Origin of the sequence: Promicromonospora soli (genome assembly GCF_014653785.1) — a bacterium.
GTDB lineage: Bacteria > Actinomycetota > Actinomycetes > Actinomycetales > Cellulomonadaceae > Promicromonospora > Promicromonospora soli.
In genome coordinates this window covers 230687-286920 of the sequence record NZ_BNAS01000006.1, presented here as the reverse complement: position 1 = coordinate 286920, position 56234 = coordinate 230687, and the positions used below count along the sequence as shown (strand labels likewise).

58 protein-coding genes (2 of these 58 running past the window's edge) are annotated in these 56234 nt (G+C 72.1%); 25 read left to right on the top strand and 33 right to left on the bottom strand.

Annotated elements, in window-relative coordinates:
- Together IE250_RS19535 and IE250_RS19530 are read right to left on the bottom strand one after the other, a co-directional pair.
- Nucleotides 1-377: the 5' portion of a fatty acid desaturase family protein gene (locus IE250_RS19535; RefSeq protein WP_189670966.1), read on the bottom strand. The gene continues 712 nt to the left of window position 1, outside the view; only the first 377 of its 1089 coding nucleotides appear in the window; the start codon lies at nt 375-377; the stop codon falls past the left edge of the window.
- Nucleotides 378-439: 62 nt separating this feature from the next.
- On the bottom strand, nt 440-1759 hold the full coding sequence (locus IE250_RS19530) for a sensor histidine kinase (protein WP_189670965.1): 1320 nt from the start codon (nt 1757-1759) through the stop codon (nt 440-442).
- A gap of 90 nt (nt 1760-1849) precedes the next feature.
- On the opposite strand from IE250_RS19530, the gene IE250_RS19525 reads away from it, so the two are divergent.
- Nucleotides 1850-2539 carry a response regulator gene (locus IE250_RS19525; protein WP_189670964.1) on the top strand — a complete coding sequence of 230 codons (690 nt, stop codon included), beginning with the start codon at nt 1850-1852 and terminating at the stop codon, nt 2537-2539.
- On the opposite strand, the gene IE250_RS19520 is transcribed toward IE250_RS19525, so the two are convergent.
- The 4 genes from IE250_RS19520 to IE250_RS19505 form a co-directional block, all read right to left on the bottom strand.
- Nucleotides 2506-5013 (bottom strand): ATP-binding cassette domain-containing protein, encoded by a 2508-nt coding sequence (locus IE250_RS19520; RefSeq protein WP_189670963.1) that lies wholly within the window; start codon nt 5011-5013, stop codon nt 2506-2508. The genes IE250_RS19525 and IE250_RS19520 overlap by 34 nt on opposite strands.
- A 219-nt stretch (nt 5014-5232) precedes the next feature.
- Nucleotides 5233-5652, bottom strand: a complete 420-nt coding sequence (locus tag IE250_RS19515) for a VOC family protein (protein ID WP_189670962.1) — start codon at nt 5650-5652, stop codon at nt 5233-5235.
- Nucleotides 5653-5662: 10 nt separating this feature from the next.
- Nucleotides 5663-6121 carry a helix-turn-helix transcriptional regulator gene (locus IE250_RS19510; RefSeq protein WP_189670961.1) on the bottom strand — a complete coding sequence of 153 codons (459 nt, stop codon included), beginning with the start codon at nt 6119-6121 and terminating at the stop codon, nt 5663-5665.
- A gap of 60 nt (nt 6122-6181) precedes the next feature.
- Complete coding sequence (locus IE250_RS19505) at nt 6182-6547, bottom strand: hypothetical protein (RefSeq protein ID WP_189670960.1); 366 nt, start codon at nt 6545-6547, stop codon at nt 6182-6184.
- Nucleotides 6548-6801: 254 nt separating this feature from the next.
- On the opposite strand from IE250_RS19505, the gene IE250_RS19500 reads away from it, so the two are divergent.
- On the top strand, nt 6802-7497 hold the full coding sequence (locus IE250_RS19500; protein ID WP_189670959.1) for an AAA family ATPase: 696 nt from the start codon (nt 6802-6804) through the stop codon (nt 7495-7497).
- A 36-nt stretch (nt 7498-7533) separates the two neighbouring features.
- On the opposite strand, the gene IE250_RS19495 is transcribed toward IE250_RS19500, so the two are convergent.
- Nucleotides 7534-8556: an LLM class flavin-dependent oxidoreductase gene (locus tag IE250_RS19495; RefSeq protein WP_189670958.1), complete on the bottom strand. Its 1023-nt coding sequence runs from the start codon at nt 8554-8556 to the stop codon at nt 7534-7536.
- A gap of 111 nt (nt 8557-8667) precedes the next feature.
- Between IE250_RS19495 and IE250_RS19490 the strand changes: the two genes are divergently transcribed.
- A complete protein-coding gene (locus IE250_RS19490; RefSeq protein ID WP_189670957.1) occupies nt 8668-8865 on the top strand; it encodes a hypothetical protein in 198 nt (65 codons plus the stop codon).
- 54 nt (nt 8866-8919) lie between these two features.
- Here IE250_RS19490 and IE250_RS19485 read toward each other — a convergent pair whose 3' ends face one another.
- Together IE250_RS19485 and IE250_RS19480 are read right to left on the bottom strand one after the other, a co-directional pair.
- On the bottom strand, nt 8920-9354 hold the full coding sequence (locus IE250_RS19485) for a DUF2867 domain-containing protein (RefSeq protein WP_189670956.1): 435 nt from the start codon (nt 9352-9354) through the stop codon (nt 8920-8922).
- Nucleotides 9351-10727, bottom strand: a complete 1377-nt coding sequence (locus IE250_RS19480) for an NAD-dependent malic enzyme (protein WP_189670955.1) — start codon at nt 10725-10727, stop codon at nt 9351-9353. Before IE250_RS19480 ends, IE250_RS19485 begins: the two co-directional genes overlap by 4 nt.
- A gap of 130 nt (nt 10728-10857) precedes the next feature.
- Here IE250_RS19480 and IE250_RS19475 point away from each other — a divergent pair, with 130 nt between their 5' ends.
- Nucleotides 10858-11394, top strand: a complete 537-nt coding sequence (locus IE250_RS19475) for a GNAT family N-acetyltransferase (RefSeq protein WP_189670954.1) — start codon at nt 10858-10860, stop codon at nt 11392-11394.
- Here the strand turns inward: IE250_RS19475 and IE250_RS19470 are convergent.
- The 3 genes from IE250_RS19470 to IE250_RS19460 form a co-directional block, all read right to left on the bottom strand.
- Nucleotides 11309-12115, bottom strand: a complete 807-nt coding sequence (locus IE250_RS19470; protein WP_189670953.1) for a tyrosine-protein phosphatase — start codon at nt 12113-12115, stop codon at nt 11309-11311. The two genes, IE250_RS19475 and IE250_RS19470, sit on opposite strands and share 86 nt — an antisense overlap.
- Before the next feature lie 86 nt (nt 12116-12201).
- Nucleotides 12202-13158 (bottom strand): ribonuclease Z, encoded by a 957-nt coding sequence (locus IE250_RS19465; protein ID WP_189670952.1) that lies wholly within the window; start codon nt 13156-13158, stop codon nt 12202-12204.
- Nucleotides 13159-13239: 81 nt separating this feature from the next.
- On the bottom strand, nt 13240-13575 hold the full coding sequence (locus IE250_RS19460; protein ID WP_189670951.1) for a hypothetical protein: 336 nt from the start codon (nt 13573-13575) through the stop codon (nt 13240-13242).
- 208 nt (nt 13576-13783) lie between these two features.
- On the opposite strand from IE250_RS19460, the gene IE250_RS19455 reads away from it, so the two are divergent.
- Entirely contained in the window at nt 13784-15127 is a 1344-nt protein-coding gene (locus tag IE250_RS19455; RefSeq protein ID WP_189670950.1) for a 3'-5' exonuclease, read from the top strand.
- A 5-nt stretch (nt 15128-15132) separates the two neighbouring features.
- Here the strand turns inward: IE250_RS19455 and galE are convergent, their stop codons facing one another.
- Nucleotides 15133-16155: a UDP-glucose 4-epimerase GalE gene (gene galE, locus IE250_RS19450; RefSeq protein WP_189670949.1), complete on the bottom strand. Its 1023-nt coding sequence runs from the start codon at nt 16153-16155 to the stop codon at nt 15133-15135.
- 54 nt (nt 16156-16209) lie between these two features.
- Here galE and IE250_RS19445 point away from each other — a divergent pair, with 54 nt between their 5' ends.
- The 4 genes from IE250_RS19445 (at nt 16210) to IE250_RS19430 (ending at nt 20253) form a co-directional block, all read left to right on the top strand.
- Nucleotides 16210-16890 (top strand): LysE family translocator, encoded by a 681-nt coding sequence (locus IE250_RS19445; protein WP_189670948.1) that lies wholly within the window; start codon nt 16210-16212, stop codon nt 16888-16890.
- A gap of 78 nt (nt 16891-16968) precedes the next feature.
- Complete coding sequence (locus IE250_RS19440) at nt 16969-18492, top strand: tyrosine-type recombinase/integrase (RefSeq protein ID WP_189670947.1); 1524 nt, start codon at nt 16969-16971, stop codon at nt 18490-18492.
- A 160-nt stretch (nt 18493-18652) separates the two neighbouring features.
- On the top strand, nt 18653-19069 hold the full coding sequence (locus tag IE250_RS19435; protein WP_189670946.1) for a YciI family protein: 417 nt from the start codon (nt 18653-18655) through the stop codon (nt 19067-19069).
- A gap of 14 nt (nt 19070-19083) precedes the next feature.
- Nucleotides 19084-20253 (top strand): RNA polymerase sigma factor, encoded by a 1170-nt coding sequence (locus tag IE250_RS19430; protein ID WP_189670945.1) that lies wholly within the window; start codon nt 19084-19086, stop codon nt 20251-20253.
- An 88-nt stretch (nt 20254-20341) separates the two neighbouring features.
- On the opposite strand, the gene IE250_RS19425 is transcribed toward IE250_RS19430, so the two are convergent.
- Entirely contained in the window at nt 20342-21151 is an 810-nt protein-coding gene (locus IE250_RS19425; protein ID WP_189670944.1) for a TioE family transcriptional regulator, read from the bottom strand.
- Nucleotides 21152-21220: 69 nt separating this feature from the next.
- Here IE250_RS19425 and IE250_RS19420 point away from each other — a divergent pair, with 69 nt between their 5' ends.
- The 4 genes from IE250_RS19420 to IE250_RS19405 all read left to right on the top strand — a co-directional run bounded on the left by IE250_RS19420 (nt 21221) and on the right by IE250_RS19405 (nt 25050).
- Nucleotides 21221-22456: an erythromycin esterase family protein gene (locus IE250_RS19420; protein WP_189670943.1), complete on the top strand. Its 1236-nt coding sequence runs from the start codon at nt 21221-21223 to the stop codon at nt 22454-22456.
- 202 nt (nt 22457-22658) lie between these two features.
- Entirely contained in the window at nt 22659-23381 is a 723-nt protein-coding gene (locus IE250_RS19415; RefSeq protein WP_189670942.1) for a dienelactone hydrolase family protein, read from the top strand.
- A gap of 142 nt (nt 23382-23523) precedes the next feature.
- Nucleotides 23524-24546 carry a DNA-binding protein gene (locus tag IE250_RS19410; RefSeq protein ID WP_189670941.1) on the top strand — a complete coding sequence of 341 codons (1023 nt, stop codon included), beginning with the start codon at nt 23524-23526 and terminating at the stop codon, nt 24544-24546.
- Nucleotides 24547-24630: 84 nt separating this feature from the next.
- Nucleotides 24631-25050, top strand: a complete 420-nt coding sequence (locus tag IE250_RS19405) for a VOC family protein (RefSeq protein ID WP_189670940.1) — start codon at nt 24631-24633, stop codon at nt 25048-25050.
- Here the strand turns inward: IE250_RS19405 and IE250_RS19400 are convergent.
- From IE250_RS19400 to IE250_RS19375, 6 genes are all read right to left on the bottom strand, one after another.
- A complete protein-coding gene (locus IE250_RS19400) occupies nt 25043-26455 on the bottom strand; it encodes an MFS transporter (RefSeq protein ID WP_189670939.1) in 1413 nt (470 codons plus the stop codon). The genes IE250_RS19405 and IE250_RS19400 overlap by 8 nt on opposite strands.
- A 14-nt stretch (nt 26456-26469) precedes the next feature.
- Entirely contained in the window at nt 26470-27294 is an 825-nt protein-coding gene (locus IE250_RS19395; RefSeq protein WP_189670938.1) for a ChbG/HpnK family deacetylase, read from the bottom strand.
- The gene (locus IE250_RS19390; protein ID WP_189670937.1) at nt 27263-28015 is read right to left on the bottom strand and encodes a hypothetical protein; all 753 of its coding nucleotides are present in this window, start codon (nt 28013-28015) and stop codon (nt 27263-27265) included. The genes IE250_RS19395 and IE250_RS19390 overlap by 32 nt, the downstream gene beginning before the upstream one ends.
- A 320-nt stretch (nt 28016-28335) precedes the next feature.
- Complete coding sequence (locus IE250_RS19385) at nt 28336-29376, bottom strand: hypothetical protein (protein ID WP_189670936.1); 1041 nt, start codon at nt 29374-29376, stop codon at nt 28336-28338.
- Nucleotides 29377-29578: 202 nt separating this feature from the next.
- Nucleotides 29579-30253 (bottom strand): FMN reductase, encoded by a 675-nt coding sequence (locus IE250_RS19380; protein ID WP_189670935.1) that lies wholly within the window; start codon nt 30251-30253, stop codon nt 29579-29581.
- Nucleotides 30250-31407: an LLM class flavin-dependent oxidoreductase gene (locus IE250_RS19375; RefSeq protein WP_189671112.1), complete on the bottom strand. Its 1158-nt coding sequence runs from the start codon at nt 31405-31407 to the stop codon at nt 30250-30252. The genes IE250_RS19380 and IE250_RS19375 overlap by 4 nt, the downstream gene beginning before the upstream one ends.
- 301 nt (nt 31408-31708) lie before the next feature.
- Between IE250_RS19375 and IE250_RS19370 the strand changes: the two genes are divergently transcribed.
- Nucleotides 31709-32053 (top strand): RNA polymerase-binding protein RbpA, encoded by a 345-nt coding sequence (locus IE250_RS19370; RefSeq protein WP_026365682.1) that lies wholly within the window; start codon nt 31709-31711, stop codon nt 32051-32053.
- Nucleotides 32054-32180: 127 nt separating this feature from the next.
- On the opposite strand, the gene lnt is transcribed toward IE250_RS19370, so the two are convergent.
- The 8 genes from lnt to IE250_RS19330 all read right to left on the bottom strand — a co-directional run bounded on the left by lnt (nt 32181) and on the right by IE250_RS19330 (nt 42437).
- A complete protein-coding gene (gene lnt, locus IE250_RS19365) occupies nt 32181-33905 on the bottom strand; it encodes an apolipoprotein N-acyltransferase (protein WP_373301719.1) in 1725 nt (574 codons plus the stop codon).
- A 42-nt stretch (nt 33906-33947) separates the two neighbouring features.
- On the bottom strand, nt 33948-35729 hold the full coding sequence (locus IE250_RS19360) for an amidohydrolase (RefSeq protein ID WP_189670933.1): 1782 nt from the start codon (nt 35727-35729) through the stop codon (nt 33948-33950).
- Nucleotides 35730-35787: 58 nt separating this feature from the next.
- Nucleotides 35788-38754, bottom strand: a complete 2967-nt coding sequence (locus IE250_RS19355) for a DEAD/DEAH box helicase (protein WP_189670932.1) — start codon at nt 38752-38754, stop codon at nt 35788-35790.
- Nucleotides 38755-38873: 119 nt separating this feature from the next.
- Nucleotides 38874-39647 (bottom strand): twin-arginine translocase subunit TatC, encoded by a 774-nt coding sequence (gene tatC, locus IE250_RS19350; RefSeq protein ID WP_308434171.1) that lies wholly within the window; start codon nt 39645-39647, stop codon nt 38874-38876.
- Nucleotides 39648-39650: 3 nt separating this feature from the next.
- Complete coding sequence (tatA, locus tag IE250_RS19345) at nt 39651-39938, bottom strand: Sec-independent protein translocase subunit TatA (RefSeq protein ID WP_189670931.1); 288 nt, start codon at nt 39936-39938, stop codon at nt 39651-39653.
- A gap of 108 nt (nt 39939-40046) precedes the next feature.
- Nucleotides 40047-40379, bottom strand: coding sequence for a hypothetical protein (locus IE250_RS19340; protein ID WP_189670930.1), 333 nt, complete (start codon nt 40377-40379; stop codon nt 40047-40049).
- An 11-nt stretch (nt 40380-40390) separates the two neighbouring features.
- On the bottom strand, nt 40391-41407 hold the full coding sequence (locus tag IE250_RS19335) for a helix-turn-helix transcriptional regulator (protein WP_189670929.1): 1017 nt from the start codon (nt 41405-41407) through the stop codon (nt 40391-40393).
- Nucleotides 41400-42437, bottom strand: a complete 1038-nt coding sequence (locus IE250_RS19330) for a helix-turn-helix transcriptional regulator (protein ID WP_229872597.1) — start codon at nt 42435-42437, stop codon at nt 41400-41402. The genes IE250_RS19335 and IE250_RS19330 overlap by 8 nt, the downstream gene beginning before the upstream one ends.
- 34 nt (nt 42438-42471) lie before the next feature.
- Between IE250_RS19330 and IE250_RS19325 the strand changes: the two genes are divergently transcribed.
- The 8 genes from IE250_RS19325 to IE250_RS19290 all read left to right on the top strand — a co-directional run bounded on the left by IE250_RS19325 (nt 42472) and on the right by IE250_RS19290 (nt 49222).
- Nucleotides 42472-43674, top strand: a complete 1203-nt coding sequence (locus IE250_RS19325; RefSeq protein WP_189670928.1) for a DUF3866 family protein — start codon at nt 42472-42474, stop codon at nt 43672-43674.
- A complete protein-coding gene (locus tag IE250_RS19320; protein ID WP_189670927.1) occupies nt 43671-44411 on the top strand; it encodes a DUF4129 domain-containing protein in 741 nt (246 codons plus the stop codon). The genes IE250_RS19325 and IE250_RS19320 overlap by 4 nt, the downstream gene beginning before the upstream one ends.
- Nucleotides 44408-44920 carry a hypothetical protein gene (locus IE250_RS19315; RefSeq protein ID WP_189670926.1) on the top strand — a complete coding sequence of 171 codons (513 nt, stop codon included), beginning with the start codon at nt 44408-44410 and terminating at the stop codon, nt 44918-44920. The genes IE250_RS19320 and IE250_RS19315 overlap by 4 nt, the downstream gene beginning before the upstream one ends.
- Nucleotides 44913-45899, top strand: coding sequence for an AAA family ATPase (locus IE250_RS19310; protein ID WP_189670925.1), 987 nt, complete (start codon nt 44913-44915; stop codon nt 45897-45899). Before IE250_RS19315 ends, IE250_RS19310 begins: the two co-directional genes overlap by 8 nt.
- Complete coding sequence (locus tag IE250_RS19305; protein ID WP_189670924.1) at nt 45896-47344, top strand: DUF58 domain-containing protein; 1449 nt, start codon at nt 45896-45898, stop codon at nt 47342-47344. The genes IE250_RS19310 and IE250_RS19305 overlap by 4 nt, the downstream gene beginning before the upstream one ends.
- Complete coding sequence (locus IE250_RS19300) at nt 47341-47964, top strand: hypothetical protein (RefSeq protein WP_189670923.1); 624 nt, start codon at nt 47341-47343, stop codon at nt 47962-47964. The genes IE250_RS19305 and IE250_RS19300 overlap by 4 nt, the downstream gene beginning before the upstream one ends.
- 26 nt (nt 47965-47990) lie before the next feature.
- Nucleotides 47991-48500: a Dps family protein gene (locus IE250_RS19295; protein ID WP_189670922.1), complete on the top strand. Its 510-nt coding sequence runs from the start codon at nt 47991-47993 to the stop codon at nt 48498-48500.
- Between the two features lie 89 nt (nt 48501-48589).
- On the top strand, nt 48590-49222 hold the full coding sequence (locus tag IE250_RS19290; RefSeq protein WP_229872596.1) for a GNAT family N-acetyltransferase: 633 nt from the start codon (nt 48590-48592) through the stop codon (nt 49220-49222).
- 32 nt (nt 49223-49254) lie between these two features.
- Here IE250_RS19290 and IE250_RS19285 read toward each other — a convergent pair whose 3' ends face one another.
- Complete coding sequence (locus IE250_RS19285; protein ID WP_229872595.1) at nt 49255-49860, bottom strand: tyrosine-type recombinase/integrase; 606 nt, start codon at nt 49858-49860, stop codon at nt 49255-49257.
- A 147-nt stretch (nt 49861-50007) separates the two neighbouring features.
- Nucleotides 50008-50760 carry a glycoside hydrolase family 12 protein gene (locus IE250_RS19280; RefSeq protein WP_189670921.1) on the bottom strand — a complete coding sequence of 251 codons (753 nt, stop codon included), beginning with the start codon at nt 50758-50760 and terminating at the stop codon, nt 50008-50010.
- 227 nt (nt 50761-50987) lie between these two features.
- Between IE250_RS19280 and IE250_RS19275 the strand changes: the two genes are divergently transcribed.
- The gene (locus IE250_RS19275; protein WP_189670920.1) at nt 50988-51668 is read left to right on the top strand and encodes an IMPACT family protein; all 681 of its coding nucleotides are present in this window, start codon (nt 50988-50990) and stop codon (nt 51666-51668) included.
- Between the two features lie 7 nt (nt 51669-51675).
- Here IE250_RS19275 and IE250_RS19270 read toward each other — a convergent pair whose 3' ends face one another.
- The 3 genes from IE250_RS19270 to IE250_RS19260 are packed head-to-tail and all read right to left on the bottom strand — an operon-like array spanning nt 51676 to nt 54772.
- Complete coding sequence (locus IE250_RS19270) at nt 51676-53091, bottom strand: UTP--glucose-1-phosphate uridylyltransferase (RefSeq protein ID WP_189670919.1); 1416 nt, start codon at nt 53089-53091, stop codon at nt 51676-51678.
- A 9-nt stretch (nt 53092-53100) separates the two neighbouring features.
- Nucleotides 53101-53721: an L-threonylcarbamoyladenylate synthase gene (locus tag IE250_RS19265; RefSeq protein ID WP_189670918.1), complete on the bottom strand. Its 621-nt coding sequence runs from the start codon at nt 53719-53721 to the stop codon at nt 53101-53103.
- Nucleotides 53722-53773: 52 nt separating this feature from the next.
- A complete protein-coding gene (locus tag IE250_RS19260; RefSeq protein WP_189670917.1) occupies nt 53774-54772 on the bottom strand; it encodes a threonine ammonia-lyase in 999 nt (332 codons plus the stop codon).
- A 95-nt stretch (nt 54773-54867) separates the two neighbouring features.
- Between IE250_RS19260 and IE250_RS19255 the strand changes: the two genes are divergently transcribed.
- Together IE250_RS19255 and IE250_RS19250 are read left to right on the top strand one after the other, a co-directional pair.
- Complete coding sequence (locus IE250_RS19255) at nt 54868-55788, top strand: LysR family transcriptional regulator (protein ID WP_189670916.1); 921 nt, start codon at nt 54868-54870, stop codon at nt 55786-55788.
- Nucleotides 55789-55837: 49 nt separating this feature from the next.
- Nucleotides 55838-56234, top strand: partial view of a hypothetical protein gene (locus IE250_RS19250; RefSeq protein ID WP_189670915.1) — the 5' portion only. It continues 62 nt past the right edge of the window; 397 of the gene's 459 nt are visible here — the first part of the coding sequence; the start codon lies at nt 55838-55840; its stop codon lies off the right edge, out of view.

Here is a 56234-nt window from a genome sequence, read left to right as displayed (position 1 = left end):
GTCCACCAGCCGTGGCTGAGCCCGACGACGAGGTTGGCGATGATCCGTGCGAACCACTCGTTGCGCCGCCCGGAGCGGAAGATCTGGAGGTGTCCGGCGTCGTGGCCGAGGAAGGCGCCCTGGGTGAACACGACACCGAAGAGGACGGCCACCGCGAGCTGCCACCAGGTGTCCCCCAGCGTGAACAGCAGCACGAACGCGAGCGCCAGGCCCGCCGCGAGGGCGGCTGTGCGGCCGGCGTACCAGCCGACGCGACGCCCCATCAGGCCTGCCGCGGTGGCGCGTTCGGCGAGGTCGAAGTAGTCGTTGGTCTGCTTGTTGCGCGCGGTGCGGGGCTGGCGGGCCGAGCGGGGCGGCGCGTCGGTCAGGGTCGTCATGGTTGTCAACCTAAGAACCGGCTTGTGGTGCGCGCGTCCCCCGCGGGAGCCAACTTGACCCCCTACGTGAGTAGTGGGTGGTCGTCCTCCACGACGGGGAGCGTGGCGGTGAGCTCGAAGCCGCCGTCCGGTGTGGGGCCGGCCGTGACCGTGCCGCCGAGGGCGGCGGCGCGTTCCCGGATGCCGGCCAGGCCCAGCCGTGCGCCTGGCGTGGGGTCTTCGCTGCGTGCGGGGGCCGTGTTGGTGACGCGGACCCGCAGGTCGTGCCCGTCGCCGGTGATGGTGACGGCGATGGTGGACCCGGGGGCGTGGCGCAGGGCGTTGCTCAGGGCTTCCTGGACGACGCGGAAGGCGGTGAGGCCGACGGCGTCGGGCACGACGGTGTCGGTGCCCACGTAGGTGATCACGGCACCGGAGGCGCGGGTGGACTCGACGAGCTCGGCGACGTCGGACAGGTTGGGCAGTGGCGCGGTGGGTGCGGTGTCCTGGCCGCGCAGGATGCCGAGGAGCCCGCGCATCTCCCCCAGTGCGCGTCGTGACGAGGCCGCGATCTCCTCGAACTCCTGCTGCACGGCGTCATCCAGCCCGGGCAGGCGGTAGCGCGCGGTCGAGGCCTGGACGGTGATGACCGACATGCTGTGTGCGACGACGTCGTGCAGCTCGCGGGCGATCCTGTTGCGTTCCTCGAGCTCCCGGCGGCGGCCCGTCTCCTCGGCGCTGAGCCGTTCGACCTGTTCCATGCGGACCATGCTCAGGATCCACAGCCGGATGATGATGCCGACCAGCGCGATGCCACCGCTGAGGGAGACCAGCACGACGCCGTTGGCCACGGCGTGCGCGTCGGCGCCGTGGGTGATCACCGCCGGTGCGAGGACGGTCAGCATCGCGCCGGCCGACCACAGTGACGCCGCCCAGTACCAGGTGTGGCGCAGGGCGAGCACGAAGACGGTCAGGCAGTGTGCGAGCAGCACGGTGACCGGCCACGGCCAGGGCCATTGGGGTGCGGCGTCGGCGGTCACCACCATCAGGGCCAGTGCTCCTACGACTGATGCCCCGAGGCCGGCCCACGGCCACCGCACGGCCAGGATGGCGGCTGCGCAGTGCACGATGGTGAAGGTCATCGCCGCCGCGGGGTGGGTGCCGTACCCGGACGCGGTCACGGGCCACCCGACGGCGACGAGCGTGACCGCGGCGATCAGGACGACGGTCCACATCCACACGACCTCGCGCCGCGCGATGGAGACGGTGGTCAGGTCGAGCCGGGTCAGGAAGCGCAGCACGGAGGGCGGCTTGCGCCGCAAGCGCGGGCCGCGGGCGGTCGCCTGGTTGCCCGGGACCGGCGGGGCGCCCGGTGCCGGCGGGGCGTCATGTGGGTGGTCCATCGTCTGCAGGTTATGCGGTCGGTCCCGCCGCCGCGTCACCCGGAAGAGTGAACCGCCGTCAGACTTTCGGGTCTCGGTTAGGTTGTTCCCATGCCGCCAGCCCCCGACGTCCCCGAGCACACCATCCGGGTATTGATCGTCGACGACCAGTCGATGATCCGCGCCGGGTTCGCGGCCCTCCTGAACGCGGACGAGGGGATCACGGTGGTCGGCACGAGCGACGACGGCGCCGGGATCTCCGATGTCGTGCGTCGTACGCAGCCCGACGTCGTGCTGATGGACATCCGCATGCCGAAGGTCAACGGGCTGGACGCGGCCCGCACGATCATGGGTATGCCCGGCACTCCGCCGAAGGTGATCATGCTGACCACGTTCGACGCCGACGAGTACGTGTTCTCGGCTCTGCGCGCGGGTGCGAGCGGGTTCCTGCTCAAGGACTCCCCGCCCGAGGAGCTCACCCACGCCGTGCGTACGGTGGCCGCGGGCGACGCACTCCTGTCCCCCAAGATCACGCGCACTCTCATCGCCGACTACGCGGCGCGTCCGGCGCGGCCCGCCACACCGGACGCCACCCTGTCCGCGTTGACCGACCGCGAGCTGGACGTCATGAAGCACGTCGCCGCCGGCCGGTCGAACGCCGAGATCGCCGCCGAGCTGCACCTCGCCGAGCAGACGGTCAAGACGCACGTGTCGCGCATCCTGAACAAGCTCGACCTGCGCGACCGGACGCAGATGGTGGTCTGCGCCTACGAGTCGGGGTTGGTGCGGGCAGGGCGCTGACCGGGAGTGCTACTCACTCCCCCCACGTACTGCGCCAGGTGCTTCCCGGTGAGCGTCGGACGCCCCGCCCGGGCCTGAGCCACGAGGTCGGCCGGCGGGCCCTCGAAGACGACCCGGCCGCCGTCGCGCCCCGCGCCCGGGCCGAGGTCGATGATCCAGTCGGCGTGCGCCATCACCGCCTGGTGGTGCTCGATGACGATGACCGACTTGCCCGACTCGACGAGCCGGTCGAGCAGGGCGAGCAGGTTCTCGACGTCGGCGAGGTGCAGGCCGGTGGTGGGCTCGTCGAGCACGTAGATCCCGCCTTGCTGCGCCATCTCGACGGCGAGCTTGAGGCGCTGCCGCTCTCCCCCGGACAGCGTGGTCAGCGGCTGCCCGATGCCGAGGTAGCCGAGCCCGACGTCGGACAGCCGCTCCAGGATCTTGTGCGCGGCCGGGACGGGGGCGGGTCCGTCCTTCGCGAAGAACGCCTGGGCCTCGGTGACCGGCATCGCGAGCACCTCGCTGATGTCCTTGCCGCTCTTCTCCCCGTCGCCGCTCGCTCCGTCCCCACCCAGCGTGTACACCAGCGCCGAGGCGTCGAACCGCTTGCCGCCGCAGTCCTCGCACGTGGTGGAGACGGTGTCCATGAACCCGAGCTCGGTGTAGATGACGCCGGCGCCCTTGCAGGTGGGGCAGGCGCCCTCGGAGTTGGCGCTGAACAGCGCGGGCTTCACGCCGTTGGCCTTGGCGAACGCCTTGCGGATCGGGTCGAGCAGGCCCGTGTACGTGGCCGGGTTGGAGCGCCGCGAGCCCTTGATGGCGCCCTGGTCGACGGCGACCACGCCCGCGTCCGCCGGGATCGACCCGTGGATCAGCGAGCTCTTGCCAGAGCCCGCCACTCCGGTGATGACGGTCAGCACGCCGAGGGGCACGTCGACGTCGACGTCCTGGAGGTTGTGGGTGCTCGCCCCGCGGATCTGCAGCGTGCCTGACGCCGGGCGGACAGCTTCCTTGAGCCTCGCGCGGTACCCGAGGTGGCGGCCGGTGAGGGTGCCGCTGGACCGCAGCTCCTCGACGGTGCCCTCGAACTGCACGGTGCCGCCCTCCGACCCGGCGCCGGGACCGAGGTCGACCACGTGGTCGGCGATCACGATGGCCTCCGGCTTGTGCTCGACGACGAGCACCGTGTTGCCCTTGTCCCGCAGCTCGACGAGCAGCTTGTTCATGCGCTGGATGTCGTGGGGGTGCAGGCCGATCGTCGGCTCGTCGAAGACGTAGGTGACGTCGGTGAGCGCGGAGCCCAGGTGCCGGATCAGCTTGGTGCGCTGCGCCTCTCCCCCGGACAGCGTGCCGGACGGCCGGTCGAGCGACAGGTAGCCCAGGCCGATCTCCACGAACTTGTCGAGCTGGTGGCGCAGGTTGGCCAGCAGGGGCCCGGCGGACGCCACGTCCAGACCGCTTACCCAGGCCGCCAGGTCGCTGATCTGCATGGCGCACGCGTCGGCGATGCTGATGCCGTCGATCTTCGAGGACCGCGCCGCCTCCGCGAGTCGGGTCCCGTCGCACTCGGGGCAGGTCACGAACGTGACCGCCTGCTCCACCCAGGCCCGGATATGGGGCTGGAGCGCGTCGACGTCCTTGCTCAGCATCGACTTGCGGATCTTGGGGATCAGGCCCTCGTAGGTGATGTTGATGCCCTTGGCCTTGATCTTGGTGGGCTCCTTGTGGAGGAAGTCGTGCCGCTCGGTCTCGGTGTAGTCGCGGATCGGCTTGTCCGGGTCCAGGAACCCCGACTCGGTGTAGCTGGCCACCATCCACCCGTCGGCGGTGTAGCCCGGGATCTGGATGGCGCCGTCGTTGAGGGACAACGAGTCGTCGTAGAACTTGGTCAGGTCGAGGTCGGAGATCTGACCCCGCCCCTCGCACCTCGGGCACATACCGCCGTGGTACACGGCGTTGCGCACTATCTGCTTCTCGCCAGTGGCCGACGTCATCACGCCGCTCGCCTTGCGTGCCGGGACGTTGAACGAGAACGCGATCGCGGGGCCGATCTGCGGCTGCCCGAACCGGCTGAACAGGATGCGCAGCAGCGCGTTGGTGTCGGTGACGGTGCCGAGCGTGGACCGCGGGTTGGCGCCCAGGCGCTCCTGGTCGACCACGATCGCCGTGGTCAGCCCGTCGAGCTGGTCGACCTCCGGGCGGTCCAGCGACGGCATGAAGCCCTGCACGAAGGCGCTGTACGTCTCGTTGATCATCCGCTGCGACTCCGCGGCGATCGTCGCGAACACCAGCGAGCTCTTGCCCGAGCCGGAGATACCGGTGAACACCGTCAGCCGGCGCTTCGGGATCTCGAGGCTGATGTCCTTGAGGTTGTTCTCCCGGGCGCCCTGCACGCGGATCAGGTCGTGGCTGTCGGCCGGGTGGTGAGCGGCCGGGTCGCGTGCGCCCGTCGCTGTGGCTGTGTCCGCTGTTGCTGTGCTCGCCGTGTTCATGCTCGACCTTCCATGACGGTCACCCTGGGTGCGGTCCGGGGTTCCATCTTCTGCTCTTGACGGGTGGTTGTTCCAGCGGGCGGGCGCGCGACGGCCTGTGGTGGGAGGTCGGGCGTCGTCGCGCCCGGTCGGCCGGCGTCGGCCGGCGGGCGGCGGGGACGAAGCGTCCCCGCCGAGGCGGCGTATGCGGTCAGACCTGGGATGCACATCGTCCGTGGTTCACAGCTGCTTGATGCGGACGGTGTTGCCGGCGGGGTCGCGGAACGCGCAGTCGCGGAAGCCGTAGGGCTGGTCGACCGGCTCCTGCATGACCTCGGCGCCGCTGGCCTGGACCCGTTCGAAGGTGCCGTCGAGGTCCATCGTGCCGAGGATGACCGCGGCGTAGGTGCCCTTGGCCATCATCTCCGCGACGGTCTGGCGCTCGGCGTCGGTCACGCCCGGGTCGGCGCCGGGTGGGGTCAGGACGATGGAGGTGTCGGGCTGCCCGGCGGGGCCGACGGTGATCCAGCGCATGGCGCCCTGGCCGACGTCGAGGTAGACCTCGAAGCCGAGTGTGTCGCGGTAGAAAGCGAGGGACGCCTCGGGATCGGTGTGCGGCAGGAAGGTCTGGTGAATGGTGATGTCGTTGTTTGTGCTCATGGCAGTCACGCTAGGTCCGGGCCTCGAGCGGCGCTTCTCGATTCCTGACCGGTCTGGTGACCTGTTTGGCTATGCAGGCCGGCAGTCCCGCGGTGTCGATCGATTCGGCGGCCAGCATCGGGTCGTTCCGGTAGACGCTGGGCGGGACGCCGACCAGCTCGGTGAAGCGGGTGCTGAACGTGCCGAGGGACGAGCAGCCGACGGCGAAGCAGACCTCGGTCACGCTGAGGTCTCCGCGGCGTAGCAGCGCCATGGCCCGCTCGACGCGCCTCGTCATGAGGTAGCTGTACGGGGACTCCCCGTAGGCTGCCTTGAACTGGCGGGAAAGGTGCCCGGCCGACATGTGGACGCCGGCCGCGAGGGCCTCGACGTTCAGCGGCTGGGCGTACTCGCGGTCCATGCGGTCGCGGACGCGGCGCAGCAGGGCGAGGTCGCGCAGGTGCTGGTCGGGGGCGGGCGTGCTGGTCACGTGCACGATCGTGGCACGTCGGCAGCGGGGTTGTCCCTGTGTGGCGGGTGAAAGTGGTGCTCAGTCGAGCGCGTAGAACTCCTCGGTGAGGATCAGCTCCGAGCCCTCGTTCCCCTGCACCACGATCTGGCCGGGCTCGAACGTCACGTCGATCTGTTCGGCCGTGCCGAACTCGAGGTCGGTGAACGGGCTGGCGGCGTAGGTGACCCGCGGGCCGAAGTCCGGGTCCTTGTGTGCGACCCACAGAACTCCGCCCGGTGTGCCGTCGTCGCGTAGCTGCACGCACAGCGGCGCGGAGTCGGCGCCGGGGTCGCACACCTCCTGGACGAGGCGGGGCCGGAGGTGGTCGGCGACCGTCACCCAGACACCGACGCCGATCAGGGCGGCCAGCACACCGGAGGCCGCGCCAAGGAGGAAGCGTTTCACGCGGCTGACTCTAGACCTCAACAGCCAGGATTCGTGCTAAAAACGGGGAACAAACCGGACCTTTTCATGCGTTCTATCGGTGGAATGAGCATCTCTCCGGCGCGTCTTGAGCGAACAGATTACTGCCCGGTGCCCGACGCCGAGGTTCGCGCCGGTCCGCGAAGCCGGTACAGCGTCCTCTCAGTGCGCTCCCGGCGATCCTGGATCGGCTCGCGCGATGCTGCTCACCCGGCCCCCTACGAATGGAGGACCACGTGACATCACCCGCACTACTTCCCGGGCTGCGCCCGGTTCCCGGCTCCCCCAGCGGCACTCCCGGCCGCGCTCCCGGCCCGTTGATGATCGTGGTGGGCGGTGTGCCGGGGGCGGGCAAGAGCACCCTGCTGGCCCGCGTCGCCGACGACGTCCCCGGCGGCGTCGTGCTCGACCCCGACCGCCACCGGCGTCGGATCGCCGGGCGGCTGCCCTCCTGGGTCCCGTACGACACCTACCGGTGGGCGGTGCACACCCTGCACGCCGTCGCGACCCTGGCCAACGTGGTGCGCGGACCGCGCACGGACGCCCCGCTCCTGGTGCACGACACCGCTACCCGTGAACGCCGGCGAGAGTCCCTGGGCCTGCTGGCCCGCGTGCGCGGCTGGGACCCCGTGCTGGTCGCCGTCGACGTCTCGCTGGAGGACGCCCTCGACGGGCAGCTGGACCGGGGCCGCGTCGTGCAGCCGGACGAGTTCGTGCGGCACTGGGAGCGGTGGACGGCGCAGCGCTCGGCGCTCGCGGCGTCCGACGGCGGGCCGCGCGGCCCGTGGTCGAGCGTGTACCTGATGCCTCGCTGCGACGCGTACCGGCAGGTGCGCGACCTGGCCCGGCGCCGCACCGACGTCGTGGCGGCGGGCACGCCTCGGACGCACCCCGGCGAGGCCCGGGACGCCGACCGGCCGAGCGCCGCCTAGCACCCGGCGGTCACCGGTCGGGCCCCGCCCCTGGGCCTACCGCCAGCCGAGCGCCGGCGCCACGTGCTTCAGGATGTTCTCGATGACGTGCGCGTTGTAGTCGACGCCGAGCTGGTTGGGCACCGTCAGCAGGAGCGTGTCGGCGGCCGCGAGGGCTTCGTCGCCGCGCAGGTCCTCGACGAGCTGGTCGGGCTCGCCCGCGTACGTCTTGCCGAACCGCGCAGGGCCGGTGTCGAGGTGGCCCACCTGGTCCGAGCTGTGGACCTCCATGCCGAAGTACTGGCGGTCGCGCTGGTCGGTGATCGGGAAGATGCTGCGGCTGACGGACACGCGCGGCTCGTGCTCGTGCCCCGCCGCGGCCCAGGCGTCGCGGAACCGCTGGATCTGCTCGGCCTGCAGCCGGTGGAACGGCACTCCCGTGTCCTCGGTGAGCAGCGTCGAGGACATGAGGTTCATGCCCTGCGCTGCCGTCCACTCGGCGGTCGCGCGCGAGCCCGCACCCCACCAGATGCGCCGGCGCAGCCCCTCGGAGTGCGGCTCGATCCGCAGCAGCCCGGGCGGGTTGGGGAACATCGGGCGCGGGTTCGGCTCGGCGAACCCCTCGCCGTCGAGCACCTCCAGGAAGCGGGCGGTGTGCTCGCGGGCCAGGTCGGCGGCGCCGGCGTCGGAAGGCGCCGGCTCGTAGCCGAAGTACCGGTACCCGTCGATGACCTCCTCGGGTGACCCACGGCTGATGCCGAGCTGCAGCCGGCCGCCCGAGATCAGGTCCGCGGCCCCGGCGTCCTCCGCCATGTACAGGGGGTTCTCGTAGCGCATGTCGATCACGGCCGTACCGATCTCGATCCGGCTCGTTCGCGCGCCGATCGCCGCCAGCAGCGGGAACGGCGACGCGAGCTGGCGCGCGAAGTGGTGCACACGGAAGTAGGCGCCGTCGGCGCCCAGCTCCTCGGCGGCCACGGCCAGGTCGATCGACTGCAGCAGGGCGTCCGACGCCGAGCGGGTGCCCGACTGCGGATGCGGCGTCCAGTGACCGAAGGACAGGAACCCGATGTTCTTCACGCTGACCTCAACTCCCCCGGGGTGCGCACCCCGTCCCGCCGTGGTGGACCGTTCCCGAACTGTTATCGGTGCACGGGCATCGTTTCCCGTCTCCCGAGCGTCTCTACCAGTGTGAGCAACAGTCTGAACAACAAGCACGCCTTCCTCGACCGCACCGACAACCCGTACCCCTTCCGGCACACCGAGCCGGAGCCCGTCCGTTGGTGGATCCCCCTAGTGGCCTCCACCGGAGCGCTGCTCGTGCTGGTGCTCGGCACCGCCGCCGTGATCAGCGAGGTCGTGAACGCGACCATCAGCGGCATCGGCTGAATCCCGCTCGGCTGAATCCCACCGGGTGTGGCCCCGTCGGGGTTCTTCCGGCTACTAGATCCGGGAGACCGCCCGGCGCATCATCCGGCGGGTCACCGGACCGTGCAGCGCACCGACGGGCAGCCAGTACAGGCGCCCGCGCCAGCCGTGCAGGCGCACCACCGAGGTGACCTGCAGCAGCCCGTCGTCGGCCGCGACGCCCAGCCAGAAGTCCAGGTGGCGGTCCGCCTCGTGGGCCATGACCTCGCGGTCGTCGGCGGCGACGGGAGCGAACACGCACGCCAGGTCGGGGCGCGTGTTCGCTCCGACCACGACCGCCAGCAGGCGACGCGCGCCGAACAGGGCGCGCGTCGCGAGCGACGGGTGCCGGAAGCCGAACATCTCTCCCAGCCACCACCCGGCGTCCGTCGGGGCGCCGGGCGGCAGCGGGAGAGCCTGGACATCGATGATGTCCGGGTCGGGGCACGCGTCGATCGCGAGTGACCTCACGCCTGCCTGCGTACCGCGTCGGCCACGGCGTCGGCAACCCGGTGGTCGAACACACCCGGGATGATGTAGGCGCTGTTCAGCTCGTCCGGTGCGACGACCTCCGCGATCGCCACCGCCGCCACCCGCAGCAGCTCCGTGGTGATGTCCGTGGCGCCCGTGTCGAGCAGGCCCCGGAACAGGCCCGGGAAGGCAAGCACGTTGTTGATCTGGTTCGGGTAGTCGCTGCGCCCGGTCGCCACCACGGCGGCCGTCTCGGCGGCCTCCTGCGGGTCCACCTCCGGTGTCGGGTTCGCCAGGGCGAACACGATCGCGTCGTCGGCCATCTGAGCCACGTCCGAACCCGACAGGATGCCGCCCGCCGAGACCCCGACGAACACGTCGGCGCCCTTGAGGCCCTCCTGGAGCGTGCCGGCGAACCCGTCAACGTTGGTGTTCTCCACGATCCAGCGCCGGTGCGGGTCCTCGGTCCGCACCCCGGGGTGCAGGGCGCCGTCACGCCCGAACGCCACGATGTGCCGCGCGCCCTGGGCCTTGAGCAGCCGGATGATCGCATTGCCCGCCGCGCCCACGCCCGACACGACGATCCGCACGTCCTCGAGCTTCTTGTCGACCACCTTCAGGGCGTTGACCATCGCGGCCAGCACCACTATCGCCGTACCGTGCTGGTCGTCGTGGAAGACGGGGATGTCCAGCTCCTCGCGCAGCCGGGCCTCGATCTCGAAGCAGCGCGGCGCCGCGATGTCCTCCAGGTTCACGCCCCCGTAGACCGGGGCGATCGCCTTGACGATCCGCACGATCTCGTCGGTGTCGGTCGTGTCCAGGCACACCGGCCAGGCGTCCACCCCGCCGAACTCCTTGAACAGCGCCGCCTTGCCCTCCATCACGGGCAGCGCCGCGGCCGGGCCGATGTCGCCGAGGCCGAGCACAGCTGTGCCATCCGTGACCACCGCCACCGTGTTGCGCTTGATCGTCAGCCGGCGGGCGTCCTCGGGCTTCTCCGCGATGGCCAGGCACACCCGCGCCACCCCCGGCGTGTACGCCCGCGAGAGATCACGGCGCGTCTTGAGGGGCACCTTGTTCGTGACCTCGATCTTGCCGCCCAGGTGCATCAGGAACGTCGAGTCGCTCGACTTGAGCACCTCCGCGCCCTCGATCGCGTTCACGGCCGCCACCACACGCTCGCCGTGCTCCGCGTCGATCGTGTCGCACGTGACGTCCACGACCAGGCCGTGCGACGTCGAGTGCGCGATGTCCACGCCCATGACGGCGCCCCCGGCGTCGGCTACCGCTGCTACCACCGTGCTCGTGGCACGCTGCGACGCGGCCACCTCCACACGCAGGGTGATGGTGTAGCTCGGGCTGGGCAGCGACATCGCGGTTCTCCTTGGTGACACGCGCGGAAGCCCGCGCACGAAGAGACATTCCTACCGGTGCGACGTGACGTGCGCCACACGAGCCCGCGATGCGGACGGAACCGCCGACCCGCTCGCAGAAGATGGTGCAGTGAACATCTCCCCCGAGCCCCCCACTCGTGACGACGTCCGCCGGCTGCTCGACGAGCACCTCACCGACATGTTCGCCACCTCCCCGCCCGAGAGCGTGCACGCACTGGACCACTCGGCGCTGCTCGCGCCGTCGGTCACCTTCTGGACCGCGCGGGACGACGACGACACGCTCCTCGGCTGCGGAGCGCTGAGCGAGCTCGACCCGGGTACCGAGCCGCGCGAGGGCGAGATCAAGTCCATGCGCACCACGGCGCAGGCCCGTGGCAAGGGCGTGGCGACAGCACTGCTGGGAGCAGTTTTGGCCGAGGCGGAGCGCCGCAAGTACACACGCGTGAGCCTGGAGACCGGGACGCAGGACTACTTCGCGCCCGCCCGCCGCCTGTACGCCCGGCACGGGTTCGTCCAGTGCGGCCCGTTCGCGAGCTACACCGTGGACCCGAACAGCGTGTTCATGACCCTGGACCTGCCGGGATCCCAGCCTGCTCGGAGCTCTGCTGACCGGTCCGCTGCCGCAGGCGGCCGCGCAGGCTCCTGATGCGCTGCTCGTCGAGCCCGGCGTACCGGAGATAGGCGGCCGGGTCCAGGTCCGCGAGCCACTCCAGGAGCGCCGCCCGGCGCTCGCGGACGCGCACGTCCAGCTGCTGGGCCGTCCACGTCTCGCCGGGGTGCTGGACCCAGGCTCCCCGCTCGACGTCGTAGGCGATGCCGCCACGGTGCGTGGTCCCGCGAAAAGCCTGCTCGTAGTCCTCGGCGATCGCCCCGTGCTCGACGCCGGTCAGGGCCAGCAGCATCGCCGTGATCATCCCGGTGCGGTCCCGGCCGGCGGAGCAGTGCACCAGCACGGGACCCGGCGCGTCCGCGATCGCCCGGAAGACGGCGGCGAACAGGTGCGGGTACATCGCGATGTTGGGCGCATAGGAGCGCGGGTGGTCGAGCCAGGGCCCACAGGCCTGAAGGAAGTGCGGGTCGCCCGGGTCCTCGGTGGGACTGTTGCGGGTGGCGATCTCGCCAGGCCGTGCTGCGTCGGGCATGAGATCGCGCGCCTGGGCGATCTCACCGGCGTTGCGCAGGTCCACGACGGCGCAGAGCCCGGCGTCGAGCGCCTCCGCCCAGCCGGTGGGGGTGATCGGCTCGGGCGCCCCGGAGCGCCAGATGCGCCCGCGCGCTGTGGCCTCGCCGTCGTCGAGCGGGAGGCCGCCGAGGTCGCGGAGGTTGACGGCGCCGTCCCAGGCCTGGGGGTTCGCTGGGTTGCTCATGCCCGGCATCGTGGTTCGGGTCCAGGTGCAGGTCAACGGGGAGAACTGCCCCTGGACGCCGGGAGGGGCCGAGCCTTCTCAGCAGCTCACCTTCGTCGTGGCACCGGCACCCGGTCCAGGTCGGCCGCTACGGTGAGCTCGCCGTCGTACACGGAGCGGGCTTCCTTCTCGAACTCCGCGGCGTCGGTGTAGCGCTGCGAGAAGTGGGTCAGCACGAGGCTGCGCACCCCGCACCGGGCAGCAACGGTTGCCGCCTCCAGGGCGGTCAGGTGGCCGTGGTCGCGGGCGAGGTTTCGGTCGCGGTCCAGGAAGGTGGACTCGATGACGAGCAGGTCGACGCCGTCGGCGAGGCTCCACACGGTGTCGCACATCCGGGTGTCCATGACGAACGCGAAGGACTGGCCCGGGCGTGGCTCGCTGACGTCATCGAGCCGCACCGTGCCGTGCCGGGTCCGGAGCGTTCCCTCCCGGGCGAGCCGTCCGACGTCAGGCCCGGAGATGCCCGCGGCGGCCAGCCGGACCGGGTCCATACGCCGGCCGTCCGGCTCGTCGAGCCGGTAGCCGTACGCCTCCAGCGAGTGGTCCAGCCGCGCCGCCCGGAGCGTCGCCGGACCGTGCAGCTCACCGGGCACGCGCGGCACCGCCCCGTCGCGCGACAGCCCCTGCAGCGCAAGACGTTCCTGGTGGAAGTACGCGGTGGCGTCGCACAGCGCCTCGATCCAGCGGCGGCCCGACGCCGGAAAAGTGACCGGCACGGTCTGCGGCACGGCGTCGAGGCTGATGCGCTGCACGACGCCCGCCAGGCCGAGGCTGTGGTCCCCGTGCAGGTGGGTGATCGCGATCCGGGTCAGCGCCGACGCCGAGATCCCCGCGTACAGCATCTGGCGCTGGGATCCCTCGCCGGGGTCGAACAGGATGACCTCGTCGTCCCAGAACAGCACGTAGCCGTTGTGGTTGCGGGTCCTCGTCGGCACCTGGCTGGCGGTACCGAGGGCAACGAGCTCACGGCTCGAGACACGGTGGTTGGCGGGACGCTGGAACACGCTCGCATTCTGTCCTGAGGACGCCGCAACGGACCCAGGAAATTCCCCGCGGCGCGGGGTTGGAACAAAATTTGCGAAAGATCACCCGCAGCTTGGCAACAGATTCAGCGGGTCGCAGCCGTACCGCGCCTGGGCGAGCACAAGAACCGCCCAGGCGAAGCCGGCCAGCATGGCCGCGCCGACGAGGATGTTCAGGACCGGGTACGTCCCGTCCTGCAGCACGGGAGCGAACGCGAGGGCCGCACCGGCAAGCAGACAACCCAGTGTCACGATGGTGATTGGGCTGGTCAGCGTGTCGGACGCCGATGGCTGGAGCCACCCCAACCGCTCCCCCCAGAGGACCAGCGCGGCGTACGGCAGGGCGAACGCAAGCGCCGCGATCGCGCGCCAGTCCATGATCGAGAGCTTCGACAACACCGTGACCTCCCCTTTTGGCCTACCCCAGGCAGTGGCCAAACACCCTCCGCAAGTGTTAATAATCCGGGGGCGATCCGCTATCTTTGGTAGTGATTTTCACAGAATCCGACATATTCGTACTATCTCCACTTTCAGGACTCTCGCGGTGATGACACGCTGTGGCGCGTCGTAGCGCCACCGGCGGCACGGCTGTCGAGAAAGGACGCGCATGGCGAGGGACGAACGCGTGGGCAAGCCCGCGTACGCAGCGGTATCGACCCGGATAACCGGCATCAATCTGGCCGGGGCGCGCCTGCGAGAGATAGCCGTCGTGCGCGTCGACGAGCGGGGCGCCGTCGTCGACGAGTGGTCGGCGGTCCTGCACCCCGACGGCGCGTGGATCGCGCTGGCCGACGTCGCCTCCACCCTGCGTGAGCGCTTGTCGCAGATGGCGATCGTGACGCACAACGGCCGGGTCGGTATCGAGGTGCTGCGGGCCGAGCTGTCCCATCTGGGCTGGGAGCTGCCCGCGCTCGCCCAGCTGACGATCATCGACGCGAGCTACCACTACCTGCCCGGCCTGGTGCACCGCCGGCTGTCGGACTGCTGCACCGCCGCCGGGGTGCCGTTCGAGGGCAACCCGCCGCACTCCAGCCCGGTGAGCGAGGCACGCGCCGTGGCCGGGCTGCTGGCCCGGTTCCTGCAGGGCGTGGCCGGGGTGCCGGACCTGCCCGAGCTGCTCCAGGTCACGCTCCGCGCGTGGGTCTACCCCTGGCCCGCCGGACCTGGCCGGGCACCTGACGCCCCGCGCGCCTGGCCCGGCCGTCGCGGTCAGGGAATCCTGACGACGCTCAGCGGGCAGCCGCTCGCCGACGCGATAGCCGCCGTCGCCGACCTGCGCACCCACGGCTACCTGTCGCTCCTCGGCGAGACGCTGCAGGACGGCCGTCTGACGCCGGAGACGGCCGCCGGGCTGACCGAGGCCGAGCCGCTCTACCGGCTGACCTCCGAAGCTGCGGCGACCGCCCGCAGGGCGGTCTTCGACGCGCTCGTGCACCAGGCGATCACGGCCGACCGCTACCACCTGGAGGCCCGCCAGGAGCTGTGGCGCGTCGCGGACACCCTCGGGTGCCCGCGCGACGCCGTGATCGAGCCGATCGTCGAGGCGACGCCGGTGGAGTTCCCCAAGCTCGTGGAAGAGACGGGGACCAAGAAGCCGACCGACGGCCGCAGCGTGGCGACACCCGCGCAGATGCGTGCCTGGGCGATCGCCAACGGGTTCGACGTCGAGGGCTACATCCGGCTGCCCTGGTCGATCGTGCGGGCCTTCGAGGAGGCGCACGGCGAGCCGGTGGACCGGACGGTGCGCCCGACCGTGCGCGAGGAGCCGACGCCCCGGCAGGACTCCAGGCCCGCTGCCGGACCGAGGCTGCGGCCGATCCAGCTGCCGGGCACCAGGCCCGCCGGCCGGCACGCCACCCGTCGCGCTCCGGGGCCGGACCCCGACGAGGGCGTGCCCCAGCTCGAGTTCGACCGGCTGGAGACGCCGCCCATCGGCAACCCGGTGATCTGACCGGGTCAGGCGTCCGGGAAGCCCTTCGGGTTCTTGGACTGCCAGCGCCACGTGTCGGCGCACATGTCGTCGATGGTCTTGGTCGCGCGCCAGCCGAGCTCGGTGTTCGCGCGGGTCGGGTCGGCCCAGAACGCGGCGAGGTCACCGGCCCGGCGCGGGCCGAACTCGTAGGGCAGCTCGCGGCCGACCGCCCGCTCGAACGCCTTCAGCAGCTCCAGCACCGACGTCCCCGTGCCGGTGCCGAGGTTGAACGCGCGTGCCGGCTCCTTCATGTCGTCCAGGTGCTCGAGAGCCGCCACGTGCCCGGCCGCGAGGTCGGTGACGTGCAGGTAGTCCCGCTCGGCCGTGCCGTCGGCGGTCGGGTAGTCGTTCCCGAACACCGTGAGCTTGTCGCGGCGCCCCACGGCGACCTGCGCGATGAACGGCATCAGGTTGTTCGGGATGCCCTGCGGGTCCTCGCCGATGTCGCCGCTCTCGTGCGCCCCGACCGGGTTGAAGTACCGCAGCAGCGCCACCTTCCAGCCCTCGGAGATCTGCGCGATGTCCGACAGGACCCGCTCGATCATGACCTTGGTCTGCCCGTAGGGCGACGAGGAGGACAGGTACTCGTAGTCCTCCACGTACGGCACGGGAGCGTTCTCCCCGTACACGGTGGCCGACGACGAGAACACCAGCTTCGTCACCCCGTACTTCGTCATCGACGTGGCCAGGGCGAACGTGGAGTCGAGGTTGTTGCGGTAGTACTCCAGCGGCTTGGCGACCGACTCCCCCACCGCCTTGAACCCGGCGAAGTGGATCACCGCGTCGATCCGCTCGTGCGCGAACAGCGACTCGGTCTTGTCGGCGTCGGTCAGGTTGAACGCGTGGAACGGGATCTCGCGACCAGCGAGTGCCTCCAGGCGGCCCTTCACCGAGGGCTTCGAGTTGGAGAAGTCGTCGACCACGATGACGTCGTGACCGGCGGCTACCAGGGCAAGGACGGTGTGTGAGCCGATGTAGCCGGCCCCACCGGAGACGAGAACGCGCATGGTCCCAAACTACCGGGTGGTGCGGGGCGAGCGGGCGCTGGTACCGTCGCGCGCGTGACCGTACCCGAGGCCATGTTCCTGTTCGCGCTCGTCGCGATCCCGCTGACGATCATGCCGGGCCTGGACAGTGCGCTCGTGCTGCGCACCGCCGTCGTCAGCGGCCGCAAGCACGCCTATGCGACGGCGCTCGGGATCAACGCGGGCGTCCTGGCGTGGGGGGCGGCCGCCGCGGTCGGCGCGACGGCGGTCCTCGCCGCCTCCGAGACCGCCTACCGCGCGCTCACGCTCGCCGGCGCCGCCTACCTCCTGTGGCTCGGCGGCCAGATGCTGTGGTCCAGCTTCCGCCCCGCGCGCTACGACGCGCTGCCCGACGGCGCTCTGTCCAGCGACGTCCCCGTGGCCGGCGGCACCCGCTCCCTCTGGCGCTCGTTCACCATCGGCGCCACGACGAACCTGCTGAACCCAAAGGTCGGCGTCTTCTACCTCGCCACCATCCCCCAGTTCCTGCCCGACGGTGTGCCCCACCTGTTCATGGGCCTGCTGCTGGCGATCGAGCACGACGTCCTCGGGTTCGCCTGGCTGGCCCTCCTGATCAACGCGGCCGGCCTGGCGAAGCGCTGGCTGTCCGGGCGAGCGATCGCTCGGGTCACCGACCGTGTGACGGGAGTGGTGCTGCTGGCCTTCGGCGGACGCCTGGGGTGGAACACCCTGACCGGGCAGGCTCGCGCGTTCTGAGGCTGCCCCGTCCGAATCCGGGCGGGCGATACCGCGTCGCTCCCTGACCTGCGCCGTCACGGCGGATACCCTCGGCTCGTGGCGTACACCGAGCAGCGCACCGACTCCGCGGGCCGCACCGGCTACGTCGGCCGGTTCCGGGTCGACGGGCGCCTGCGCAGCACCCGCCGCTTCACCGCCAAGCGCGAGGCGCTCGCCGAGGCCCGGCGTCAGGAGGAGGCGGGCAAGCACGCCGAGTGGGTCGATCCCGCCGCCGGCCGGGTCACGGTCGCCGAATGGTTCGCGACCTGGCAGGAGGCGCGCGTCGACCGAGCGCCCCGCACCATCGAGGGCGAGTGCGAGCGCTTTCGTTCCCTGGTCGCCCCCACGTTCGGCGACCGGCCGCTGCGGCAGGTCACGCACGAGGACGTCGCCCGCTGGGCCGCCACCATGACCTCCCCGGTCACCGGCGAGACCGCCTCGCCGGCCCGGCGCCGCGACGCGGCACGCCTCCTGGTCGCCCTGCTCGACGCCGCCGTCGACGCCCGGCGCCTGCGCAGCAACCCGGCGCGGACGCCGTCGGGCAAGGTGCCCGCCCTGCCGCGTGCGCCCAAGACCAAACCCCACCGCTACCTCTCCCACGAGCAGCTGCGCCGCGTCGCGGACGCGAGCCTGCGCGGCACCGGGGCGCACGGCCAGGCGCGCACGCTCATCCTGCTCACCGCCCTGACGGGCCTGCGCTGGGGCGAGGTCAGCGCCCTCACGGTGGCCGACGTCGACCCCCTGCGCCGCCGCGTGCACGTCACCAAGGCCTACACGCGCCTCGACGACGGAACCGTGCTGCTCGGCGACACCAAGACCCACGCCCGTCGTGAGGTCCCGCTGCCCGCCACCCTCACCGAGTCCGTCGCGGCGCAGGCCGCCGGCCGGGCGCCCGCCGACCTGCTGTTCACCGGTACGCGGGGCGGACCGCTGCGCCGCGAGAGCTTCGACCGGTCGGCGTTCCGGCCCGCCGTCCTGGCGGCCGGCCGTGCGGTCCGCACGCTCCGCGGCGCCCTGGGCCTGCCGGGTCCAGGCCTGTACGACGACGAGGTGGTCGCCGCGGTCCGCCGGCTCCAGCTCGACGGCGGGCTCGAGCCCACGGGCATCTGCGATCCGGCGACCTGGCCCCTGGTGGCCGACGTCGACCGTGCGCGCCGGGACGGGCGGACCGTGCGGGCCACGGGGACGTCCGCGGTCGTGCCGAGGGCGATGACCCGTGGCGAGAAGATGAGCCGCACCCGGCTGCTGACGACACTCTCGGGCACCACGCTCGGTCCGGGCGCCGAGGACTTCGACACGCTCACGCTGCACGACCTGCGCCACACCGCCGCGTCGCTCGCCATCTCCGGCGGCGCCACGGTCAAGGCGGTGCAGCGCATGCTCGGGCACGAGTCCCCGGTGCTCACCCTGTCCACCTACGCGGGCCTGTTCGAGGACGACCTCGATGCGCTCGGCGAGACGATGAGCGCGGCGTTCCAGGCGGCCGCCGTCGTGCCGGGGCCTGCGCCGGCCGGCGCGGTGGTGGGCACTGCGAACGTCACCGCGATCGGGGCCGGCGCGCGGGCCCGGGCCGCAGGCTGACGAGGCTCCGGCGCCGCGCAGTATCTCCGCGAAGTTCTTTCTGCGAATCGGCGATCCTGATGTCGAGACGGTCGGGACGGCTCCGTCCTAGGGTCGAAGGGCGCGAACAGCGTCCATGACGCAGGGCCTCGTGCGGGGCCCTCGACCCAGGGAGAAGATCATGGCGAAGTACCTGCTGCTCAAGCACTACCGGCACAGCGGCCCGAAGCCCGTTCCCGGCACCGAGGCGATGATGGACCAGTGGACGCCCGAGGAGATCACGGCGCACATCGAGTACATGAACCGGTTCGCCGAGAAGCTGGTGGAGAGCGGCGAGTTCGTCAGCGAGGGCGCGCTCTCGCCGGAGGGCACGTTCGTCCGATACGACGGTGAGGGCCGGCCGCCGGTGACGGACGGGCCGTTCGCAGAGACCAAGGACCTCATCGCGGGATTCATGATCATCGACGTCGAGTCCCAGGAGCGGGCCTACGAGGCAGCCGCCGAGCTCTCCGCGGCGCCCGGTCAGGGTGGGCGCCCGATCTACGAGTGGCTCGAGGTGCGGCCATTCTTCGCCGAGCTGCAGGCCACGGCCGAGTAGGTCAGGACTGCAGCATGCACACAGGCCAGGTGAACGACCTGCTGCGGACGCTCGCGCCGCAGGTCCTCGGCATCCTCGTCCGTCGCGGAGCAGATTTCGCAGGCGCCGAGGACGCAGTCCAGGAAGCCCTCATCGAGGCCGTGCAGCACTGGTCCGACAGTCTCCCGGACGACCCGAAGGCTTGGCTCCTGCGCGTCGCCGGCCGCAAGCTGATCGACGCGCAGCGTTCCGAGGCCGCCCGACGCCGGCGGGAGCAACGGGTCCACGACGAGCCGCCGCCGGGGCCCACCGAGCAGTCGGACGACACGCTGCTCCTGCTGAGCCGCTGCTGTCACCCGGCGCTGAGCCCGGCGTCGGCGGTGGCCCTGACGCTGCGCGCCGTCGGCGGGCTCACCACCGCACAGATCGCGCGTGCCTTCCTGGTCCCCGAGGCGACGATGGCGCAACGGATCTCCCGCGCCAAGCGCACCATCGCCGGCGAGCGGTTCGACACGCCAGGCGACGTCCGCGCGGTGCTGCGCGTGCTGTACCTGATCTTCAACGAGGGCTTCACCGGGGAGATATCGCTCGCCGACGAGGCGATCCGGCTGACCCGCCAGCTCGTCGCCGCAGAGGCCGCCGAACCGGTGCGCATGGACCCCGAGATCGCCGGGCTGCTCGCCCTGATGCTGCTGCACCACGCTCGCCGGGACGCCCGGTACACCGCCTCGGGCGAGCTGGTGCCGCTGGACCAGCAGGACCGTTCCCGGTGGGACACGGCGATGATCGCCGAGGGAGTCGCCGTCCTGCAGGACGCCCTGGCCCGGGACCGCCTCGGGGAGTACCAGGCGCAGGCCGCGATCGCCGCCCTGCACGACGACGCCCCCACGGCCGACGAGACCGACTGGCCACAGATCTTGGAGTGGTACGACGAGCTGGCCCGGCTCACCAGCAGCCCCGTCGTCGCGCTCAACCGTGCTGTCGCCGTCGGGCAGGTCGACGGCCCGCGTGCGGGCCTCGCCGCCCTGGGCGACGTCGACCCCGGCCTGGCGCGGTGGGACGCTGTAGCGGCCCACCTGTACGAGCGCGCCGACGACGTCGGCCGCGCGATCCAGCACTACACGGCTGCCGCGGACCGGGCCACCAGCGCAGCGGAGCGCACCCACCTCATCAAGCAGGCGGCGCGGCTGCGAGCTCAGGCCTGAACGACGGCGGCCGTCGTCCGCTCTTGACGCCAACAGGTCCGCGGCCGGCACCCTAGCGGTGCCGGACGACGCGCCGACGCCCGGCGGGTCAGGGCCGCTGGTCGAGGTACGCCTGCAACGCCGCGGCGCCGGCCAGCATCGCCCGTCCGCGGTCGGACAACCGGCCGTGCCAGTCCCGCAGCGCGGCCTCCAGCGGTTCCAGGCCGCCGGCCGACCGCACCTGCGCGATCAGCGGAGCTATCTGCTCCAGGAGGTAGCCGCCGCGTCTGAGCTGGTGGGTCAGCTTGACGTCGCGCACCGCTGCCTCGTCGTAGACCCGGTAGCCGGTCTGCGGGTCGCGGCGCGGGCGCACCAGGCCGGAGCGCTCCCAGGTGCGCAGGGTCGCGGGCCGGAGGCGGAGCTGTGCGGCGAGGGGTCCGATGAACGTGTCGCCGGTCCTGGGCGCCGACGTTCCGCGGGGCACGTAACCGCGCATGGAACCGGGCGACGGCCCGGACGCCGCTACCCGGGCGGGCCCGGCGGCGGCCGCGGAGGTGGCTGAGGTGGCGGACTCCAGGTCGCGCAGTGCGCGCTCGACGGCCTGGAGGGTTCGGCGATCGTCGAGGAGCTGGGCGTGGCTCTCGTCGATGAGGCCGAACGCGTCGGCGTCGGCACCGTCGTTCACGGCCCGCATGATCGCCGTCGCCACCGGGTGGCCGTGGCCGGGTATCAGGGCGAGGAAGGCGCGCAGCGCCTGCGCGTGCAGCCCGGTGTAGGCGCGGTATCCGGCGGGCGTGCGGACGGCGGCCGGCAGGATGCCGGCGTCCTCGTAGTTCCGGACCGCCTGCGTGGACAGACCGTGCTCCCGCGCCAGGTCGATCGGTCGGAGCCGAGGCGCGCTTTGAGGGTTCTGCGTCATTGTCCCCCCTGTGCCAGGCCGGTGTCCGAGCAGAGTTTCAACCGAGACTTCAACGATACCGTTGAGGGAATGGCGAGAGACATCAAGGACACAGCTCATCCCATGGACTCCTCCGCGATCGTGGGCCTGCTTCCCGCCCGGCCCCGGCTGCTCGCGCTGGGTGAGCCCACCCATGGCGCGGAGACTCTGCTCGGTCTGCGCAACGAGCTCTTCCAGGAGCTCGTCGAGCGGGAGGGCTACCGCACCATCGCTCTGGAGACCGACTGCCTGAGGGGCATGCTCGTGGACGACTACGTCACGGGTGAGGGCGACTCCGGTCTCGACCTGGACGAGGTCATGGAACGCGGCTTCAGCCACGAGTGGGGCGCCTTCCCGGGCAACCGCGAGCTGGTGCGCTGGGTGCGTGCCTACAACGAGGGCCGGCCCGCTCCCGACCGGCTCCGCTTCGCCGGGTTCGACGGCCCGCTGGAGATCACGGGCGCCGCCAGCCCTCGACCCGTGCTCAACGCGCTCCATGAGTACCTGTCCGCACGGGTAGACGCACACCTGCTGCCCTGCACCGCGGAGGTGCTCGACCGCCTGGTCGGCGCGGACGACCGCTGGACCGACCCGGACGCGATGATGGACCCGTCCCGGTCCGTGGGGCAGTCCGCGGAGGCCCGGGAGCTGCGGCTGCTCGCCGACGACCTCGTGGCCCTGCTCGAGGCGCACGCGCCGCACCTCGTCGCGACGTCCTCGCCGGACGACTGGGACCGGGCCCGCCTGTACGGGCGCACCGCCACCGGCCTGCTGCGCTACCACTTCTGGATGGCCGAGCCCTCGCCGGGCCGCATGACCTGGCTGCTGGGCGTTCGCGACTCGATGATGGCGGACAACCTGCTCGCCCTCGCGGAGCGCGGCCCGGTGCTGGTGAACGCCCAGAACGGCCACCTGCAGCGGCACAAGAGCACCATGAGCATGTGGGACCACCCGCGGCTGGAGTGGTGGGGGGCCGGTGCGCTCGTCAGTGCCCGCCTGGGTCGGGAGTACGCCTTCCTGGCCACGGCGCTCGGCACGATCCGGCACCAGGGCGTGGACGTCCCGCCGTCTGACACGGTCGAGGGGCTCCTGTACGAGCTCGGCAAGGACCGCTGCGTTGTTGACGCGCCTGGCCTGGCCGCTGCGCTGGGCGCAGGACGGGCCGACACGCCGTCGGCCCGCGAGTCGTCCTGGTTCGGCTACTCCCCGCTAGATCCTGAGCACCTTGCGGACAACGACGCCCTGGTGTTCGTCAGGGACGTCCAGCCTGGCCAGATACCAGGGTAGGTACCGCGCCTGCGCGCCGGAACCGGCGAAATTCCCTGCACAGACCACCGGCGTCCGCTGTTAGTCTTCCGGTGGCCGTGCAAGAGAACGAGGAGGTGGTACCCGTGAACGCAGTATCGACATGGGTGCTCCCCTACGGGGTCATGGTCGGGCGATAGGTCGTCCGGGAGTGCCTTCACGCACTCTCTCGAAAGGCACGACCATGCGATTCACTTCTGAACATCGCCTCGACGACGGCGTCCTCGAACGCGAGTTCACCCTCGGCGAGATCCCCGGCACCCTCTGGACGCCTGAGTCCGCCGCGCCGGTCCCGCTGATCCTGACGGCCCACAACAACGGTCTGCCCAAGGGCGACTCCCGGCTGGTGGCGCGGGCCCGGCTGTCCGCGGCGGCCGGCTACGCGGTCGCCTCCATCGACGCCCGCGGGTGCGGCGACCGGCCGCGCTCCCCCGACGAGGAGCGCGCTCGCGCCGACTTCCGTCGGGCGATGCAGGCAGGCGCGCCCGTAGACGAGGTCTTCGAGTCGTTCATCGGCCCGCTGGTCGAGAACGCGGTCCCGGACTGGCAGACCACCCTGGACGCCCTCGTTGAGCTGCCCGAGATCGGCGGGCCGGTCGGGTACTCGGGCTGGACCGCCCTCGGCATCCGGCTGGCGGTGGCCGAGCCGCGCATCTCGGTCGCCGGCTTCTTCGCCGGGGGCTACGTGCCCCACGCCCAGCGCGAGGAGGCCCGGCAGGTCACCGTCCCGCTGTTGCTCCTGCTGCAGTGGGACGACGAGGGCAACCCCCGGCAGCGGGCCCTGGACCTGTTCGACGCCTTCGGCAGCACGGAGAAGACGCTGCACGCCAACCTGGGCGGACACCTCGGTACCCCGTGGTTCGAGCGGGAGGACGGGGACCGGTTCTTCGGCCGGCACCTGAAGTGAGCCCGGCACATCCGGCGTCTTCGATGCTCACTATGTGCTCCAGGTGAGCGATATCGCGCGGCTCGTAGGGTCCAGAATCCCTGTGAACTAGCCGTTGTGGCTGCGAGTACGCACCCGCTTCAGGAAAGCGGGTGCGTACTTTGTGAGGCCCGGAGTAGGAGTAGGATTCCCGTACTACTCGTACTACTACGGGTGGGTGGAGAAGGACGCGACGAAGCGAGCGGGGAACAACGTGCGAGACAAGGAACGGGTCTTCCAGGCAGCGGAGGCGCTGACGGCCGAGGGTGCGCCGGTCACGGTGACGAACGTGCGCGAGCGTGCCGGCTGCTCCAACGCCACGGCGACGAAGTATCTGCGGGAGTGGCGCGACACGAAGGCGGCGGAGAACGAGGCGCGGCGAGCCCTCCCGGAGCTGCCCACCGCGGTGAGTGCCCTGGCGGAGCGGGGCCTGGAGGCTCTGTGGGGCGCGGCGGTCGAGGTGGCGCGCGCGGAGCACGAGGCGGCCGCTGCGGCGTCGGACGAGGCGCTGACCGCCGTCGTCGGCGAGGCGGACGCCCTCGCCGCACGTGTGGACGAGGCGGATGCAGAGCTCGCGCAGCTCAGGGCGGCGCTGGAGAGCGCACGGGAGCACGCACGCTCCGCGGAGGAGGAGCGCAGCACGGCGGAGAAGGCCCGCGCCGACGCCGCGACGGAGAAGGCTCGCATGGAGGGCGAGGTCGCCGCCGCGCGGCAGGCGCTCGACGGCGTGCGCGACGAGCTCGTCCAGGAGCGGGCCACCGCCGCGGCCGCGGAGCGCGCCCGGTCCGACGCCGAGGCGGCCCGCGCGCAGGCGGAGGGCGCCGCCGTCGGGCTGCGGGAGTCCCTGGCGGACGTGCGCAGCGCGCTCGAGGCCGCACGGGGCGACGTCGCCCAGGCGCACCGTGACCGTGCCACAGCGGACGCCGCGCGCGCCGCCGCTGAGGCGTCGGTGGCGCGGCTCGAGGGTGAGCTCTCCGCCTCGCGCGACGCGCTGGGGTCGGCGCGCAAGCAGACGGCGGATGCCGAGCAGGCGCGGATCGCCGCGATCGCCGGCCAGGCCCAGGCCGAGGGTACGGCTGCGGGGCTACGGGAGGCACTGAAGGCGCTGGAGGCCGTGGCGCCGACACCGGAGCCTTCGAAGAGCTGACGGGCCGCTGTTGTGCGGGGCCCGGCTTCCCCTTCGGTGGCCGGGCCGACGTCCACTGTCAGTGTCTGGTGCTGTGATGGCCACATGAACCTTCGAGGATTTGCCACCATCAGCTATTGGGCCGACGACGTCAGCGCGGCCGCCGCCTGGTACACGGAGCTGGTCGGTGTCGAACCGTACTTCAAGCGGCCCGGCCCGGACGGCGCGCTCGCCTACGCCGAGTTCCGGATCGGGGACACCGAGGCCGAGCTCGGCCTGGTCAGCCGGGCATTCGCGCCGCCGGGTGCGTCCACGGAGCCCGGCGGCGCGGTCATGTACTGGCACGTCGACGACCTGGAGGGCATGGTCGCTCGCCTGCTGGAGCTGGGCGCGACCGAGTACCAGCCCATCACGCCGCGGGGCGAGGAGGGGTTCGTCACGGCTGCTGTCGTGGACCCCTTCGGGAACGTGCTCGGGGTCATGTACAACCCGCACTACCTGGAGCAGCTTGGGCAGATCAGCTGACGGGGCCTGGGACCGGCTCGGCCTGTGTTCCGCCGCCGGGCTCCCCGCCGGTCATCTCCTGCGGTGCGACGGGCAGGCGGATGAACCGCGAGACCGTCGTGCCGATGACGAGCAGCGCGAACGGGTACAGCGACAGGTAGACGCGGAACGCCTGCCCGGGGTCGGGCCCGGGGTCGGCGCCGGACCGGTAGCCGAACCACACCGTGAGCGAAGCCAGCGCCGCCGCCGTCACCAGGCCGTTGAGGCGGCCCAGCACACCGAACGCCGCCAGGAACAGCCCGCTGCGGTGGGTGCCGTGGCGGGCGGCGTCGGCGTCGAGCACGCGGGCGATGACCAGGTCGTTCGTGGCGAGCACGCCGGAGTACCCGACCGCCACCGTCAGGCCCGCGAGGATCCCGGTGATCAGGTCCGTCGCGAAGTACATCGGCACGAACCCGACCGCGGCGACCGGCAGTGCGAGCCGCCACGTCCACGCGGCCCCCTTGCGCCGCACGACGGCGGCCCACACGCTCAGCATCCCGATCGACACGGCGATCACGACGAGCTGCAGGATGCTCGCGTCCAGCGCCGAGCCGCCCAGCGTGTGGTGAACGTAGAGCTGCAGCCCGCCCAGGACCAGCGCCATCGCGGCGCCGTAGCAGGCGTTGACGAGCCCGACCGTCCAGAACTGCGACGTCGAGAGGATCTGTCTGACCGACCGGAAGAACAGCGGCTTGGCCTCGGCGTTCAGCGCCGGATCCTCCCGCACGCCGAACGCCGTCCACAGGATCACGGCCGCAGAGACCACGCCGAAGATGATCGCGAGTCGCCCGTAGCCGACGGCGGAGCCCTCGGTGCCAAGGACGTTCCGCGCCAGGACGGGCGTCATCGCCAGCGCGATCACCAGGGCGATCAGCTGCGCGCCCTGCCGCACCGCGTTCGCCGTCGCCCGGCGCTTCTCGTGGGAGAACAGCTCGGGCAGCAGCGCGCCGTAGCTGGCGTTGATCAGAGAGTCGGCCATCTCGGTGGTGATCGCGAAGACGGCGAACCACACCGCGAGGCCCACCGCGGAGTCGGCCACCGGTCCCGGCACGGAGAACAGGGCGATCGTCGTAACGGCCAGCACCAGCGCACCCGTCACGAGATACGGCCGGCGCCGCCCCCACCGGGACCGCGTCCGGTCCGACAGATGCCCGAAGACGGGGTTGTCCAGCGCATCCAGCACCCCGTATACCGCGTAGACGGTCGCGTAGATGGCGGCGTCCAGGCCAAGCAGCTCCACGTAGACGTAGAGCATCGAGCCCTTGACGAGGTTGATCGGCAGCGAGGTGCCGAACATGCCCGCGCCGTAGCGCAGCGGCGACGTCCTGGTTGGCGACGGACCTGGTCCTGCCTTCGGCACGTCCACGGCGTCCTCGGGCTCCACGCTGGCGAGCCTACTCACCACCGGCTGACCAGGTCGATGCCCTGCCGCTCGATCTCGCGGGTGAAGACCGGATCGCCCAGCAGGCGCAGCTCCCACGTCCGCTTGCGCCACCACCCCGACGACAGCTCCCGCAGGCGCGCCGTATCCGGTGCGGGATGCAGGAAGATCTCGCTCGTCCCCTCGGGCAGCCGCTCCAGCAGGCGCAGGTAGTGGTCACGCAGCGTCGTGTAGTCCAGGGCCTCGGCGTCGCTGCCACGGTGGGTGGCGATGACCTGCGGCATGCGCACCCCGGCGTCGTCGGCGGCAGCGACGGCGCTCGCGTGCCGCGATCGGACGTCGGGCAGGGCAAGCACCGGGTCGTCGTCGCCGTACAGGTCCAGGCTGCGCGGCAGGCGGAACGCCAGGCCGCGCGCGGCGCACAGACCGATCGCCTCGGCGAGGTAGGAGCGGCCCAGCAGCCCGTACAGCGTGCCCTGGTGGGAGTCCAGGCGGTCCGGCGCGGGCGCGCCGGCGGCAGTCGTGGCGCGGGTCAGGGCGTCGAGCTGAGCCGTGATCCGGTCGACGACGTCGTCGAGACCGCCGTCCGGCCCAGGCGCTGGGAGCACAACGTGCACGCCGGGGGCGACGGCCGGAGCGGAGGCGGCGATGAGCCGGACGGCTCGCGCGGCGCCAGGGTTCTCCCACCCGTTCGCCGGCCAGCTCGCCCGGCCGGCTTCCGGATCAGCGGTGACCACGCCGACCGCCGTCAGCGGCGACCCGGCCAGGAGTGCGGCGATCTCGCGGTCGGCGTCGGGGTCGGTCCCTGCGTCATCGGCGGTGAGGACGAGGCTTCGGGTCATGCGCCCAGTCTGGCCCAGGCGGTCCTCGTGACTCGCCCTGCTGGCGGCCGTGTTCCTGGCCGTGTTCCTGGCCCCGTGGCTGGCCCCGTTCCTGGCCGTGTGACCGGCTCTGCTCCTGGCCTTGCGACGCGCCTGGCGACTCGGCCTGCTCCTGGCTCGGCCGGCCGACGACGCTCGTTCCCAGGGATTCCCGTACCTTGCCGAGCTCCACCTCGAGCTCCCAGGGCGTGGTCACGTGCGGGATGGCCGCCGGGACGGAGGTCGGCTTGGCCGTGTGCAGCGTGAGGCTCGCGCCCATGGTGTCGGCCCGCCAGACGCCGGGGCCCACCACCTCGAACTCCCCCGCCGCGGTGCGGTTCAGCGCGACCACGTACTCGTGGCCGTCCCGCAGGACGGACGGCAGGCCTGCCCCGGGTGGCGACGAGCCGGACCCGACCTGGGTGACCGCCAGCTCCGCGTGCTTCCCCACCGCGCCCAGCAGCACCTTGCGCAGCTGGAGCTCGGTGCGGGTGTACGGCACGTCATCGACGATGTCGACCCGCGAGCCACCGGCCCGCACCAGGGCGACGACGTCGGCGTCGGCGACGAGCTGCTCGACCGTCGCGTACTCCTCCGGCGCCGTGAAGTTGGCGGTGCTGGCGTCCGTCATGCAGCTGCTGAGCAGCCCTGCGACGACGAACACGGCAAGCGCGCCGAGCAATGCCCACACGTGCTTGTGCATCGGCTCTCGCGCCCCCTCGTCCTGGTCGTCAGATGCCCGTCCGCCGCCTCTCATCGAAGGAGCGACGGGACGCATCCCCGGGTGCGTCGGCTTGCAGTGCAACGAATGGTCCTCCGCTGCGAGAACCCGGGACAAGGGCTTGACTGGGCGAACCCGACGGGTTCGGGCGGCTAGTTTGGCGCGATGTGAAAACCCGAGGGGTAGCCGACGAACGGCAGGCGGGAACTGAGGTCACGAGGGACAGCAGGACCGGGCCCCTGACTCGGCGCACCAGGTAAGCCGAGTCAGGGCCCGGTCGGACCAGCCGGACGGGTGGTCCGTCAGGCGGCGTGCGCCTTGCCGATCGCGCGCACGAGGCCCGACGTCGAGATCGAACCCTTGCGGTAACGCTCGACGGCGGCGACGAGCGCCTCGCCGACGTCCCGGGGTACGCGTGAGGATCGCGCCACGGGGTACCAGATCTCCCGCTCGAAGACGGCGGTCCGGCGGGCGGGTCCGCGGTACAGGCGGCCGGCGAGGCCAGGTGGCGGGGGGACGGGCGCGTGCACGTACGGCGGCGGTGTGGGCGCGGGAGAGGCGGCGGCGGGTACGGGCGGAGCTGGAACAGGCGGAGCCGGGACAGGAGGAAGGGGTACCGGAGGGCAAGGTGCCGCCGGTGCAACGGGCGCTCCGGCCACGGGCGGAGCGGGGACAGGCGGAGCGGGGACGGAGGGCGCCGGGGCCGGGTGGGCCGCGGAAGCCGCGGAAGCGCCGCCCGCTCCAGAAGGAGCGTGAGAAGGTGCGTGCGGGGCCGGGCCGTTCGCGAGCTTCGATGCGCGGTAGCGGGCACCGGGGTTCCAGCGCAGGGTCGGCGTGCTCGGCGCGGGCGGCCGCACCCCGGTGCTCTCGCGGCGGGGAGCGGGAGCGTCCAGCGCGCTGGTCTCGGTACCGGGACCGGCAGGGGAACCGGTGCCGGCATCCGCGGCTGCCGGCACTGGTTCAGCGGTCCCGGTATCAGCCATCTGCGCCGTCATGTCGGAGGCGGGAGACGGAACACCGGAGCCTGCGACGGAACCGGCGGTGGATTCGACAACAGAACCAGCACCAGGACCAGCAGCCGCAGTCGCGGCCTGCTCGGCGTGGGCCTTCCGCAGCGCCGCGACGATCCGGGCGACTCGCCCGGTGTCGCCGCTCAGGTCGCCTGCGTTCGATCGGGTCGGGTTCGAGCCGGCGGCACTCGACTCGATCGCACCAGGGCTGCCCGCACCGGAGCCGTCCGCGAAGGGGCTGTCCGCGAAGGGGCTGTCCGCAATCAGGCTGTCCGAGCTCAGGTCGTCGGCGCTCGCGTCGTCCGAGACCTCGCCCGCCGTGCTGTCCGCCATGACCGCTCCCTCACCGTCGTCCCGGCCACGACCTGAGGCGACCGCTGTCCCATATGTTCCCCGCCATGCCCTGGGCGTGCAAGCCCCGGGCATGGTCAGATCACAAAGACAGTCACGAAAGCGCAAGACGCGCAGGCCAGAGCCCTTGAGCGCGGGTCCGCGCGGGCGGCGCGGAGCAGGAATGACCTGCCCGCGCCGCGTCTCAGTCCCCGCCGAGCAGGTCGAGGAAGCTCGGGGTGCTCGAGAACGGGTCGGCCGGTTTGGCGTGCTCGCCCCGCGCGGACACGACGCCGGCCAGGGACCGGCCCGCCCGCTCGATGCGCTGCGGCAGGGAGCTGCCGCCGTCGTCGTGCTCCTCGCCGCCGGCCTGGGCCCAGTCGTCCGTGGCCGCGAAGACCGACGTCGTGACGACGTCGGCTCGCAGGTAGGTGAACAGGGGCCGGAGGGAGTACTCGAGCGCGAGCGAGTGTCGCGGTGTGCCGCCGGTGGCGCCGAGCAGCACGGGCATGCCCGTGAGCGCTTCCTTGTCGAGGATGTCGACGAACGACTTGAACAGCCCCGAGTAGGTGGTGGTGAACAGCGGGGTGACGGCGATGACGCCGTCGGCCTGGGTGATCGTCTCGATGGCGCGGGCGAGGTCGCCCGTGGGGAACCCGGTGAGCATGGCGTCCACGATCGCGTGGCCGTGGTCGCGCAGCTCGACGACCTCGACGGTCACCTCGTGGCCGAGGGCCTCGAGCTCGCGCGCCGTGGCGTCGGCAAGGCGGTCCGCCAGCAGTCGCGTGGACGAGGGCTGCCCCAGCCCTGCGTGGACGACGGCGATGGTGCGCCGGTCCTCGTCGGTCTCAGTAACAACAGACTCAGGAACAACGGTCACGAGAGGGCCTCCTCGGCCAGCTTGCCGGTGTACTCGTCCCCGCCGTCGCCGACGTGGGTGGTGCCGGCCTCGCCCGTGGCCCGCGCCGCGGCCACGCGCTCGGCGTGCGTGGGCGGGTTGGCCGGCACGTCCTGCGGCCGCTTGGCGTCGGCGATCTTGCGCAGCTCCGGCACGACGTCGGAGGCGAGGATGTCGATCTGCTCCAGGACCGTCTTGAGCGGCAGGCCCGCGTGGTCCGTGAGGAACATCTGGCGCTGGTAGTAGCCGACCTCGTCGATGAAGGACCCGTAGCGGTCGATGACCTGCTGCGGGGAGCCGACGGTGAGCGGCGTGTCGCGCGTGAAGTCCTCCATGGTGGGGCCGTGCCCGTAGACGGGCGCGTTGTCGAAGTACGGGCGGAACTCGTCCCAGGCGTCCTGGCTGTTCTTGCGGATGAAGGCCTGGCCACCGAGGCCCACGATCGCCTGGTCGGCACGGCCGTGGCCGTAGTGCTCGAACCGCTGGCGGTAGAACTGGACCATCTGCTTGGTGTGGCTCATGGGCCAGAAGATGTTGTTGTGCAGGAATCCGTCGCCGTAGTAGGCGGCCTGCTCCGCGATCTCGGGGCTGCGGATCGAGCCGTGCCACACGAAGGGCGGCACGCCGTCCAGCGGGCGCGGCGTGGCGGTGAAGCCCTGCAGCGGGGTACGGAACTTGCCCTCCCAGTCCACGACGTCCTCGGTCCAGAGCCGGCGCACGAGCGCGTAGTTCTCGATCGCGAGCGGGATGCCCTGGCGGATGTCCTGACCGAACCACGGGTACACGGGGCCCGTGTTGCCGCGGCCCATCATGAGGTCCATCCGGCCGTCGGAGATGACCTGGAGCATCGCGTACTCCTCGGCGATGCGGACCGGGTCGTTGGTCGTGATCAGCGTCGTCGCCGTGGACAGGGTGATGTTCTGGGTGACGCCGGCCAGGTAGCCGAGCATCGTCGTCGGGCTGGAGGCCACGAACGGCGGGTTGTGGTGCTCACCGGTGGCGAAGACGTCGAGGCCTGCCTCGTCCGCGTGCTTCGCGATCGTGAGCATGGCCCGGACACGCTCGGTGTCGTCCGGAGTGTGCCCCGTGGTCGGGTCCGTCGTCACGTCGCTGACACTGAAGATCCCGAACTGCATGATGCTGCGCTCCCCCATCTGGTTGGCTGGTTCATGCATCTACATGCACATGGGCCTCAACAGGCTGCTATGGTCGATTGTTCCCGCGGTGCCATCTCCCACCCGCCGCGACCTACGTGAGATCGCGCACATCGGCGCCCAGTTTGCCCGGAGTGCGCTTGCGCGCGCACGTCCGACGCGTAGCCTGATCAGACGGCTGGTCATCAGACGGCTGGAACGGCTGGAACATCACAGAGGGTCCCTGCGTTGGCTATGTGGACCTTTTTCCGCCACCTATCCCGACAACCCTCTGGAGGACATCGTGCCTGACCGGTCCCTGCGCGGTATGAGCATCGGTAGTAAGAGCATGGAGTCCGACGAGGGCGTTGACTTCGCCCCTCGGTTCCAGGCCTACTACGACTGCCCCAACGGCCACACCATCATCCTGCCCTTTGCCACAGACGCTGACGTGCCCCCGATCTGGGAGTGCCGCTGCGGCGAGGAGGCGCTGCTGCGCGACGCCGAGAAGCCGGAGCCCAAGGCGACCAAGCCGCAGCGCACCCACTGGGACATGCTGCTGGAGCGCCGCACGGTGAAGGAGCTCGAGGACCTCCTCGACGAGCGTCTCGAGCTGCTGCGCGCCGGCAAGCTCCGCCGCTCCGCCTGACAGTCCTCGACTGACAGCCGCGGCTGAAAGCAAGAACAACGACCGTCGGGTCCGGGCCACAAGGCCCGGACCCGACGGTCGTTCTGCGTCTACTGATCTGCGGTCTGCTCGGTTCGCGGGCCGTGCCCTACCGGCCCTGCCCGACCAGCTCCGTCTTACCTGCTCCGCCCTCTGCAGGGGCCCCGCTCGCGCGCCCCCGCCGCGCGCCGATCCCGCCCACGACACCCGCGACCAGGAGCACACCGGCAAGACCACCGACCACCCAGCCCGGCCAGTAGCCGGCGGCCACCGCCGGCGTGATCGAGGACCGCAGCGGCAGGTTCGTCACGAACTCGTCAGCAGTGAACAGACCGGTCCGCCGCACCACGGTGCCGTCAGGGGTGATCACACCCGACACACCCACCGTCGAGATCTGCACCGCCGCCCGCCCCGTCGTGATCGCCTGCATCCGTGACATCGCCAGCTGCTGCGTCGACTCCGCAGTGAACCCGAACGACGCGTTGTTCGTCGGGATCACCAGCACCTGCGCCCCCTCGACCACCGCGTCCCGGATGATCTCGTCGTACGCCACCTCGAAGCAGATGATGGTGCCCAGCCGGTAGTCACCCTGACCGAGCCTGCTCGGCACATCCACCACCGGCGGGTTCACCCCCGGGATCATGTCCGTCGTCACCCGGTCCACCTGGTCCGAGAGCAGCCGCAGGAACGACCGCATCGGGATGTACTCACCGAACGGCGCCGGATGCTGCTTCGCATACCGCCCGATCACACCGTTGCCCGCCTGCCACATCAGCAGCACGTTGTACCGCCCACCCGTCTCCGGGAACTCCTGCGCCCCCACCAGGATCGGCGCCCCCACAGCCTTCGACGCCTCGTCCAGCCCGTGCGCGACATCAGGTGCCGTCTGCGGATCCAGGTCCGAACCGTTCTCCGGCCACAGCACCACGTCCAGCTCACCCGCATAGTCCTCGGCCAGCGTGTACGTGCCCTCCAGGTGGTTGTTCAGCACCTCCGCCCGGTTCGCGAACGCACCAAGGCCCGGCTCCCCCACGTCGCCCTGGACCGCACCCGCCCACAGCTGACCGTCCTCGGCAAGGTCGCTCCCGGCGTCGTACACCTCGTTGCCCTCCGGCGTCTCGACGGCCCCGGCGCTCGCGGACGTGGGCAGCGGCAGCACCAGCGGCGCGACGGCGACCGCGGCACCCAGCGCGAGGGCGCCCACGGAGCGGCCAACCTCGGGCAGGACGCTGTGCTGACCCTCGGCCTGCGTCTGCCGGCTCCGGCGGCGCGCCGCCCGGACCAGGCCCGCCACGGCCAGCGCGAGCAGCACGCCGGCGAACGCGACGAGCAGGCTCACCGCGACGGTGCCGCCGAGCCAGGCGGCACGCCCCGTCGGGGTGCCGGCCATGGCCCACGCGAGGCGGCCCCAGGGGAACCCGCCGAACGGGAACTCGGCGCGCAGCTGCTCGACGGCGACGTAGAGCACGGCGAACGCGGCGGCGAGCCACCAGCCGCGGCGGCGCAGGAACGGGGCGCGGCGGACCCAGGTCCACAGCGCGCCGAAAAGGGCGAGGAACAGCGACTCGACGGTCGCCACCGCTATCCACGGGGCGGTCTCGGTCGACTCGTGCGCCCACCACAGGTGCGGCAGGAAGAACGTGATGCCGAACAGGAACCCGACGAGGAAGTTCCACCAGGCGTTGTCGCGGCCGAGCGACCAGTACAGGACCGCGACCGCGACGAACGCGGCGGGCCAGACGCCGGCGTCGGGGAACGCCGACCAGAGGATGAGGCCACCGGTCACCGCGAGGAACAAGGACAGCAGCCGGGACGGCTCACGCAGGCGCACCATCGCAGCCTACCGGCGTAGAGATGATCCCTTAGTTGTGGGCTTCTACAGTGCGTCGTGCAGGACGACGCCGTCGCGCATCGTGTGCAGGCACTCCGGGTCGACGGCGTCGGGCGAGAGGTCGGGCAGCAGGGGCGTTCCGGCTCGCGCCTCCTCGCTCCAGGAGCTGAGCCGTCCGGGTGCGGCCTGCACGCCGAGCTGCTCGGCCCGCCAGACGGCGAGGTGCGCGGGTGCGCCCACCCGGAGCTGGCCGGCGCCGGTGTGGTCCAGGCCCGCGAGGCGCCAGCCGCCGCGGGTGTGGGCGCGGAACGCGGCGCCCGCGGAGATGCGCTGTTCCGGGTCCTCGTGGCTGGTCGCGGCGCGCACACCCTGCCAGGGGTCGACGGGCGTGACCGGTGTGTCGGAGCCGAACGCGAGCGGCACGCCGGCCTGCGCGAGGTCGGCGAACGGCATGAGCGATCCGGCGCGCATGGGGCCGAGCCGGGAGGCGTACACGCCCTTGGTCCCGCCGAACACCGAGTCGAACGCCGGCTGCACCGACAGCCCGACGCCGTGCACCAGGAGCGCGGCGAGGGTCACCGCGTCCACGAACAGCCCGTGCTCGATGCGGTGGTGCCCGGCGCGCAGCGCGCTCTCCCCGGTCGTCTGGGCGGCGATCTGGAGTCCGAGCACCATGGTGTCCATCGCCCGGTCCCCGATGACGTGGAACGCGGCCTGGACGCCGGCGCCCTGCACAGCCGCCAGGTGGGTGGCGATCTGGTCGGCGGACAGGTACAGGTTGCCGGTCCACGGGGTGCCGTCGGCGTTGGTCAGGGCGCCGGCGAAGGTGCCGGTGGACGGGTCGGCGGGCAGGTCCGCGTAGGGGCTGCGCAGGGCCGCGGTGCGCGAGCCGATCGACCCGTCGACGTTGAGGTCTCCGCCGATCCCGGTGAGGAACGGAAGCTCGGCGAGCAGGGCGCGGGCGTCGTCGGCGCTCTCGCAGAGCTCGCCGCGGTAGGCGACCAGGTGCGGCAGGGCGGGCGCGCCCGGCTCCGCGAGGGCCTCCGGCGTCACCGAGCTCGCCGTCATGGCGTACAGCTCGGCCAGCCCGGCGCGGGTGTCGAGGTGCTCGCCGCTCATCTCGTGCACGGACACGATGCCGCGGGCCGCCCACGCGGTGAGCGTGTCGCGGTAGATCCTGCTGCGGCGCTCGGGCGACAGGGCGTGGGCGACGTCGCGCACGGTGTGGTGCAGGGCGGCCGTGACGAGGCCGGTGTCGGCGGGGGCGTCGGACCACCCGGAGCCGGACAGGCCCATCCCGGTCCAGGCGGGGTCCTGCTGGATGCCGGCGCGCGCGGCCATGGCGGTGGAGACCACCGCCGAGTGGACGTCCACGCGTGCCGCGTACACAGGACGTCCGCCGCAGGCGGCGTCCAGCTCCTCGCGGGTGAAGGCGCGCCGCTCGGGCCAGGCCTGCTCGTCCCAGCCGTAGGCGAGCAGCACCTCGTCGCCGGACGGGTCGGTCGCCGCCAGCCGGCGGGCGCCCACGTACAGGGCGGCCAGCGCGTCGGCGAGCGAGTGCACGCCCCCGGCGGTCGTGAGGTCCACGGAGTCGGCCGACAGGCCGGTCTCCAGCACGTGGGCGTGCGCGTCGACGAACCCGGGGGTCACCAGCGCGCCGTCGAGGTCGATCACCCGGTCCGCGCGCGCGGCGAGCCCTGCGGCCGTGTCGTCGGCACCCAGCCACGCAACGACCCCGTCGTCCACGAGGATTGCCTCGGCGAACGGGTCGGCCGCGGAGTGGACGACTCCGTTGCGGTACAGGATCGATCGGGCTGGCTGGCTCACGGTGGGAACTGTATGCGATCACCTCAGCCGATGTCCCCTGTCCGGGGCCGCGACCTCGTCAGATGCTGGAGTAGGCCACGACTCCCCGGAGGACCGCGTCCTGCGCCTTGCGCGCGGTCGTGCGCAGCTTGTCCGACGGCGCGGCGCCGCCGAGCTGGTCCAGCACGTCGATGACCTGCTTGCACCAGCGCACGAAGTCGCCCGCGGCGAGGTCGGAGCCGCGCAGCACGCTGTCCAGCCCCTTGCCGGACGCCCACCGGTACATAGCGCCGACCAAGCCCATGTCGAGCGGTCCGGTGGCCTCGATGCCGTGCGCCTCCTCGAGGTCGTCCACCTCGGACCACACGCGCTGCGTGTCGTCCAGGATGCCCGCGAGGCGGCCGGTGGGTCCACCGGGGATGTACGGGTCGGGGGCGTCGTCTCGCCGCCCCTGGTACACGACGGTGGAGACGACGGCGGCCAGGCCGGCCGGGTCGAGGCCGTCCCACACCCCGCGGCGGAGGCATTCGGCCAGCAGCAGGTCGTTCTCGGCGTAGAGGCGGCGCAGCCAGCGGCCGTCGTCGGTCACCCGGATCCGGCCGGCGCTGCCCCGGCTTGCGCCGCCCTGCCCGTTTCCGGCCCCGGTGTGCTGCAGGTAGCCGAGGGTGAGCAGCACGTCGAGCGTGCGGTCGAACGTGCGGGCGATGGAGCCGGTGCGTCCCTCGACGCGGCGCACGAGCTGGTCGTGCTCCCGCTTGAGCTTGTTCCAGCGCTCGGCCCAGCGGGCGTGGTCGTCGCGCTCGGGGCAGGCGTGGCACGGGTGGGCCTTGAGGGCCTTGCGCAGGCGGGCGAGCTCGTTGTCCGTGGAGGCGTCGCCGCGGCGCCCGGGCAGGGCTCCGCCGCGTGCGGCCCTGCTGGCCGGGCTGTCCGCAGGGCTGCTGGTCGAGTGGGCGGAGGGGACGTCGTCGGCCAGGGCGCCCAGTGCGTTGCGCATGGTCGAGACCATGTCGCGGCGTGCGTCGGGCTTGCGAGGGTTGAACGCCTTGGGGATCTTGACGCTCGTGACGGTCTCGAGGCCGGCGGGCGCGTCGGCCAGGGTCAGCTTCTTGACCTGGCGTTCCTGGGTCAGCACGGTCGGGCGCGGCCCGTCGAACCCGCCGGGCTCGCCGGGGTCGAGCACGAGGACGTACCCGCGCCGCCGGCCGGAAGGCACCTCGACGATGTCGCCGCGGCGCAGCTGTTCCAGGGATGCCACGACCTCGGCCCGCCGGGCGCCGGACGCTACGCGCGACAGCTCGCGCTCGCGGTCCTTGATGGCGCGGCGCAGGTCCATGTACTCGCCGAAGTCGCCGACGTCGCAGGACATGGCCTTGGCGTACCCGTCGAGGGCTTCGGCGTGGGCCTGGGCCTGCTTGGCCAGGCCGACGACGCCGCGGTCGGCCTGGAACTGCGCGAACGAGGTCTCCAGGACTTCGCGTGCGCGGTCGCGGCCGACCTGGGCCACGAGGTTGACGGCCATGTTGTAGGTGGGCCGGAAGCTGGACTTGAGGGGGTACAGGCGCTTGGACGCGAGGCCGGCGAGGGCCACGGGGTCCAGCGCGGGGTGGTCGACGACGACGGCGTGGCCCTCGATGTCGATGCCCCGGCGTCCGGCGCGGCCGGTGAGCTGGGTGAACTCACCGGGCGTGACCGGGACGTGGCTGGCGCCGTCCCACTTGACGAGCTTGTCCAGGACGACGGACCGGGCGGGCATGTTGATGCCGAGCGCGAGGGTCTCGGTGGCGAACACGACCTTGACCAGGCCGCGCGAGAACAGGTCCTCGACGGTCTCCTTGAACACGGGCAGCATGCCGGCGTGGTGGGCGGCGACGCCGCGGGCCAGGGCCTGCGACCAGGACCAGTAGCCGAGCACGTCGAGGTCCTCGGGCGGGATGGCGGCGGTGCGCTCCTCCACGACGGCGCGGATGGTCGCCTCCTCCTGCGGGCTGGTCAGGCGCAGCCCGGCCTTGAGGCACTGGTCGACGGCGGCCTCGCAGCCCGCGCGGGAGAACACGAAGTAGATCGCGGGCAGCAGGTCGTCCGCGCCCAGGGCGTCGATGACGATGAACCGGGGCGGGGTGCGCCGGTTCGGCCCGATGCCGCCCTGCCCGCCGTCACTGTTCCGACGCCCGTTGCCTCCGCGGTACCCGCGGTCGCCCCGTCCGCGGCCGCGGCCTCGTCCGCCACCTGAGCCGCCACGGTCGCCGGGCCGGTTGCCGCTGCGCCCGGACCGGAAGGCCGCGGACAGGTCGGGGTTGATGGGCGGGCTGGTGCCGGGGTCGGTCGGGTCGACGTGCCCGGCGTACAGGTCCAGGAGGCTCGGCTTGCCGCGCGGTTCGGGCGACGACATGAGGACGTGCTGCCACAGGGGCACGGGCCGGCGCTCGGAGACGACGACGGCGGTGTCGCCGCGCACCATCTCGAGCCAGTCGCCGAACTCCTCGGCGTTGGACACGGTGGCGCTCAGGGAGACGAGCTGCACGTCGTCGGAGAGGTGGATGATGACCTCTTCCCAGACGGGTCCGCGGAAGCGGTCGGCGAGGTAGTGCACCTCGTCCATGACCACGTAGGCGAGCCCGTCCAGGGTGGACGACCCGGCGTACAGCATGTTGCGCAGCACCTCGGTGGTCATGACCACCACCGGCGCGTCGCCGTTGATCGTGGTGTCCCCGGTGAGCAGGCCGACGTTCTCGAGGCCGTGGCGGCGCGCGAGGTCGGAGTACTTCTGGTTGGACAGGGCCTTGATGGGCGTCGTGTAGAACGCCTTGCGGCCGCCGGCGAGGGCCAGGTGGACGGCGAACTCGCCCACGACGGTCTTTCCCGCCCCGGTGGGGGCCGCGACCAGCACGCCGCGGCCCTGTTCGAGGGCCTCGCAGGCCTGGACCTGGAAGTCGTCGAGCTCGAACCCGATGACCTCCCGGAAGAGGGTCAGCTCGGGGTGCTCGGCCGCTGAACGGCTCTGTGACCGGAAGGCCGTGTACCGCTCGGCGGGGCTCAGGTCGCTCATGGGCACAGCCTACGGTCACTCTCCGACACCCCGAACGTCACATGACCGTGCCCAGCCTGCGCTCATGGCTGGCCGGGCACGGTTCCTCGACGGCCGAGGCCGCGGGGCGGGACGAGCTGTCAGATCTCTGCTTCAGCGAGCCGCTTCTCGACGCTCCGGTCGTGCAGGACCGACACCCCGACGGCGCCGAAGTAGAGCACGCAGATCGGCAGCGCCACGAGGATCATCGTCAGGGCGTCCGGCGTCGGCGTGATGACCGCGGCGAAGGTGAACGCGACGAGGATGGCCCACCGCCAGCCACCCAGCAGCGCCTTGCCCGACAGCAGGCCGGCGAAGTTCAGGCCGACGAGCAGCACCGGGGACAGGAACGCCAGCCCGAACGCGATGAGCAGCCGCATCACGAGGGACAGGTACTCCTGGGCGTTGGTGAACGCCGTCGCATCGTCCGGCAGGAACCCCGACAAGATCTCGATCGCGTGCGGGAACACGAGCCAGGCCATGTACGCACCGCCGAGGAACAGCGGGAACGCGGCGCCGACGAACCCGTACGCGTACTTCTTCTCGTTCGAGTTGAGGCCCGGCGTGATGAACGCCCACACCTGGTACAGCCACCAGGGGCAGGTCAGGAACACGGCCAGGAACAGGGACGACTTGATCTTCAGGTCCAGCGCCGCCATCGGCCCGGCGAAGTTCAGGGTCATCTCGTTGCCCCGCATCTCCTCCGCCACCACGAGCGGACGCTGGAGCAGCACCAGCAACGGGTCGTAGAGCAACCATCCGGCGATGGCGCCGACGACCAGGCCGAGCGCTATCAGGACGAATCTCTTGCGCAGCTCGAGCAGGTGCTCCAGCAGAGGCATACGGCCGTCGGACGACCGCCTCGTACGTGCCACCGGTCAGGCCTTGGGGGCGTCGCCGCCCTTGTCCGTGGGTGAGCTCGCCGACGAGCTCGTCGCCGATCCCGTGGTGGAGCCGGCAGCGGTGCCGGTCGGCGCGTTCGTCACGCCGTCGGCGGCGTCGCCGTCGGCGGGCTTGTCGTCGCGCATGTCCTTGATCTCCTTCTTGAAGATCTTCATCGACTGGCCCACGCTCTTGGCCAGCCCCGGCAGGCGGGTGGACCCGAAGAGCAGCAGGACGACGACGAGCAGAACGATCCAGTGCCAGGGCTGCATGGCGCCTGTCATGGTGACTCCTTACGGTGCGGCTGATTCGCGTAGTGCGGATATGCCCGATCCTACGCGGACCCAGGGGGCACAAAGGTAGCCCCTCGATGGACGGCAGGTAGCGCAGGGTCAGTCGTTGAAATGCTTCCACTTCTGCCACGTCGCCACGTTCCTCGCCCGGCGCACTTCCTTGCGCCCCGCACGGGCCACCCGGTGCGCGTTGACGCGCTGGTAGTGGATCGTGACGTCGTCGAACAGGCTCGGTCCGGCGTGCTGCGTGCTTGCCACCTCACGAGCCCGGTCGGACAGCTCCTGCATCCGGTCGCTCGACTCGCCGATCCGGCGGGAAGCCCGGCCCAGCTCCTGCATCAGTCCCTTTGCCGACCGCCAGAGATAGCGGGCAATGAAGAACGCTCCGACAAGGCTGCCCACGATCAGCAGGGTCCACACCCAGAACCACATGGTCGCCAAGCCTAGTGCGGATTCCGTGATGTGGCTTCGTCTCGGTCTGCCACGACGACGCCGTAGACCGCCAGCGCCTCGGTGGCGGCGCCCGCGACGTCGTCGGCGAGGGCCTTCGGGGAGACCGAACGAACGAACGGGGCGAGCCGGATCAGGGAGCTGCGCAGCCAGCCCGGGTTGGTGACGCGCAGGGTGACCTCGAAGTCGCCGTCGGGCAGGTTGCGTACCGACTCGACCGGGACCTCCTCGGCGAACCACCGCGCTCGCGGCGCGAACCGGATGGTCGCCAGCGGTGAGGAACCGCCCGCGAAGAGGGCGGCGAAATCAATCTCGGCCGAGGGCTCCCCCACGCCGGGGTGGGCCTGCACCGGCACGTCCGTCTCGATGGCCTCCAGGATGCGGTCCACCCGGAAGGTGCGCGACGCCGCGGCCCGGTAGCACCAGGCCGCGAGGTAGGCGAACTCGTCCTGGGTGTGCAGCCGCACGGGGTCCACGTCCCGCTCGCTGACGACGTCCGACGACGTCACGTACCGGATCCGCAGCCGGTGGCGCGCGGTCAGGGCCGACGAGATCGCCGCGACGACCTGCCGGTCACCGCCGGGCGCGAGCCGCACGTCCACGGCGTTCGCGGCCTCGCCGGTGGCGGCGGTGAGCTTGCCCAGGGCGGACTCGACGACGGCGGACCGTGCGGGGTCGGCCTGGACGGCGTCGGTCGCCCGCATGGCGCGCAGGGCCGCGACCAGTGCTATCGCCTCGCGGGTGCCGAGCCGGAGGGGCCGGGTCATGCCGCGCGCCTCGGTGAGGTGCACGACGCCGCGGTCGATGGACGCGGCGTCGAAGTCGATGAGGTCGTCGGGCCAGTACCCGGGGGTGCCCGAGACCCAGAGCGCGTCGACGTCCTTCTGGATCTGTGCGGGTGTGGTCCCGAACCGGTCCGCGAGGTCGGCTACGGACACCGGGCCGGCGCCGTCCAGGTAGGCGACGATGCCGAGCAGGCGCAGGAGCCGGTCGTCGGCGCGCTCAGCCACGGGAGCCCCCCAGTGCCGCCGCGGCGGTGAGCCGGCGCAGGGTCTCCTCCCGGACGGGTTCGGGTTCGAGCACGACGAGCGCGGCGCCGTACCCGGCGGCCTCGGACGCCATGCCGGTCAGGGACTGGTACGGCACCTGCAGGATGTCCCACCCGGCGGAGTCCCCCGCGGAGAAACTGGCCTCGGCCAGGCGTTCGGCGTAGACCTGGCGCTCGCCGTCGGGCACGGCCTTGGCGCGGGCGCGCAGGGCACCCGCCCGCTCCGGGCGGACGGCGACCACTGCCTGCCTGACCTCGCCGTGCGCCTTGCCGAGCATGGCGTCGGTCTCGAACTCGGGGATGTCGTAGGCGCCGGCCGGGCCGACCACCCTCACGCGGGACTCGATGCGCGACACGCGGAACACGCGGGGCGCCTGCCTGTCGCGGTCGAAGCACATGAGGTACCAGCCGCCGTCGCGCGCCGCGATGCGCCACGGCTCGACGTGCCGGGTCCGCACCACGCCGTCGTACGCGGCGCGGTAGCTGAACGACACCGCGCGGCGTGCCTCGATAGCTTCCATCAGGGGCCCGTAGGCGTCGCCGACGGCGCGCACGGACGGCGCGAGACCGGCCAGGGCGTCGGCGGACGGGTCCCCGGCGCCCGCCGCGCGGAGCTTGACCATGGCGCGGTTGATATCGGTCTGCAGCGTCTTGTCCTGCCAGAACTGGGCCGCCAGGGACAGCACGCCGAGCTCGGCCGGGGTGAGGTCGATGGGCGGCAGCGCGTAGGCGTCCTGGTCGATCCGGTAGCCGAGCTCGTCGGTGTGCCCACCGGTCCCGACCGTCACCACGGGGATGCCCAGGGCGCGCAGCATGTCCTTGTCCCGCTCGAACATCCGCTCGAACGCGTCGTCGCTGGGCGCGTCGGAGTATCCCGCGACGGCGGAGCGCACCTGCTGCTTGGTCATGGCCGCGTTCGTGTTCACGAGCGCGATGACGAGGTTCAGGAGCCGCTCGGCGGGATTCAGGCTGGGGGGCAGGTCACTGGGCACCAGGACAACGGTAGCGTTCGGTAGCCTCCATCGTGTGATGACGTGGCGGATCGGGACCGTGATTTCCACAGGCAAGTCGTGGCGGGGTGCGCTCGAGCTGGAGGTGGCCCTGGACCGGCCGCTGCCCGGCCGGGCGGCCGGGCCGGTGACCGTCCGCGCGCTGGCGTACACGGACCTGGTCGGCGAGCCCGTCCCGGGCGACGCCCTGCTGCTCAACGTGTCCGCCCTCGCGCGCGGGCTCGGCACCGGCGGGTACGCGCTCGTCGTCGGCCCGGCCGCCGGCACCACGCACCTGCCGCCGGACCCCGTCCCGGGGCCGGGCCACCTCGTCAAGGCGCGGTACACGCCCCTGCAGACCATGGTGCTCGGCGTCGACGAGCAGGAGTCGCCCCACCACGCCACCCTGGCCGACGCCGACAGCCTGGACGGCATGCCCGTCGTCGTCGCGGACCTGCACTCCGCGCTGCCCGCCGTGGTCGCGGGTCTGCGGCACGCCGCCGCCCAGGCAGGCACGACCGGGGCCGGGGGCCTCAAGGTCGCGTACGTCATGACCGACGGCGGCGCCCTGCCCGCCGCTTTCTCCCGCACCATCGCCGCCCTGCGCGACGCCGACTGGCTCACCACCTGCGTCACCGTCGGCCAGGCCTTCGGCGGCGACCTGGAAGCAGTCACCGTGCACACCGGCCTCCTGGCGGCCCGGCACGTCGCCGGGTGCGACGTCGCCGTCGTCGCCCAGGGGCCCGGCAACCTCGGCACCGGCACCCGGTGGGGCTACTCCGGCGTCGCCGCCGGGGAGGCCGTCAACGCCGCCGCCGCCCTCGGCGGCCGGCCCGTCGCGTCCCTGCGCGTGTCCGGGGCAGACCCCCGCGACCGCCACCTCGGCGTCTCCCACCACTCGCTGACCGCGTACGGCCGCGTCGCCCTGACCCCGGCCGACATCCCCGTCCCGGTCCCCACCGCCGACGTCGAGAACATGCCCGCCTGGGGCGTCCCGCTCACCCGCCGCATCCGCGAGCAGGCGGCGACGCTCGGGTCCGGCACCGGGTCCGGCACAGCCCGGCACACCCTCGTCGACGTCCCGGCCGACGCCGCCCTCGTCGACACCCTGCGCACCTCCCCCGCCGGCCTGCGCACCATGGGCCGCGGCCTCGACGGCGACCCCGCGTCCTTCGTCGCGGCCGCCGTCGCGGGGATCCACGCCCACCACCTCACCGGCGACACCACGCGATCCACATGAAAGCCACAACCCGCCTGGCCATCACCTGCGTGCTCGTCACCATCGTGGTCCTCGGCGCCGCCACCGCCACACCCTGGACCATCAGCCCGCCCGAGCTGCCCGAGCCGGAGTTCGTCGTGCCCCTCGCGAGCCCGCCCCCCGTGTCGAGCAGCCCCACTCCACCACCCGAGGAACAGCAGCCCGCACAGTTCGACACCCGCTGGGCCGTCCTGGTCGCCGCCACCCTCCTCGCGCTCCTCGTCGCCTCCCTCATCACGATCGCGGTCCGCAGACTCCTCGAAGTCCGCCGCGAACGCATCAGCACCACCCCCGACAACCTCGCAGCCGGCACAGCGGCGAGCACCACCAGTGACGACGTCGACCTCCCCGAGCTGCAGGACGCCGTCACCCGCGCCCTGGCCCACCTCGACGGACACGCCCGCCCCCGCGACGCCGTCGTCGCCGCCTGGGTAGCCCTCGAAGAAGCCGCCGCCCGCGCCGGCACCCGCCGCGACCCCGCCCAGACCCCCACCGAGTTCGCCGGCACCGTCCTGGACGCCACCCCCGCACCACCAGCCGCCGTCGCCCGGCTACGCACCCTCTACCAGCGGGCCCGCTTTACCGACCGGCCCATCGACGCCGACGCCGTCGCCCAGGCCCGCACGGCGCTCGCGGACATCGCACGCAGCCTGGACGTCCCGGACCCCGGCCCCCTGATCGACGCCACAGGCGATCCGACCGGACGGCGCCCCAGATGAACTGGCGGCGCGTCACCACCGTCACGATCCTCGCCGGCCTCACCGCCGCCGGGCTCGTGTTCTGGCAGATCCTCAACCCCTGGCACGCGACAGCCGCGGCAGCCCTGGCCATCGCGATGAGCATCCTGTGGTCCGGCACCGACGCCACCATCGACGACCCCGAATGGCCCCACCGCGCCTCCGCCACCCGAGCAGGTGGCCGACATGACGTCTCCGACCTCGGCTGGGCCGCGTTCAGCCGCGACGGACGCGTCACCGACCGGGTAGTACGCCGCATCCGGGCGCTCGCAGCGGACCGGCTCCGCGCGCACGGCGTCGACCCGACTGATCCCGCCGCCCAGCCCGACGCCGAACGCCTGCTCGGCGCCCGCGTGCTGAGGCAGCTCCTGTCCTACGAACCCCCGACAGCGCGCACCGTGCAGATCTGGCTCGACGCGATCGAACGCCTAGGCCCCGCACCCACGAGCACGCACGCGCCGCCGCCCGCCACCGAGGAGAACCGTGCCTGACCAGAACACCCCCGGCCCCCTGCCCGTCACCGACGTCGCGGCACTGGGCGAACAGGTCCTCACCGAGATCGGCACCGCCGTCGTCGGCATGCGCGACGCCCTCCAGGTAGCCCTCGCCACCATCCTCGCCGGCGGACACGTCCTCTTCGAAGACGTCCCCGGCCTTGGGAAGACACTCGCCGCCCGCTCCCTCGCCACCGCCCTCGGCCTCGACTTCGCCCGCCTGCAGTGCACCCCCGACCTGCTCCCCGCCGACATCACCGGCTCCTCCGTGTTCGACCCCGCCACCCGCACCTTCGAGTTCCGCCCCGGCCCCGTCTTCACCGGCCTCTTCCTCGCCGACGAGATCAACCGCACCGCCCCCAAGACCCAGTCCGCACTCCTGGAAGCCATGGCCGAACGCCAGGTCTCCATCGAGGGAACCAGCCGCCCCCTGCCCAACCCCTTCCACGTCCTGGCCACCTCCAACCCCGTCGAGTACGAGGGCACCTACCCCCTGCCCGAAGCCCAGCTCGACCGGTTCATGGTCCGCCTCGCCGTCGGCTACCCCGACGCCACCCAGGAAGCAGAAGTCCTCACCCGCCGCCTCGCCCGCAGACAAGAAGCAGCCCCCGTACGCCAGATCGTCGACCCCGCCACCGTCCTCGCCATGCAGGCCGGGACGGAAGCCGTCCCCGTCGACCCCGACGTCGTCCGCTACTGCGTCGACCTCACCGCCGCGACCCGCGGCCACCACGCCCTCGAAGTCGGCGCGTCCCCCCGCGGATCACAGAACCTCGTGCTCCTCGCCCGCGCCATCGCCGTCCTCGACGGCCGCGACTACGTACTCCCAGAAGACGTCAAACGCGTCGCCGTCCCCGTCCTCGCCCACCGCATCACCCTCACCCCAACCGCATGGGCATCCGCCACCCGCCCCGAGACCGTCGTCACCGACCTCCTGCACACCGTGCCCACCCCCGCCACGGTCCGCACCCCATGACCATCGGCGGCATCATCGTCACCGGTGGACGAACCTCCCAGGGCAAACCAGCCGACGACCGCCACGGCTGGCGCCTCACCTCCACGCACACCGCCGCCGTCGCCACCGGCATCCTCCTGCTCGCCACCGGCGTACTGGCCGGCCGCGCCGACCTCGCCCTCATCGGCGTCCCCGGCCTCCTCGCCGCCGCCTGGGCCCACGCCAGCCGCCCCCACGCACCGCTGCACGGAACCCTCCACGAACCTGAGAACCCCGCCACCGCAGGCGAGCTCACCGCCACCCTCCACCTCACCGCCTCCGGAAACCCCAGCACGGACACCGCCGACATCGCCCACCTCCGCATCGGCGCCCCCGGCCACCGCAGCACCCAGGTGGCGCTCGCGGTGCGACCGGGTGCTGGCACCACGGGCAGCGCAGGCAGCGCAGGCAGCGCAGGAGATGACAGCCCCGCGGCGCGTCGCGTCCCGCTCCGCCTGTCCTCCGTACGCACCGGGCCGCAGGAGACGTTCGTCATCGACCTGCGTGCGTCCCGGCACGGTGCCTGGGAGCAGGAACCGGTCGAGGTCGGCGCCACCCGCCGCCTGGTCCTGCCGGCCGCGGCCCCGCTGGGCCGGCTACCGCTCCCGCGGCGCCTGCGCGGCCTGACCGGCCCCCACTCGTCACGCCGGCTGGGCGACGGCGCCGAGCTGCGCGACATCCACCCGTTCACCCCCGGAGACCGGCTGCGGCGGATCGACTGGCGCACCACGGCACGCCGGTCGCCCGAGCTCGACACGCTGTACGTGCGCCGGACCTACGCCACCGCCGAGGCGACGGCGGTGCTCGTCGTCGACTCCCGCGACGAGGTCGGACCCGACATCCGGACCTGGCGCGGCTACGGCACGCTCCGCGTCGACGAGCCCACGTCGCTCGACCTGGCCCGGCACGCCGCCGCCTCCGTGGCCCATGCGCTCGTCGAGGCGGGCGACCGGGTAGGCCTGGAAGACCTGGCCCGCCGACGGCGTCCGCTCCTGCCCGCGGCAGGACGCCGGCACCTGCGCCGCGTGGTGCACGCCCTGGCCCTGGCCCAACCCAGGGATCGCGCCTCCGTGCACCGGGTCCGCCCGCCGCAGGTACCGGCCGACGCGATCGTCTACCTGTTCACCACCGTGCTCGACGACGATCCGCTGCACCTGGTGCGCACCTGGCGCGCCAACGGCCATCCCGTCGTGGTGATCGACACCCTGCCGGACGTGCACCCCGTCGTCGAGAACCACCTCTGGATCGCGTGGCGCATAGCGCGACTGGAGCGCGAGGACCGGCTCGCCGCCCTGGAACGCGAGGGAGTGCCCGTGGTGCGCTGGGCCGCCTCGGAACGCGAGCGGGCCGCCGTGCGGTTCGAGGCCCTGGCCCGCGCCGCGCAGCGTCACGTACCCGGGCGCGTACCGGGGACGGCCGCCCCGTGACCCGCCCCGTGACGACTAGCGCCTGGGCCGACCGTGCCTGGACCCGCCTCCGGCTCCACCTGTCCGACCCCGCCAGACGGTCCCTGCCCGAGGTGACCATCGAGACCGCGCCCACAGTCCGCGGCTGGGTGTTCCGCGCCGCGCTCCTGGCCCTCGTACCGCTCCTCGTGCTCACCGCCGCCTTCCGCACGCCCGGCCTCGAACCCGCGCTCGTCTGGACCCTCGTCGCCCTGTGCACCGGCCTCCTCGTGGTGCACCCCACCCCCACGACCGCAGGCGGCGCCATCGCGCTGTCCGGTGTGCTCCTGTGGGGCTTCACCGCCGAGCCGTTCGACCCGTGGTCGCTCGTCGTGGCCCTCCTGGGCTACCTCGTCGCCCGCACCGCCTGGTGGGCGGCACACGTCCCGTTCCGCGGGCGCGCCGAGGTGGCCGTGCTGACGGTCGGCTGGCGGCGCGACGCCGTCGTCCTGGGCGGGACCGGGATCCTCGGCGGGCTCGCCATGCTCGCCTCCGGAGCAACCCTGCGGGGCGCCGTCCTGCTCGCCGCACTCGCGGTGGCAGGGCTCGCACTCGTCGCGTTGGCGACCGGTGGCACCGCGCGTGACGATGGTCGGGACTGACCGCCGGCTGAACAGGAGAGCCCGCCATGTCCCCGAAGCTGCCCCGCTACACCGTCCCGTCCCTCACGCCCGAGCAGGGAGCGGAGGTCGCCGAGATCCTCCAGGAACGGCTGCACGCGCTGAACGAGCTGCACCTCACCCTCAAGCACGTGCACTGGAACGTGGTGGGGCCGCACTTCATCGGCGTCCACGAGATGCTCGACCCGCAGGTCGAGGCCGTCCGCGCCATGGTCGACGAGATCGCCGAACGCATAGCGACCCTCGGCGCCGTGCCCATCGGCACGCCCGGCGCCCTCGTCGCGGCCCGGAAATGGGAAGACTACGAGCTGGGCCGAGCCCAGGCGATCGAGCACCTGGCCGCCCTGGACGGCATCTACGACTCCATCATCACGTTCCACCGCAAGGCCGCAGAGGACACCGAGAGTGTCGACCCTGTCACGAACGACCTGCTCATCGGTCACCTGCACGACCTGGAGCTGTTCCACTGGTTCGTCCGCGCCCACCTGGAGTCTTCGTCCGGGGCGATCACTGAGTGACGCCCCCGGCCTCCTCGTCCGTGATCAGCTGATACGCGCCGTCGGCGTCATGCACCTCCCGGCGCGTTCCGGCGCGTTATCGTTCCGGGGTGACCGAGCCATTCATCCGCCCGTACCGCGCCGCCGACCGCGCCGACGTCGCCGACATCTGCGTCCGCACCGCCGCGGCCGGGGGCGACGCGCGCGGCGTGTACTCGTCCGATCTGCTCATGCCCGACGTCTACGTGCTGCCCTACGTGGAGCACTCCCCCGACCTCGCCTGGGTCGTCGAGCACGAGGGTCGCGCCACGGGGTACATCGTCGCCGTCGCCGACACCCAGGCCTTCGTCGAGTGGTGGGCACGCGAGTGGACGCCGGGCTTCGTCGCCCGCCATCCCGCGCCCGGCCCGGCCACCGGGCGCAACCCCGGCTACACCGAGGCCCAGCTGCTGCACGCCGGCGCCGACCCCGAGCGGATGGTCCGCGGCCTGCGCCACGGCGAGCTCACGACGTACCCCGCCCACCTCCACATCGACCTGCTGCCCGTGCTGCAGCGCCGCGGTATGGGCTCGCGCCTGATCGACACGCTCCGGGCAGCCCTCGCGGAGCGGGGTGTGCCGGGCGTGCACCTCGGCTACAGCGCCGAGAACACCGCGGCCCGGGCGTTCTACGACCGGTACGGGTTCAAGGAGCTGCCGTCGTCGACGCCGCAGGCGCCGCTGCTGGGCATCTCGTCCTCCTGACCCGCCACGCCGCGCTCAGCCGCCGCCGGGCCTCACTCGCTCAGCGAAGCCTCCACCCACGCCCGCCGCACCTGCTCGAACCGCGTGGGCAGCGGCGGGCGCAGCGCGCCGTAGCGGGCGTTGGTCCGGTGCACGAACCGGCGCCACGACAGCACCAGTCCCTGCCGGGTGATCGGCAGGCCGGACGCGACGGTGGTCCCGTTGTCGTGCGTGTGGTGCACCGTGAGCAGCAGCGCCCTCGGCACGGAGCCCTCGAGCTCGGCCGCTAGCTCCTCACGCACCACCATCCAGTGCTTCAGCAGGACCACGAGGTCGGCCGGCAGCAGGTGCCGCCGCGGCGTGCGGTGCTTGCCGTGCCGCACCAGCACGGTCCCCTCGGCCGCCCGGGCGCGCGCCGGCCCGAGGTCGATGTCCTCGACGCGGACGCGCAGCAGGTCCCCGTACCGGGCGCCGGTCGCCCGCACCAGCCCCGTGATCACGGCCAGCCGCGCCGTCTCCGGCTTCGCTCCCGGCCGCATCGCCTCCGTGGACAGCTCGCGCCATACCCACTCGGCCTCTTCGAGGGACACCGGCGGGCGCGGGTACCGGCCGAGCTCCCCGCTCCGTGCTTGTGGTGACGTGGCATCGGCACTGGTCATGAGTGTGAATATACGCTTGGCACACTATTAATCAAGGGGAAACACCGGCCTTGGTCAACGAGTTGGTTTCCCAGACAGGCGGATCTCCGAGGGGGAGGCCCGGCGATCAGGGCCTCCCCCTGAAAGTGGATCGGGACAGGTCGGGGACTAGATGCCCGACCCGCCGCCGGACGTGTTGGTCCACCAGGCGTGGTACTCGTTCAGCGAGTACCTCTTCTGCTGACCGCTGGTGGAGGTGATCTCGATGCCGAACTGCATCGTGTCGAAGGTGGTGTTGCGCAGGCGGCCATTGTCCGCGGCCCATCGCCACACCGCCAGGGCGTTCACGTAGCCCCTGTCGTTCTCGTTGGCGGGGATGAACTGCAGGACGTTCCAGCCCGGGTCGGCCTGCCAGACCGACGCGTAGAGGACGCCGTCGATCGTCACGTTGCTCGCGATCTGGTTGCCCCAGCCGCCGGCCGGGCCCGGGTGCCAGCTGGTGAAGATCATGATCTCGTCCTGGTTGCCGGTGGACCAGAGGTCCGCCGTCCAGTTCCACCAGTCCTCGCCGGAGGCGGGGGCCGACGAGGTGTCGTACGTGAACCCCGCGTTCGCCATCTGTGACAGCGGGGTTCGCGGCCTGACCGAGGTGTTCGGGTACGACTTGATGCCGCCGCCGGACTGGGTCGAATCGACGTACCACGAGTTCATGCTGTTGACAGTGAGGCACTGCGAGGTGTTGCCCTGGTTGCCCCAGACGTTGTTGTAGATCGTCCAGTCACCCTGGGTGTACTCCCCGAACGTGTTGCACGAGTTGTAGACCGCGGCCTGCGCCGGAGACGCGAGGCCCAGAAACACGGCGATCGTGAGAACTACCAGGCCAGGTCGACCGACGGCCGACCTGCGGTTGACCAGTTTCATCTGATCTTTCCTTCCCTGTGCGCCAGTGCACAGATCGTGAAATGGGCTCCAGACCGGTGCCCGAGCGCGTAATCCGCGCAATACGGACAGACTCCCCTGCCGTGGGAGCGCTGTCAAGATTTCACCCTCGACTCAAAATGGCATAACTAGATCTGATGAATGAGCTCCTGGGTGTCGCAGGGCGTTCACCGTGACGACAGCGGAACGTGCACCCGTACGCTCGTCCCGTGGACCTCCCCAGCACGATCGCCCGACCCGTCGACCACGAGCTGGTCATCAAGAAGTCGCGGTTCCTGGCCCACCTCGCCCCCGCCGGCAGCGTCGCGGAGGCCGACGCCGTCATCGCCCGCCTCCGCAAGGAGCTGTGGGACGCGCGCCACCACTGCGTGGCGATGGTGCTCGGCACGCACGCCGACCAGGCCCGCTCCTCCGACGACGGCGAGCCCAGCGGAACCGCCGGAGTGCCGATGCTGGAGGTGCTCAAGCACCGCGAGGTCACCGACCTGGTCGCAGTGGTGACCAGGTACTTCGGGGGCGTGAAGCTCGGCGCCGGCGGGCTCGTCCGGGCGTACTCGGGCGCGGTCGCCGCGGCCCTGGACGTCGCCGCGGCGTCAGGGGCGCTGCTCCGCCGCGAGCTGCTCCTCGAGGTCGAGGTAGCCGTGCCGCACGCCGATGCCGGCCGCATCGACAACGTGCTGCGCGACTGGGCGTCCGGGCACGGCTCCCTCATGGAGCCGCCCGCCTACGACGCCGTCGCGCACCTGCGCCTGCTGGTCCCGCGGCACGAGCTCGAAACCCTGACCGCCGACGTCGCCGCCGCCTCCGCGGGTAGCCTCTCCCCCGCTGTCGGCGAGGCCCGCGTGGTGGATGTGCCCGTACCCGCGGGCCCAGCGGCGCGCCGGCCTTGACCGGCCCTCAGAACCCTTCGGAACCGACCGTCGCACCGTCGGGCACGGTGCCGCCCTCGCCGGCAAGCTGCGCCTTGCCCTCGACCCGTACGCCCGACCCGAAGGTCCAGTCGCCGCGGACCGTCAGGGAGTCGGCGTCACGCAGCGACGGCGCGCCCGCGGCGAACCGCCGGGTGAAGCCGTCGATCAGCTTGTAGTAGTCCTTGTCCAGGTCCACCAGGGGCGCGGGCGCCTGGGCCTCGAGCCGGTAGTCCGGCGTCAGGGCGTAGACGTCCGAGCGCAGCACGAGCAGGTCGTTCGTCGTCTTCACCGGCAGGAACCGGGACCGCTCGACCTCGATCGCCGTCGCGCCCTCGAAGACGGCGACGGCGGCGCCCATCGCGGACTCGATCTGCACCACCTTCGGCGACGACGGGTCGGCAGGGTCCACCGTCTTGTCGTTGCGGATCAGCGGCAGCTCGAGCACGCCGGACGTCCGCTCCAGCTCGGCCGCGAGCGCTTCGAGGTCGAACCAGAGGTTGTTGGTGTGGAAGAAGGGGTGGCGGGTGGCGTCGAGGGATGCGGCGGTGTCGTCGGGGTGGGTCTGCGCGGTCTCGCGCTGGACGATGCGGCCGTCGGCCTTGCGGATGACGAGCTGGCCGCCCTTGACGTCGGCGGGTGTCTTGCGGCAGAGCTCGGCGGCGTAGGGGGCGCCGGAGGCGGCGAACCAGCCGGCGATGGTGGCGTCGGGGGTGGCGCCGAGGTTGTCGGAGTTGGAGACGCACATGTACCGGAAGCCGGCTTCGAGGAGCGCGACGACGACGCCGGAGGCGTGCAGGGCCGGGTAGAGGTCGCCGTGTCCGGGCGGGCACCATTCGAGGTCGGGGTCGCGGTCCCAGGTGACGGGGGTGAGGTCGTCTGCGAGAAGCTTGGGCTCGCGGTTCTGCAGGAAGTCGATGGGCAGGCCGTCGACGGCGATGTCGGGGTACCGCTCGAGGGCGGCGAGCGAGTCGTCGCGGGTGCGGAACGAGTTCATGAACAGGAGCGGGAGGCGGGCTCCGGTGGCCTGCCGGGCGGCGCGGACCTGGCCGACGATGATGTCGAGGAAGGTGAGCATCTCGGTCTCGCCGGTGGTCGAGATCGTCGAGACCCGGACGGGGAGCAGCGACTTGGCCTGGTCCATGCCCATGGAGGTGCCGAGCCCGCCGTTGAGCTTGAGCATCGCTGTCCTGGCGAGGGCGGCGGACGCGGCGTCGTCGCTGATGGTCAGCTCGGCGCGGTTCGGGATGTCGACGAGCGGGTCGATGTCCTCTTCGCGGATCAGGCCGGTCTCGCCCGACTCCAGCAGGTGGTAGAAGCGGGTGAACGTCTCGATGGCGGCGGGTGCCACGCCTGCTTCGGTCATCTTGGTGCGGGCCTGCTCGAGCCCGGTGGGGTCCGTCATGGGCACAGGTTATTCGAAGCGCGCCGGGTCGCCCGCACCTTCGCGGACCACCTGGGGATAACCCTCGGACCAGTCGACGACGGTGGTCGGCTCGGTCCCGGCGTCCCCGCCGTCGACGACGGCGTCGAGCACGTGGTCGAGCTCTTCCTTGATGGTCCAGCCGTCGGTCATGGGCTCGGCCTGGTCGGGCAGGATCAGGGTGGACGACAGGAGAGGCTCGCCGAGCTCGCGCAGCAGGGCCTGCGTGACGACGGAGTTCGGGATGCGCACGCCCACGGTCTTCTTCTTGGGGTGCGCGAGCCTGCGGGGCACGTCGGCGGTGGCGGGGAGGATGAACGTGTACGGCCCCGGCGTGGCGGACTTGATGGCGCGGAACGCGGAGTTGTCGAGCTTCACGAGCTGCCCGAGCTGGGCGAAGTCCGAGCACACCAGCGTGAAGTGGTGCTTGTCGTCGAGCTTCCGGATGCTGCGGATGCGGTCGGCCCCGTCGTGGTACTCCATGCGGCAGCCCAGCGCGTAGGAGGAGTCCGTCGGGTAGGCGACCAGGGCGTCGTCGCGCAGCATGGCGACGACCTGCCCGATGGTGCGCGGCTGGGGGTCAACGGGGTGGACGTCGAAGTAGCGGGCCATGCGGCCGAGCCTAGTCGGGCGCCCGGTCCCGTGCGCAGCGCCTGGTCGCGGGCTAGTCGCGCGCGAGGGCGCGGCGCAGCTCGTCCGCGCTGGCGTTCCCGCCGGTGCAGACGACGCCGACGCGGCGGCCGGCGAACCGCTCGGGGTAGGCCAGGACGGCGGCGAGCGCCGCGGCCCCTGCTCCCTCTGCGACGGTGTGTGCGCCGGTGAGGTACAGCTCCTGGGCGGCGGTGATCTGGTCGTCGGTGACGAGCACGAAGTCGGTGAGGTGCCGGCGCATCAGCGCCTGGGTGACCTCGAACCCGCAGCCGACGGCGAGGCCCTCCGCGCGGGTGGTGTTCTGGCGTTCGACGAGGAGCCCGGTGTGCCAGGAGTCGTGCGCGGCGGGCGACGCGGTGGACTGGACGCCGATGACCTCGGTGCGGGGCGAGACGGCGGCCGCCACGAGGCTGGCCGCTGCCGCGCCGGACCCGCCGCCGACGGGTACGACGAGCACGTCGAGGCCGGGCGCCTGCTGGAGCATCTCGAGGTAGAGGGTGCCGACGCCGGCGATGATGGCGGGCTCGTTCGCCGCGCCCACGAGGCGGGCGCCGGAGGCTTCGGCGAGGGCGGTGGCGTGCTCCCGGGCGTCGTCGAAGGTGGCGCCGTGCAGCAGGACTTCGGCGCCCAGGTCGAGCACGGCGCGCAGCTTCACGGGGTTGGGGTCGTCGGGCATGACGATGGTGCAGGCGGTCCCGGTCAGGCGGGCGGCGTAGGCGACGCCCTGGGCGTGGTTGCCGGTGGAGTAGGCGATGACGCCGCGGGCGCGTTCGGCGTCGGACATGGAGAGCAGGAGGTTGCTCGCGCCGCGGGCCTTGAAGGCACCTGTGCGCTGCTGGTTCTCGTGCTTGACGACGACGCCGGTGTCGGCGGCCCGGTCGAGGTCCGGGTACACGCCCACCGGGGTCCGGACCACTATGCCCTCCAGCCGCGACTGCGCGGCGAGGACGTCGGCGATGGTCGGGAGCGGTGCGTTTCCCGTGGACACGGCCGGGGCGGTCGCGAGCTTCATGAATCCACCATGACCCCCGCATGACCCATAGGTCCAATGCTTGTTACGTTGATTTTCGATCGATCACGCCTATCTTTCTGCGTTAACCTGGAGACATGACCGCAGAGCTCGACCTCACCCGGCTGCGGGTCCTCGCGGCGGTGGCCCGTACCGGCTCCGTCACGGCCGCAGCGAAGGAGCTGCACTACGCGCAGCCGTCAGTCAGCCACCACCTGTCCCGCCTGGAAGCCGACGCCGGGATCCCCCTGCTGCAGCGGCACGGCCGCGGCGTCCGCCTCACCGAGGCCGGGCGCCTGCTCGCCACCCGCGCCGAGGAGATCCTCGGCCGCGTGGAGGGCGCCCGCCGCGAGCTCGACGCGCTCGCGGGCCTGCGCGCGGGCCGGGCCCGTCTCGCTGCCTTCCCCTCGGCGCTGGCCACCCTCGTGCCCGACGCCGTCGCCCGGCTGGTGCAGGAGCACCCCGGCCTCTCCGTGGGCCTGGTGGAGTTCGAGCCGCCAGACGCCGTCGCGGCACTGCAGTCCGGGGCGGTCGATGTCGCGCTCGTGTTCGAGCACATCGACGTGCGCCACGCCCGCTCCATGGACGACCTGTCCCGCTTCGAGTCGACCACGATCCTCGACGAGCCGGTCAACCTCGTGACCGCGGCGGACCTCGATGCCGCGCCGGCCCCCGGCGTCGTCCCCGACCTGAAGGCCCTGCACGACGCCGACTGGATCGCCGGCTGCGAGCGCTGTCGGGCGGACATGGTCGCCCGCTGCGCCGCCGTCGGCTTCGCCCCACGGATCGCCTTCGAGACCGACGACTACGTGGCCGTGCAGGCCCTGGTCGCCGCCGGGGCGGGCGTGAGCCTGCTGCCCGGGCTCACCCTCCTTGCCCACCGCCACCCGGGGATCGCCACCGCTCCCCTGCCCGGCGCGCTACGGCGGGTCATGGCCCTGACCGTCGGCCCGCCCGCACCGCCCGCGGAGGCCCTGATTCGTCAGCTCGTCGCCGCAGGCGCTAGCGTCACCGTGTGACCACGGCCACACCTCCCGCGCCCCGCGAGCCGAGGGCACACGCGGGCTGATGCTCCTCCTGTCCACCTTCTTCTACTCCGCGGGCGGCGCCGTCGCGGCGTTCATGGCGCTCGAGGCATACCTGGCGGTGGCCGCCGCCGACGAGACCTACCCGAGCGTGCTCCTGGCCGCCGTGGCCGCCGCCGGCCAGATCGCCGGCAAGCTGCTCTGGTACTGGGCGGGCGCCGGGACCACCCGCCTGCCCTGGCTGCGCCGCAAGCTCGAGGCCCCCAAGGTCGACGCCGCGATGACCCGCTGGCGCGACCGCACCGAGGGCCGCCCGGTCTATACGGGCGCCGTGCTGCTCGCCTCGGCGTTCGCCGGGATCCCGCCGTTCATGGTGATGTCCGTGGTCGCGGGCGTGCTGCGCGTCCGGATGTGGCTGTTCCTGAGCACGGGCCTCGTCG

What these genes read in the sequence shown, in the direction of transcription:
- IE250_RS19530 (WP_189670965.1), bottom strand. Translation starts at nt 1,759, where the DNA reads ATGGACCACCCACATGACGCCCCGCCGGCACCGGGCGCCCCGCCGGTC.
- IE250_RS19525 (WP_189670964.1), top strand. Translation starts at nt 1,850, where the DNA reads ATGCCGCCAGCCCCCGACGTCCCCGAGCACACCATCCGGGTATTGATC.
- IE250_RS19520 (WP_189670963.1), bottom strand. Translation starts at nt 5,013, where the DNA reads ATGAACACGGCGAGCACAGCAACAGCGGACACAGCCACAGCGACGGGC.
- IE250_RS19515 (WP_189670962.1), bottom strand. Translation starts at nt 5,652, where the DNA reads ATGAGCACAAACAACGACATCACCATTCACCAGACCTTCCTGCCGCAC.
- IE250_RS19480 (WP_189670955.1), bottom strand. Translation starts at nt 10,727, where the DNA reads ATGTCGCTGCCCAGCCCGAGCTACACCATCACCCTGCGTGTGGAGGTG.
- IE250_RS19470 (WP_189670953.1), bottom strand. Translation starts at nt 12,115, where the DNA reads ATGAGCAACCCAGCGAACCCCCAGGCCTGGGACGGCGCCGTCAACCTC.
- IE250_RS19455 (WP_189670950.1), top strand. Translation starts at nt 13,784, where the DNA reads ATGGCGAGGGACGAACGCGTGGGCAAGCCCGCGTACGCAGCGGTATCG.
- galE (WP_189670949.1), bottom strand. Translation starts at nt 16,155, where the DNA reads ATGCGCGTTCTCGTCTCCGGTGGGGCCGGCTACATCGGCTCACACACC.
- IE250_RS19435 (WP_189670946.1), top strand. Translation starts at nt 18,653, where the DNA reads ATGGCGAAGTACCTGCTGCTCAAGCACTACCGGCACAGCGGCCCGAAG.
- IE250_RS19430 (WP_189670945.1), top strand. Translation starts at nt 19,084, where the DNA reads ATGCACACAGGCCAGGTGAACGACCTGCTGCGGACGCTCGCGCCGCAG.
- IE250_RS19425 (WP_189670944.1), bottom strand. Translation starts at nt 21,151, where the DNA reads ATGACGCAGAACCCTCAAAGCGCGCCTCGGCTCCGACCGATCGACCTG.
- IE250_RS19420 (WP_189670943.1), top strand. Translation starts at nt 21,221, where the DNA reads ATGGCGAGAGACATCAAGGACACAGCTCATCCCATGGACTCCTCCGCG.
- IE250_RS19415 (WP_189670942.1), top strand. Translation starts at nt 22,659, where the DNA reads ATGCGATTCACTTCTGAACATCGCCTCGACGACGGCGTCCTCGAACGC.
- IE250_RS19405 (WP_189670940.1), top strand. Translation starts at nt 24,631, where the DNA reads ATGAACCTTCGAGGATTTGCCACCATCAGCTATTGGGCCGACGACGTC.
- IE250_RS19395 (WP_189670938.1), bottom strand. Translation starts at nt 27,294, where the DNA reads ATGACCCGAAGCCTCGTCCTCACCGCCGATGACGCAGGGACCGACCCC.
- IE250_RS19390 (WP_189670937.1), bottom strand. Translation starts at nt 28,015, where the DNA reads ATGCACAAGCACGTGTGGGCATTGCTCGGCGCGCTTGCCGTGTTCGTC.
- IE250_RS19385 (WP_189670936.1), bottom strand. Translation starts at nt 29,376, where the DNA reads ATGGCGGACAGCACGGCGGGCGAGGTCTCGGACGACGCGAGCGCCGAC.
- IE250_RS19375 (WP_189671112.1), bottom strand. Translation starts at nt 31,407, where the DNA reads ATGCAGTTCGGGATCTTCAGTGTCAGCGACGTGACGACGGACCCGACC.
- lnt (WP_373301719.1), bottom strand. Translation starts at nt 33,905, where the DNA reads ATGGTGCGCCTGCGTGAGCCGTCCCGGCTGCTGTCCTTGTTCCTCGCG.
- IE250_RS19355 (WP_189670932.1), bottom strand. Translation starts at nt 38,754, where the DNA reads ATGAGCGACCTGAGCCCCGCCGAGCGGTACACGGCCTTCCGGTCACAG.
- tatA (WP_189670931.1), bottom strand. Translation starts at nt 39,938, where the DNA reads ATGACAGGCGCCATGCAGCCCTGGCACTGGATCGTTCTGCTCGTCGTC.
- IE250_RS19340 (WP_189670930.1), bottom strand. Translation starts at nt 40,379, where the DNA reads ATGTGGTTCTGGGTGTGGACCCTGCTGATCGTGGGCAGCCTTGTCGGA.
- IE250_RS19320 (WP_189670927.1), top strand. Translation starts at nt 43,671, where the DNA reads ATGAAAGCCACAACCCGCCTGGCCATCACCTGCGTGCTCGTCACCATC.
- IE250_RS19315 (WP_189670926.1), top strand. Translation starts at nt 44,408, where the DNA reads ATGAACTGGCGGCGCGTCACCACCGTCACGATCCTCGCCGGCCTCACC.
- IE250_RS19305 (WP_189670924.1), top strand. Translation starts at nt 45,896, where the DNA reads ATGACCATCGGCGGCATCATCGTCACCGGTGGACGAACCTCCCAGGGC.
- IE250_RS19295 (WP_189670922.1), top strand. Translation starts at nt 47,991, where the DNA reads ATGTCCCCGAAGCTGCCCCGCTACACCGTCCCGTCCCTCACGCCCGAG.
- IE250_RS19285 (WP_229872595.1), bottom strand. Translation starts at nt 49,860, where the DNA reads ATGACCAGTGCCGATGCCACGTCACCACAAGCACGGAGCGGGGAGCTC.
- IE250_RS19280 (WP_189670921.1), bottom strand. Translation starts at nt 50,760, where the DNA reads ATGAAACTGGTCAACCGCAGGTCGGCCGTCGGTCGACCTGGCCTGGTA.
- IE250_RS19270 (WP_189670919.1), bottom strand. Translation starts at nt 53,091, where the DNA reads ATGACGGACCCCACCGGGCTCGAGCAGGCCCGCACCAAGATGACCGAA.
- IE250_RS19265 (WP_189670918.1), bottom strand. Translation starts at nt 53,721, where the DNA reads ATGGCCCGCTACTTCGACGTCCACCCCGTTGACCCCCAGCCGCGCACC.
- IE250_RS19260 (WP_189670917.1), bottom strand. Translation starts at nt 54,772, where the DNA reads ATGAAGCTCGCGACCGCCCCGGCCGTGTCCACGGGAAACGCACCGCTC.
- IE250_RS19255 (WP_189670916.1), top strand. Translation starts at nt 54,868, where the DNA reads ATGACCGCAGAGCTCGACCTCACCCGGCTGCGGGTCCTCGCGGCGGTG.